This window comes from Acinetobacter portensis (assembly GCF_009372215.1).
Taxonomy (GTDB): domain Bacteria; phylum Pseudomonadota; class Gammaproteobacteria; order Pseudomonadales; family Moraxellaceae; genus Acinetobacter; species Acinetobacter portensis.
In genome coordinates this window covers 1-43222 of sequence record NZ_LWRV01000076.1, presented here as the reverse complement: position 1 = coordinate 43222, position 43222 = coordinate 1, and the positions used below count along the sequence as shown (strand labels likewise).

The 43222-nt window shown below is 37.4% G+C and carries 62 protein-coding genes and 1 tRNA gene; 20 read left to right on the top strand and 43 right to left on the bottom strand.

The window, feature by feature from the left end; genetic code table 11:
• The first annotated feature begins 221 nt into the window (after positions 1 to 221).
• Positions 222 to 297: transfer RNA gene (locus tag A6M14_RS08420), tRNA-Asn, on the top strand.
• Positions 298 to 353: 56 nt separating this feature from the next.
• Complete coding sequence (locus A6M14_RS08415; protein ID WP_188110882.1) at positions 354 to 806, top strand: DUF2726 domain-containing protein; 453 nt, start codon at positions 354 to 356, stop codon at positions 804 to 806.
• Positions 807 to 873: 67 nt separating this feature from the next.
• On the opposite strand, the gene A6M14_RS08410 is transcribed toward A6M14_RS08415, so the two are convergent.
• The 5 genes from A6M14_RS08410 to glnA form a co-directional block, all read right to left on the bottom strand.
• A complete protein-coding gene (locus tag A6M14_RS08410) occupies positions 874 to 1101 on the bottom strand; it encodes a hypothetical protein (RefSeq protein WP_152874514.1) in 228 nt (75 codons plus the stop codon).
• A gap of 110 nt (positions 1102 to 1211) precedes the next feature.
• A complete protein-coding gene (gene ubiA / locus A6M14_RS08405; protein ID WP_152874513.1) occupies positions 1212 to 2090 on the bottom strand; it encodes a 4-hydroxybenzoate octaprenyltransferase in 879 nt (292 codons plus the stop codon).
• Positions 2091 to 2099: 9 nt separating this feature from the next.
• Positions 2100 to 2591: a chorismate--pyruvate lyase family protein gene (locus A6M14_RS08400; RefSeq protein ID WP_152874512.1), complete on the bottom strand. Its 492-nt coding sequence runs from the start codon at positions 2589 to 2591 to the stop codon at positions 2100 to 2102.
• A 110-nt stretch (positions 2592 to 2701) separates the two neighbouring features.
• Entirely contained in the window at positions 2702 to 2980 is a 279-nt protein-coding gene (locus A6M14_RS08395; RefSeq protein ID WP_152874511.1) for a hypothetical protein, read from the bottom strand.
• Positions 2981 to 3079: 99 nt separating this feature from the next.
• Complete coding sequence (gene glnA, locus A6M14_RS08390; protein ID WP_171500265.1) at positions 3080 to 4495, bottom strand: type I glutamate--ammonia ligase; 1416 nt, start codon at positions 4493 to 4495, stop codon at positions 3080 to 3082.
• A 946-nt stretch (positions 4496 to 5441) separates the two neighbouring features.
• Here glnA and A6M14_RS08385 point away from each other — a divergent pair.
• Positions 5442 to 6653: a tyrosine-type recombinase/integrase gene (locus A6M14_RS08385; RefSeq protein WP_152874518.1), complete on the top strand. Its 1212-nt coding sequence runs from the start codon at positions 5442 to 5444 to the stop codon at positions 6651 to 6653.
• Positions 6654 to 6658: 5 nt separating this feature from the next.
• Positions 6659 to 7438, top strand: a complete 780-nt coding sequence (locus A6M14_RS08380) for a hypothetical protein (protein ID WP_152874509.1) — start codon at positions 6659 to 6661, stop codon at positions 7436 to 7438.
• Between the two features lie 116 nt (positions 7439 to 7554).
• On the opposite strand, the gene A6M14_RS14115 is transcribed toward A6M14_RS08380, so the two are convergent.
• The 38 genes from A6M14_RS14115 to A6M14_RS08195 all read right to left on the bottom strand — a co-directional run bounded on the left by A6M14_RS14115 (position 7555) and on the right by A6M14_RS08195 (position 35338).
• A complete protein-coding gene (locus A6M14_RS14115) occupies positions 7555 to 7707 on the bottom strand; it encodes a hypothetical protein (RefSeq protein ID WP_171500264.1) in 153 nt (50 codons plus the stop codon).
• A gap of 47 nt (positions 7708 to 7754) precedes the next feature.
• Positions 7755 to 8747, bottom strand: coding sequence for a phage late control D family protein (locus A6M14_RS08375; protein WP_152874508.1), 993 nt, complete (start codon positions 8745 to 8747; stop codon positions 7755 to 7757).
• Positions 8738 to 8947 carry a tail protein X gene (locus A6M14_RS08370; protein ID WP_152874507.1) on the bottom strand — a complete coding sequence of 70 codons (210 nt, stop codon included), beginning with the start codon at positions 8945 to 8947 and terminating at the stop codon, positions 8738 to 8740. The genes A6M14_RS08375 and A6M14_RS08370 overlap by 10 nt, the downstream gene beginning before the upstream one ends.
• Positions 8948 to 9409: a phage tail protein gene (locus A6M14_RS08365; RefSeq protein WP_152874506.1), complete on the bottom strand. Its 462-nt coding sequence runs from the start codon at positions 9407 to 9409 to the stop codon at positions 8948 to 8950. It lies immediately after the preceding gene.
• Positions 9409 to 11607, bottom strand: coding sequence for a phage tail tape measure protein (locus A6M14_RS08360; protein WP_338325171.1), 2199 nt, complete (start codon positions 11605 to 11607; stop codon positions 9409 to 9411). The genes A6M14_RS08365 and A6M14_RS08360 overlap by 1 nt, the downstream gene beginning before the upstream one ends.
• A gap of 206 nt (positions 11608 to 11813) precedes the next feature.
• Entirely contained in the window at positions 11814 to 12098 is a 285-nt protein-coding gene (locus tag A6M14_RS08355; protein ID WP_152874505.1) for a phage tail assembly protein, read from the bottom strand.
• Between the two features lie 3 nt (positions 12099 to 12101).
• Positions 12102 to 12611: a phage major tail tube protein gene (locus tag A6M14_RS08350; RefSeq protein ID WP_152874504.1), complete on the bottom strand. Its 510-nt coding sequence runs from the start codon at positions 12609 to 12611 to the stop codon at positions 12102 to 12104.
• A gap of 12 nt (positions 12612 to 12623) precedes the next feature.
• Positions 12624 to 13817 carry a phage tail sheath subtilisin-like domain-containing protein gene (locus A6M14_RS08345; protein WP_152874503.1) on the bottom strand — a complete coding sequence of 398 codons (1194 nt, stop codon included), beginning with the start codon at positions 13815 to 13817 and terminating at the stop codon, positions 12624 to 12626.
• A 63-nt stretch (positions 13818 to 13880) separates the two neighbouring features.
• Positions 13881 to 15386, bottom strand: a complete 1506-nt coding sequence (locus tag A6M14_RS08340) for a hypothetical protein (RefSeq protein ID WP_152874502.1) — start codon at positions 15384 to 15386, stop codon at positions 13881 to 13883.
• A gap of 70 nt (positions 15387 to 15456) precedes the next feature.
• On the bottom strand, positions 15457 to 15966 hold the full coding sequence (locus A6M14_RS08335; protein WP_152874501.1) for a hypothetical protein: 510 nt from the start codon (positions 15964 to 15966) through the stop codon (positions 15457 to 15459).
• A 1-nt stretch (position 15967) separates the two neighbouring features.
• Positions 15968 to 17206: a phage tail-collar fiber domain-containing protein gene (locus A6M14_RS08330; RefSeq protein WP_152874500.1), complete on the bottom strand. Its 1239-nt coding sequence runs from the start codon at positions 17204 to 17206 to the stop codon at positions 15968 to 15970.
• Positions 17207 to 17737 carry a phage tail protein I gene (locus A6M14_RS08325; RefSeq protein ID WP_152874499.1) on the bottom strand — a complete coding sequence of 177 codons (531 nt, stop codon included), beginning with the start codon at positions 17735 to 17737 and terminating at the stop codon, positions 17207 to 17209.
• Complete coding sequence (locus A6M14_RS08320) at positions 17734 to 18651, bottom strand: baseplate assembly protein (protein WP_152874498.1); 918 nt, start codon at positions 18649 to 18651, stop codon at positions 17734 to 17736. The genes A6M14_RS08325 and A6M14_RS08320 overlap by 4 nt, the downstream gene beginning before the upstream one ends.
• Positions 18648 to 18986: a GPW/gp25 family protein gene (locus tag A6M14_RS08315; protein WP_152874497.1), complete on the bottom strand. Its 339-nt coding sequence runs from the start codon at positions 18984 to 18986 to the stop codon at positions 18648 to 18650. Before A6M14_RS08315 ends, A6M14_RS08320 begins: the two co-directional genes overlap by 4 nt.
• The gene (locus A6M14_RS08310; RefSeq protein ID WP_152874496.1) at positions 18986 to 19621 is read right to left on the bottom strand and encodes a phage baseplate assembly protein V; all 636 of its coding nucleotides are present in this window, start codon (positions 19619 to 19621) and stop codon (positions 18986 to 18988) included. Before A6M14_RS08310 ends, A6M14_RS08315 begins: the two co-directional genes overlap by 1 nt.
• Positions 19618 to 20193 (bottom strand): hypothetical protein, encoded by a 576-nt coding sequence (locus A6M14_RS08305; protein WP_152874495.1) that lies wholly within the window; start codon positions 20191 to 20193, stop codon positions 19618 to 19620. The genes A6M14_RS08310 and A6M14_RS08305 overlap by 4 nt, the downstream gene beginning before the upstream one ends.
• On the bottom strand, positions 20178 to 20687 hold the full coding sequence (locus A6M14_RS08300) for a phage tail protein (protein ID WP_152874494.1): 510 nt from the start codon (positions 20685 to 20687) through the stop codon (positions 20178 to 20180). The genes A6M14_RS08305 and A6M14_RS08300 overlap by 16 nt, the downstream gene beginning before the upstream one ends.
• The gene (locus A6M14_RS08295) at positions 20684 to 21013 is read right to left on the bottom strand and encodes a head-tail joining protein (protein ID WP_152874493.1); all 330 of its coding nucleotides are present in this window, start codon (positions 21011 to 21013) and stop codon (positions 20684 to 20686) included. Before A6M14_RS08295 ends, A6M14_RS08300 begins: the two co-directional genes overlap by 4 nt.
• Positions 21013 to 21318 (bottom strand): hypothetical protein, encoded by a 306-nt coding sequence (locus A6M14_RS08290; RefSeq protein WP_152874492.1) that lies wholly within the window; start codon positions 21316 to 21318, stop codon positions 21013 to 21015. The genes A6M14_RS08295 and A6M14_RS08290 overlap by 1 nt, the downstream gene beginning before the upstream one ends.
• A gap of 45 nt (positions 21319 to 21363) precedes the next feature.
• Positions 21364 to 23343 (bottom strand): phage major capsid protein, encoded by a 1980-nt coding sequence (locus tag A6M14_RS08285; RefSeq protein WP_152874491.1) that lies wholly within the window; start codon positions 23341 to 23343, stop codon positions 21364 to 21366.
• A complete protein-coding gene (locus A6M14_RS08280; RefSeq protein ID WP_152874490.1) occupies positions 23344 to 24900 on the bottom strand; it encodes a phage portal protein in 1557 nt (518 codons plus the stop codon).
• A 3-nt stretch (positions 24901 to 24903) separates the two neighbouring features.
• A complete protein-coding gene (locus tag A6M14_RS08275; protein WP_152874489.1) occupies positions 24904 to 25449 on the bottom strand; it encodes a hypothetical protein in 546 nt (181 codons plus the stop codon).
• A 123-nt stretch (positions 25450 to 25572) separates the two neighbouring features.
• Complete coding sequence (locus tag A6M14_RS08270; protein ID WP_241678057.1) at positions 25573 to 26385, bottom strand: glycosyltransferase family 2 protein; 813 nt, start codon at positions 26383 to 26385, stop codon at positions 25573 to 25575.
• 67 nt (positions 26386 to 26452) lie between these two features.
• Entirely contained in the window at positions 26453 to 28450 is a 1998-nt protein-coding gene (locus A6M14_RS08265; protein ID WP_206669622.1) for a phage terminase large subunit family protein, read from the bottom strand.
• Positions 28443 to 28946 (bottom strand): terminase small subunit, encoded by a 504-nt coding sequence (locus A6M14_RS08260; protein WP_152874487.1) that lies wholly within the window; start codon positions 28944 to 28946, stop codon positions 28443 to 28445. The genes A6M14_RS08265 and A6M14_RS08260 overlap by 8 nt, the downstream gene beginning before the upstream one ends.
• A gap of 62 nt (positions 28947 to 29008) precedes the next feature.
• The gene (locus tag A6M14_RS08255) at positions 29009 to 29602 is read right to left on the bottom strand and encodes a lysis system spanin subunit (protein WP_152874486.1); all 594 of its coding nucleotides are present in this window, start codon (positions 29600 to 29602) and stop codon (positions 29009 to 29011) included.
• Positions 29603 to 29608: 6 nt separating this feature from the next.
• Complete coding sequence (locus A6M14_RS08250; RefSeq protein ID WP_152874485.1) at positions 29609 to 30226, bottom strand: lysozyme; 618 nt, start codon at positions 30224 to 30226, stop codon at positions 29609 to 29611.
• Positions 30223 to 30603, bottom strand: coding sequence for a hypothetical protein (locus A6M14_RS08245; RefSeq protein WP_152874484.1), 381 nt, complete (start codon positions 30601 to 30603; stop codon positions 30223 to 30225). The genes A6M14_RS08250 and A6M14_RS08245 overlap by 4 nt, the downstream gene beginning before the upstream one ends.
• 60 nt (positions 30604 to 30663) lie before the next feature.
• Positions 30664 to 31083, bottom strand: coding sequence for a Mor transcription activator family protein (locus A6M14_RS08240; protein WP_152874483.1), 420 nt, complete (start codon positions 31081 to 31083; stop codon positions 30664 to 30666).
• A gap of 12 nt (positions 31084 to 31095) precedes the next feature.
• Positions 31096 to 31533, bottom strand: a complete 438-nt coding sequence (locus tag A6M14_RS08235) for a hypothetical protein (RefSeq protein WP_188110880.1) — start codon at positions 31531 to 31533, stop codon at positions 31096 to 31098.
• Complete coding sequence (locus tag A6M14_RS08230; RefSeq protein WP_152874482.1) at positions 31530 to 31829, bottom strand: hypothetical protein; 300 nt, start codon at positions 31827 to 31829, stop codon at positions 31530 to 31532. Before A6M14_RS08230 ends, A6M14_RS08235 begins: the two co-directional genes overlap by 4 nt.
• Positions 31822 to 32052 carry a hypothetical protein gene (locus tag A6M14_RS08225; RefSeq protein WP_152874481.1) on the bottom strand — a complete coding sequence of 77 codons (231 nt, stop codon included), beginning with the start codon at positions 32050 to 32052 and terminating at the stop codon, positions 31822 to 31824. The genes A6M14_RS08230 and A6M14_RS08225 overlap by 8 nt, the downstream gene beginning before the upstream one ends.
• A gap of 48 nt (positions 32053 to 32100) precedes the next feature.
• Entirely contained in the window at positions 32101 to 32442 is a 342-nt protein-coding gene (locus A6M14_RS08220; protein WP_187349133.1) for a hypothetical protein, read from the bottom strand.
• On the bottom strand, positions 32411 to 33025 hold the full coding sequence (locus A6M14_RS08215) for a restriction endonuclease (protein WP_152874480.1): 615 nt from the start codon (positions 33023 to 33025) through the stop codon (positions 32411 to 32413). The genes A6M14_RS08220 and A6M14_RS08215 overlap by 32 nt, the downstream gene beginning before the upstream one ends.
• Positions 33022 to 33897: a replication protein gene (locus tag A6M14_RS08210; RefSeq protein WP_152874479.1), complete on the bottom strand. Its 876-nt coding sequence runs from the start codon at positions 33895 to 33897 to the stop codon at positions 33022 to 33024. Before A6M14_RS08210 ends, A6M14_RS08215 begins: the two co-directional genes overlap by 4 nt.
• On the bottom strand, positions 33894 to 34553 hold the full coding sequence (locus tag A6M14_RS08205; RefSeq protein WP_152874478.1) for a phage antirepressor KilAC domain-containing protein: 660 nt from the start codon (positions 34551 to 34553) through the stop codon (positions 33894 to 33896). The genes A6M14_RS08210 and A6M14_RS08205 overlap by 4 nt, the downstream gene beginning before the upstream one ends.
• A 52-nt stretch (positions 34554 to 34605) precedes the next feature.
• Complete coding sequence (locus tag A6M14_RS08200; RefSeq protein ID WP_152874477.1) at positions 34606 to 35061, bottom strand: phage regulatory CII family protein; 456 nt, start codon at positions 35059 to 35061, stop codon at positions 34606 to 34608.
• A gap of 52 nt (positions 35062 to 35113) precedes the next feature.
• On the bottom strand, positions 35114 to 35338 hold the full coding sequence (locus A6M14_RS08195) for an XRE family transcriptional regulator (RefSeq protein WP_152874476.1): 225 nt from the start codon (positions 35336 to 35338) through the stop codon (positions 35114 to 35116).
• Between the two features lie 127 nt (positions 35339 to 35465).
• Between A6M14_RS08195 and A6M14_RS08190 the strand changes: the two genes are divergently transcribed.
• The 16 genes from A6M14_RS08190 (at position 35466) to trpC (ending at position 42978) form a co-directional block, all read left to right on the top strand.
• Positions 35466 to 36164: a LexA family protein gene (locus tag A6M14_RS08190; protein ID WP_152874475.1), complete on the top strand. Its 699-nt coding sequence runs from the start codon at positions 35466 to 35468 to the stop codon at positions 36162 to 36164.
• 16 nt (positions 36165 to 36180) lie between these two features.
• On the top strand, positions 36181 to 36390 hold the full coding sequence (locus A6M14_RS08185; protein WP_152874474.1) for a hypothetical protein: 210 nt from the start codon (positions 36181 to 36183) through the stop codon (positions 36388 to 36390).
• A gap of 6 nt (positions 36391 to 36396) precedes the next feature.
• Complete coding sequence (locus A6M14_RS08180; protein ID WP_152874473.1) at positions 36397 to 36945, top strand: PH domain-containing protein; 549 nt, start codon at positions 36397 to 36399, stop codon at positions 36943 to 36945.
• A gap of 46 nt (positions 36946 to 36991) precedes the next feature.
• Entirely contained in the window at positions 36992 to 37501 is a 510-nt protein-coding gene (locus A6M14_RS08175) for a hypothetical protein (protein ID WP_152874472.1), read from the top strand.
• Between the two features lie 299 nt (positions 37502 to 37800).
• Positions 37801 to 38166, top strand: coding sequence for a hypothetical protein (locus A6M14_RS08170; protein WP_152874471.1), 366 nt, complete (start codon positions 37801 to 37803; stop codon positions 38164 to 38166).
• Positions 38163 to 38306: a hypothetical protein gene (locus A6M14_RS14110; protein ID WP_171500262.1), complete on the top strand. Its 144-nt coding sequence runs from the start codon at positions 38163 to 38165 to the stop codon at positions 38304 to 38306. Before A6M14_RS08170 ends, A6M14_RS14110 begins: the two co-directional genes overlap by 4 nt.
• Positions 38275 to 38613 (top strand): hypothetical protein, encoded by a 339-nt coding sequence (locus A6M14_RS08165; RefSeq protein ID WP_171500261.1) that lies wholly within the window; start codon positions 38275 to 38277, stop codon positions 38611 to 38613. Before A6M14_RS14110 ends, A6M14_RS08165 begins: the two co-directional genes overlap by 32 nt.
• On the top strand, positions 38614 to 38832 hold the full coding sequence (locus A6M14_RS08160) for a hypothetical protein (RefSeq protein WP_152874469.1): 219 nt from the start codon (positions 38614 to 38616) through the stop codon (positions 38830 to 38832).
• On the top strand, positions 38832 to 39305 hold the full coding sequence (locus A6M14_RS08155) for a hypothetical protein (RefSeq protein WP_152874468.1): 474 nt from the start codon (positions 38832 to 38834) through the stop codon (positions 39303 to 39305). The genes A6M14_RS08160 and A6M14_RS08155 overlap by 1 nt, the downstream gene beginning before the upstream one ends.
• Positions 39298 to 39528: a hypothetical protein gene (locus A6M14_RS08150; protein ID WP_152874467.1), complete on the top strand. Its 231-nt coding sequence runs from the start codon at positions 39298 to 39300 to the stop codon at positions 39526 to 39528. The genes A6M14_RS08155 and A6M14_RS08150 overlap by 8 nt, the downstream gene beginning before the upstream one ends.
• The gene (locus A6M14_RS08145; RefSeq protein ID WP_152874466.1) at positions 39506 to 39772 is read left to right on the top strand and encodes a hypothetical protein; all 267 of its coding nucleotides are present in this window, start codon (positions 39506 to 39508) and stop codon (positions 39770 to 39772) included. The genes A6M14_RS08150 and A6M14_RS08145 overlap by 23 nt, the downstream gene beginning before the upstream one ends.
• On the top strand, positions 39765 to 40118 hold the full coding sequence (locus tag A6M14_RS08140) for a hypothetical protein (RefSeq protein WP_152874465.1): 354 nt from the start codon (positions 39765 to 39767) through the stop codon (positions 40116 to 40118). The genes A6M14_RS08145 and A6M14_RS08140 overlap by 8 nt, the downstream gene beginning before the upstream one ends.
• Positions 40118 to 40387 (top strand): HTH domain-containing protein, encoded by a 270-nt coding sequence (locus A6M14_RS08135; RefSeq protein ID WP_152874464.1) that lies wholly within the window; start codon positions 40118 to 40120, stop codon positions 40385 to 40387. The genes A6M14_RS08140 and A6M14_RS08135 overlap by 1 nt, the downstream gene beginning before the upstream one ends.
• A 119-nt stretch (positions 40388 to 40506) precedes the next feature.
• Complete coding sequence (locus A6M14_RS08130) at positions 40507 to 41091, top strand: anthranilate synthase component II (protein WP_152874463.1); 585 nt, start codon at positions 40507 to 40509, stop codon at positions 41089 to 41091.
• Between the two features lie 15 nt (positions 41092 to 41106).
• A complete protein-coding gene (gene trpD / locus A6M14_RS08125) occupies positions 41107 to 42153 on the top strand; it encodes an anthranilate phosphoribosyltransferase (protein ID WP_152874462.1) in 1047 nt (348 codons plus the stop codon).
• An 18-nt stretch (positions 42154 to 42171) separates the two neighbouring features.
• A complete protein-coding gene (trpC, locus tag A6M14_RS08120; protein WP_152874461.1) occupies positions 42172 to 42978 on the top strand; it encodes an indole-3-glycerol phosphate synthase TrpC in 807 nt (268 codons plus the stop codon).
• The last annotated feature ends 244 nt before the right edge of the window (positions 42979 to 43222 follow it).

Below are 43222 nucleotides of genomic sequence, written 5' to 3'. Positions count from 1 at the left end.
TGCTAATTCAGCACATATCAATCTTTCATTTAACACAAAACCTCTTATACAAAACCCCAATAAAATAGAAACTATTTGTGATATTAAACACCGTATCCAATAAAAATTCAGCCTCCCACCATCAATACGCCTAATTTTAAAACATTCAATTCAAAAACAGCATGTTTTTTTGAATTCCTGCTTGACCTGATAGCATTTGACACATAGAATTCGTTTCAGATTCTCCAATAGCTCAGTCGGTAGAGCGACGGACTGTTAATCCGCAGGTCCCTGGTTCGAGCCCAGGTTGGAGAGCCAAATTCTAAAAACCCACTCATTACGAAGTGGGTTTTTTATTGCTTAAAGATCCTGCCGTGTTTGAATCGACTCAATTTACCTTTTTCATTATTGGATGTATTGCCTCTTTGGCTTTATTCATCCTCGTTGTTCAGCGCTATGCTCGGCCAACTCAAAAATACTTCCCTCGCCCAGTCATTACAAACTTTGAAAGTAAGATGTTTCATCGACTCAATCAAAGCTTTCCCGAATATCACATTCTTGCGCAAGTGGCATTTAGTGCACTCATCACACATCATAATTTTAAAGTTCGATCTAAGTTCAATCGTAAAGTAACCGACTTTGTCATTCTAGATAAAAAGATGAATGTGATTGCAATTATTGAACTGGATGATCCAACGCATATAGGCAAAGAACAGGAAGATGCAGAGCGTGATGCCATGCTGTTACAAGCAGGTTATCAAGTTTATCGTTATACCGATATTCCAAGCCCACAAAGCTTAAGACGAGATATTCTGAGTCACTCTTAAAACTACTTAAACATAAAAAAGCGACTTTTATGTCGCTTAAAATAACAAACCAAAAGAAATAATGAGCTTAATTATTTTTAGATGCTAAAGCTTCCGAAGCAGCACGCTCCCTCGCTTCTCTCGCTTTCACTTTTAACATAATTTCTTCACGTTGCTGTTTATATTTTTCCTGATTATTTGCATCACCACTTACGGCTAAATAAGACATTGCGACTAAAAATAAAGGAATGATTAATCCTAAACTTGCTAACAATATCGTCTTTTTAGAAATTGGCTTTTTTGTAGATTGCGTCATTTAAAGTCCATCATGCAAGGAACAAAAGGTCGTTCAATATACGTGAATATTTAAATCACAACCAATAAAAAAAGCACCCGATTAGATGCTTTTCATTATTTAAATAAGTCTTATTGTAAAGCTACGGCAATACCTATAAAAATCATTAAACCAATCCATCTATTATGTCTAAATGCCCAGAAACAAAGCTGTGGATCTCGCCCTTTCGTTTTAGACCACTGATAAATAAAATCGGCAGCAACACATAACAAAGCAATTAAGCCGAATGGAATGAGTAAGCTTTCTATATATAACGCTGTTCCAATCAAAACGATACTTATCAATTGAAGCAATGAAATAATTTCAATATCATATTTACCAAATAAAATAGCGGTAGATTTCACACCAATTTTTAAATCGTATTCACGGTCTGTAATCGCATATTGCGTGTCATATGCAACTGTCCAAGCCAAATTACCAAAGTAAAGCAACCAACAAGTTAAGCCTAATTCCTGCCCTACAGCCGTATATGCCATGGGAATTGACCATGAAAATGCCGCACCCAAAAACACTTGCGGCAAATGCGTATAACGCTTCATAAATGGATAAATAAAGGCTAAAAACAATGCGCCAAATGAGCAATAAAACGTTTCTATAGGCAAAAAGAACAACATACATGCACTTGCGACAACTAAAAACAAAAACACATAAATCGCTTCTTTCGCACTAATAATACCAGTTGCCAAAGGACGTGTTTTCGTTCGTTCAACATGGGCATCTACTTTTCGGTCAGCAAAGTCATTAATTGCACAACCTGCCGCACGCATAAAAATTGTGCCCAATATCATTGGAATTAAAATACCTATTTCAGGCATGCCTTTATTTGCAATCCAAAGCGCCCACATGGTTGGCCAAAATACCAACTCTGTGCCAATTGGTTTATCGAAACGGCACAAATAATAATAAGCTTCTAAACGCTCACGCCAAGTGATCTGTTGCGCAACAGACATAAATATCCCTTAACCTTGCTGAATAAACTGCTCAAAAGCAGGTAAAAAAGTTTCTTGCACGATAAATTTGCAACCGTGCCAAGTATAGCAACTTTGTCGTGTCCAACCATCTTCAAGTAAAAGAACACGTCTTTCACATTTAGGATTTGTTCGATCAAACAAAAACATGCCTATTGGTTTTTTCCCAATATGCTGAAATATTCGTGCTTTTTTTTGTAGGCTTAAAATAGGAAAAATACTTTTTGCTTTTACCCAAGGCTGTTTTTCTGAACCATATAAAAAGCTTTCACGCACCCAAGATGTATGATGATGTGACATATTCATCCACTTTGCATCTAAATGCGTTAAACGTACAAAGCTTTCTTGAGTAGGTTCAACACGAAATTTCCCACCCGCTAAATCGGTTAATTGCTGAGTTAAAGAACCCGATGCATATAGCCATGTACGTAATTCAGGAGGTATTTTACCTCCCAACATTTCACACATTTGCTTGTTGCGCATAAGCTCATTACTCTTTTAAATAATCATTAATTTTAACTTAATTTAATCTTTATAAATGCTGTGATCATAAGCAATTGGTCATTCACTTATGAATTTTACACAGTATAAAACTAACAGTTGTCAGTTTTAGCAATGACTTCAAATTTGCCTTGTGGCGTTTTAATTAAGATAAAACCTTCAGCACTTAAATAGAAACTTTGCGGATAATCAAATTCAAGCGCCAATTCAGGATTTTTTAATGCTACAAATTCCGCTTGCTTATATCCTTCCACAGTTCGACCAATTTCCATATAAGTCACTTCAGAAAAGTTCAACTTAAAACCTTTATCGTGATCTTTAGGATCATTCCATGGAAAAAATCCAGTATGCTTTTTACGAGGCTTTGCCATAACAACTCAAATATCAAATGAATAGATTCATATTAACTCAAGATAATAAAAAACCCGCGACTAGCGCGGGTTTTTTATCGTGAAATTCTAAAAAAAGAATTACAAGCTGTAGTACATATCAAATTCAACTGGGTGAGTTGTCGTGTTCAAACGACGAACTTCTTCAGTTTTAAGCTCGATATAAGCTTCAAGCATTTCTTTAGTGAATACGCCACCTTTAAGTAAGTAGTCGTGATCCGCTTGAAGTGCTTCAAGTGCCATATCAAGGCTGTGTGCAACTGTAGGGATTTTCGCTTCTTCTTCAGGAGGAAGATCGTACAAGTTTTTGTCAGCAGCTTCACCTGGGTGAATCTTATTCTGGATACCATCAAGACCCGCCATCAACAATGCCGCGAAACCTAAGTACGGGTTCATCATTGGATCTGGGAAACGTGCTTCAATGCGCTTGCCTTTAGGGCTAGAAACGTAAGGAATACGGATAGAAGCCGAACGGTTACGTGCTGAGTAAGCAAGCATAATTGGTGCTTCATAATGCGGAACTAAACGTTTGTACGAGTTAGTCGATGGGTTTGTAATTGCATTCAATGAACGAGCGTGTTTAATCACACCGCCAATGAAGTAAAGTGCCATTTCTGACAAACCTGCGTATTCATCACCCGCAAACAAGTTCTTGCCGTCTTTTGCAATCGACATATGAACGTGCATACCAGAACCGTTATCGCCAACCATTGGTTTAGGCATAAACGTTGCTGTTTTCGCATATTGATGCGCAACGTTCCAAACAGCATATTTGAACTGTTGTACTTCGTCGGCTTTACGAACCATCGTATTGAAGCTCACACCAATTTCTAATTGGCAAGATGCAACTTCATGGTGATGTACTTCTACACGACCAGGACCCATGATGTCTTCAATTTTTGCACACATATCTGCACGCATATCATGTGAAGAATCTACAGGAGGAACTGGGAAGTAACCGCCTTTAACACGTGGACGATGACCTGAGTTACCTGCTTCGTAATCTTTACCTGTAGACCAAGCAGCTTCTTCAGCGATTAATGTATGGCGCGCGCCAGACATATCGATATCCCATTTCACTTCGTCAAATACGAAGAATTCTGGCTCTGGACCGAAGAATGCAGTATCACCAATACCTGTAGATTTTAAGTATTCTTCTGCACGGCGAGCAATCGAACGTGGATCACGGTCATAACCTTGACCAGTTGAAGGCTCAATAACGTCACAAGTTACAACGACAGTTGGCTCTGCGAAGAACGGGTCTAAGAAACATGTTTCAGCGTCTGGACGTAAAATCATGTCAGATGCTTCGATACCTTTCCAACCTGCAATTGAAGAACCGTCAAACATTTTGCCGTCTTCAAATGTGTCTTCGTCAATTGTATCTGCTGGGTAAGTTACGTGTTGCTCTTTACCCTTGGTATCAGTAAAGCGAAAATCGACCCATTTTGCGCCACTTTCTTGGATGAGTTGAAGGACCTTGTTCGCCATGCTCATTTTGCTCCGATGTTTTTTTGTTGCACTTGTGAAGTGCATGTTAGTAGTTGACTAGTATTAAGCAATTACCGTACCAACTTTTAAAACCAATACCAAAATACTGAATTCCTTATCAGAAAACATGCAATATGGGCTTGGCTTAGGCTCTATTATACTGTCTGTACACGGAAATGCACCATATTCACCCATTCTTCATCGTATTTGTTTAAAAAGATTTTCCGATAGCACCAATTTAGTGCAACGATTGTTTTAAAATCATGATCTGACTAAATTTATTCGTTGAATTCCACCAAATAATACTCAAAAATATTTTTTATTATTTTTAAACTATATTTTTCATAAATTAAGTTTAAACATTTGGTGAAACTTATACATGCTTCATTTTGGGTCGTCTCTATATATTTAAAAAAAGGCTTTTAAAGCTCAAAAAATCTTTCAGGCATCAAAAAATTATCATTATTTAATATATTAATGAAAGAGCTCTGATATCGCTTTCATCAACGAAATATAAAGCGATTATTTAAGAAACCTATCTCCCATCATCTATACTTATACAATCCAACTCATAAGGCTTAACAACGATTATCATATAAATAGTTCAGCCGAAAATGATTATTTTTTGCTATGATGATTCGCGATTCATTTTATACCAATGAATATCAACAACATGCTAATTTCTTAAGCTTTCATGTTGATAGAATGGATACTACTTCAAACAATTAAAACGCAATAATATGCGTAAATTTCAATAGGTTAGCTCATGCTCTTAATGATCGAAAAGAAGCATAATTATCAATTATTATAAATTACTATAAAGATAAAATACTTAGCTATTTTTAAGCGGTCTAAATTTTAAATTATTATAAAATACTATCAAATGACAGCGAAGTGATTTGTGAGTAAGATTGTGAGTAACAAGCTTTCGACACTTCGTTACTCACAACTTATGCTAAATGATACCAAAATTAAACAGTTAAAAGCACGTGAAAAAATGTATCGCGTGGCTGATCATTCAGGCTTGTGCTTGGAGATTCGCACGAACGGAACTAAGCATTGGCGGTTTAGATATCGCTTTCTTGGTAAAGCATCAATGTTGAGTCTTGGTGAGTATCCAATGATTACACTTGCGGCTGCACGTCAAAAAGCTGTAGAGCAAAAATTACTTCTTGATCAAAATATTGACCCCGCAAAATTCAAAGCTAGTGAAAAAGAAAAAGCTAAACTTATTGCCGAATCAACCTTTAGGGAAATTGCGCTTGAATGGTACGAAACTAAAAAGAATCGTAGATCTGAGTCATTTAGAACTACTGTAGAAAAAGCATTCGAAAAAGACCTCTTTCCTGCTTTTGGCCATAAAGACATTAAGGGTGTTACACCGCATGATGTTTTAAGAATGCAGAAAGATACTATCAAACGAGTATCTAAACAGATGAATCATGGAACTGGTGAAAGCACAGCGATTAGAAATAGACAGCTTGTTAACTCAATTTTTAACTACGCTATTGCAAATTTACGATGTGAAAATAATCCTGCAATCTCACTTGGGCAAACTGTAGAGCGTCCACCAAAGCAAACAGCAAGACCATTGACGGATGAAGAAAAAGCACGCTTTCACGAAGCATTAAAAAATAGTCGATCGACCGAAATGGTGAAAAATTCGATCAAACTTTTAATGTACTCAATGATGCGATCAATTGAGCTTTGTCGCTTAAAGTGGGATTGGGTGGATTTAAAAAATAAATTAATCACCATTCCACCCGCAACCAAGGAACAACTTGATAAGGGTGAACGCAATATTAAGATGAATCGAACTCACCTTGTGCCCTTAACAACACAAATGGTTGAGATTCTAAAGATTCAAAAACAACAATCTAATGATGAGTATGTGTTCTGCTCGGTGTTTAATAAATCCAAAATTATGAATAAAACCACGATAAATAGGGCACTAGGCTCTATGGGGTTTGAATTTACAGCACATGATTTTCGAGCAACAGCATCAACCGTTTTGCATGAAGCGGGGTATAGTTCTGAATGGATTGAATTGCAATTAGCGCACGTTGATAAAAATGCAATTCGTGGAACATACAATCATGCACAAAATTTAGATGATCGCAGAAAAATGATGCAAGATTGGTGTGATATTGTGGATGGGTGGTAGAGATTATGAATATTCAGAAAAAAATTAAGTGCATAATTGCTTGCACAATTGCCTTGATAATAGTTTTGATTATTTCATCCATTATTTATTTGGGATGTAGCAAGGATAGTAGTCCTGTAATCAACTCATTAACATTAATAGGCGGTTATGTTGGGGCTATAACAACCTTAGCTGCTGCTTATATCGCTAGCTTATTATATGTTGATTGGAGATCTCAAATTAAATATTCTGTGCAACTGCAAAATTTAAATAATGCAGCTTTGATAATTTCAGAATTAATGCCTTATTTTAAAAAAATTCGAGGGAATTATGATAATTACTTATTTTTGAATGATCGGTTTCAATATATAACCAACAAAAAAACTACTATCAACACAAATTTAAAACTTACTACTCCTGATTTGAGTATGCTTAATAATATTATTAGTAATCTAGAACAAACATTAACATCCATGTCTATTTATTCTATACAAGGTGAAAATGGCATGTTGCATGATGAAATATCTAGGTTTGGCATATCACTCCAAGCATGGCTAGATGGATTTAAATTTATTAACGATAATTTTAACAACCTAGAATCTATAAAAAAAATACCTTTAACCCATAATAATATTAAGGATTATGCTGATAATTTTTGCGATTGCAACAGCGTGTTTTACTATGAAAATATAGATGAACTTGGTAATGCATATAATATCTATAGTCACAATGAAATAAACATATATTATGATTTAATGGGTATTGGGGCGGCAATTGAATCATTTATTAACAGTATTGAAAAATAAAACCCTCACTTGAGGGCTTTTCCTATTTCAAATCATACTCAATAAAAACAACAAATTAATTCAATTTGCAGCTGCTCTTACATAGTGTCTGAGCAACTTAAATTTCAAAACAAGAATTATCTAATTGATTCAGAAATTCTTCTGATTGCATCATCAGTAGATCTTTTTACTGAGGGGTTCTGATATGCAGAACTATTTACAATTTTAACTAAAGCTTCCAATTGATCCGCTTTTGCTTTTTCTAATTCAGGATTAATATCTTTAGACATTTAAAAAACCTAATAAATTAAATAAACTTCAATCACATAATATCATTTTACTCTTCATCTTTTAAACTTTTCACACCCTGAATTGATGTTTTAAAACCTACATCCTTATCAATACTATGTGTGCATTGCTCAATAATCCAATTACCAGTAATACCCTCTCTAAAATTCAAAAGAGTTACTGGCATTTCTGCTGAAATTTTAGGATTACCAGGTAAATTTAAACTAAGACTATCCTCACCACGGCGTGATTGATCAAGTGATGCTTGTGCAGCAGCATATGCACTTTTCTCATCTTGATAATTATGTCTTAATCTTTTTACAGGCTCACCATCTCCGACTTTAACTTCTTTTCTTTTAGCACCTTTTTTATCATGCCAATAAGCAATTACAGTACCTGCACTATCACTTGTGCTCGATGTCATTTCCCAATCGCTCACTTCTTCTTTTGATAAAATCAAATTAGGCAAGTCAATATCGCCTCGTTTTACGAAAAGTAGCTTTCCACCTGCAGGTTTACAGATCACATCGTACCTTTTAGCAATACGTAATAAAAAGTTTAAATCCGATTCATCAGACTGATCAAAATGTGGAAGTTTGATTTTAGCGACTGCATCACTTACAAATGGATCTAAGCCATGCTCTCGTGCAATTTTAGTGACTACTGCCGACACACTTGTATCTTTTGGCCATGATCTTGTTTTTTGAGATGCTAATGATGTAATTCCACTTTTACTTGTTAATTGAGGTACAGCACGACCACGAATAACCATTTTTTCAGGTGGGCCTGATAAAGAAACTTCACTGACTATATAAAGCCCCATATCCACCATTGCTAAGTCATACCCCATAGATATTCTTAACTCAGCACCTTTTTTGGGTAACTCAATAGGACGAATAGGATCGTCAATTAATGAAATCTCACAAGTATCCGACTCATAACCTGTTCCATCGGTAACAGATACATACTCATATAAATCTGAAATGATGCTGGTGATATCAGTTTCATTGGCTATTACAGAAAAGCATGGTCTTAATCCCATAGTTTCACCTTCTGCTTTTCAGTTGATTGTTTTACCTCTGGTAGCTCAATCAAAACACCCGCTGGTAATATCGGGCCATAATTAGTAATACCAAAATTAGCCTCAATGATGTTTTCCACCACTTTATTATTTGTATTTCCATAATAGCGGTAAGCGATTTCATCTAAAGTGTCGCCATCTTTTGTTGAATACTGAGCCATTTATATAAATCCTACTGCATTCATAACTGTGCCAAGCAAACCTAAACGCCCGGGATTATCTGAATATTTACGTATATTGACTGTAAACTCTTGACGACGAGGGACTCCAAAAGCAGCAAATTTGGTTTGACCTTCGGTAATACTACCAATCACCCAATAACCTAAAATTCTACCTGTACCACTCACAAGTAATTGAGGTTGTCCAGTTGCAGCTAATGCTCTTAGATCATCAATTTGCCCTGTACCACCTTTAAACTCTGGATAAACTACGCCAGTTAATGAAATTGCATCTTCGCCCGGTCCTAAATACTGAAGATTATCCCAACCACCAAAGACAGCTTGTTCACCCCACTTGTAATTTGTTGTTCGATTTAGCTCTTGATAAGCAGCTGTATAAATACAAAAGCGAAATGCACCTAACTTCATCATTGTTAAGTATGTACCGTAAATCTGACCATCCATTATTGTGCATACCCCGCATCTAACATTGAACCGCGCTGAGCCACACCATTTGCTCTATTAATTTTTTGCATCACAATATTGGCAATTTCATTTGGATTTTGCCCTGGTGCAGCATTAATTGTGAATGACTGAGTAATATTTGGTTGTGACACAATGCTTTTGGTATTGGCTCCGCGAATTTGTGGTGCTAGTGTTGATCTGTGCGGAATAGGAGTTGATGGTGCTTTGGATGGCGCACTATTTCCTCCAGTGAAGAATGCTTTTGTTTTTTCATACGCCTTTCCAACAGCTCCACCAATGCCACCCAAAATGGCTGCTCCACTATCTTTTATCCATTTAAACATATCAATGACGGGTTGAATTTTTGCTTTTATAGAGTCCCATACAGCCCCCATAGCTTTGCCGAAATCCACAAATTTAGCTTTTGTTTTATCAACAAATTCAGCAAAAAAGACTTTTATTTTATCCCAGTGTTTATAAATAAGATAAGCAGCACCCACCACGACAACAACGATGGCTGTAATTGCTAAAATCATCGGATTGGCAAGCATTGCTTTACCAACTATAGCGAATACAGTACCAATCATCTTAATGGCAGAAACCATTTTAAACAGCAAACCAACACCAAACTTACCCACAAAGCCCAGCACCGTACCAATCATTTTAATTGGGGTAATCATCTTGGTCAGCATTCCAATAGCCACCCCTGCACTTCCACCCAACACAGAAAAGCTACTTACAGCAAGTGCAATTGGTCCAATAACAGTTGTAATACCAAGTGCTACCGCAGCAACACCACCAACAACCGCAACTGCCCCTACAGCAACTTTCGTTAAAGTTGATGATAGTTCTGGATTTGCTTTAGACCATGCTGATACTTTGTCTACAACAGCTCCCATTTTTCCAAGAAAAATATTTAAAGGTGGAAGTAAGACAGACCCAATACTTATACCAAGTTCCGCTATTTTATTTTTAAAAAGAATAATATTGTTGGCTGTCGTTTCAGCTCTTGCTTTGTATTCATCATTCATAGATCCAGCATATTTAGTAGCATCACCAACTTTTTTTAAGTTTTCCTCTAAGGCATCCATGTTGGTAAGCAGAGGCGCAATTGCACTTAAAGATTCTTTGCCGAATAAAGTTGCAAGCATTGCGCCTTGCTTTTCTTTTGGTAAGGCTTTAATTAATTCCAGAATTTTTAGCGTAGTTCCTTCGGCATCTTTTTGCATTGACTTAGCAACTTCTTCAGAATCCAACCCCAAATCTTTCATTGCACTACGTTGTGATTTCGTTGCAGACTCACCCGCTATTAACGCAAGCATCATATTTTTAATGCCTGTAGCTGCTATTTCTTCTTGCACCCCCATACCACGCATAGTTGCACCAAGAGCCGCAATTGATCCAGATGCAAAACCTCCAACTTCACCTAATGGACCAATACGCTGAACAATATCCATGATTCCTTTTGCTGCGGCTGGGGTACTATTCCCTAAATAATTAATTTTATCCGCCAATGTAATAACTTCATCTTGCGACATTTTAAAAGCAGTACGCATTTCTGCCATGCTTTGACCTGCTTGTTCGGCGGATATGTCAAATGCAACACCCATTTTTACAGCTGATTCAGCAAATTTAGTTAACTCACTCGTTGCAATTCCTGATTGAGCACCAGATGCAACAATATTTGCAATATCAGTTGCAGCCATAGGCAATACTGTGGACATTTTTAAGACTTCATTTGTAATTGTTTTAAATTGTGTATCCGTACCACTAAATACTTTTTTGACATCTGCCATTGAGCTTTCAAAATCAATTGCTAACTTTACAGGAACTATCATTGTTGCAGATGCAGCCATAGCTCCACCTAAAACTTTTGCAGCACCACCACGAATAGCAGCATTTTTTTGACGTGCAGATTCAACCCGATTTAAATTTTCTTGCGATTTGGTGAGACGGTTTAATTCATCTGTCACACTCGAATAACGTGCACGCAAATTATCAACATTTTTACCCATGCTTCCGAAAGTACGAATGGACTCACCAAGCATAGATTGTTGTTTTTTGACACGCTGAATTTCAGAACCAATTTTTCCTAATTGAGAAGTCGTACTGCCAATTGCAGTGCGTAAAGACCCTGCAACCTCACCACCAATTGTGATAATGGCATTTAATTTCTTATTTGACATTGTATCTGACACACTTAAACCAATGTGCCATTTTGTTATTTTTAATGCTTTTTATTCATTATTCACTTATGCAAAGAAAAACCGCACTTAAGCGGTTTCTCTTGGTAATCCATCACACCACCAAATCAATCGTGAAATTGGTAATCTTTCAATTTCAGTCAACGACCATGATGTAAATGATGATAGTGCAATAACATTTTGTCTAATGTCATTTGCACTTAAGCTGTAAAAAGTCGGTATGATGCTTGAAGGCGTTTATAGTCCCGTACACCCAAACCTTTAATAAAATCTGGTGTAATTTCACACAGGTTTGCGAACATAGTGACTTCCTGCTCTGCATCAGACTTGCCCTTTGCTTGCATTTCAGCAGAAAGTAAATCTTGCACAGTCGGTTCACGCATATCTACATGTTGAATGCCACCATAAGCACGGCTTAATTCAATCTTATTATTGCCTTCCTCTTCTTGGATATAATCTTTCTTTAAGTCTTCTAAGTTTTCCATCTTTTACATTCCTAATGCTGAGCGAATATCTGCCAATATATCTGTGCCATTAATAATACGAACCATATTGATCACATCAATTTCATGAATTACTTGACCACCAATGGTTTGTTTGTAATACGTCAAAGACAAATCATATTTGTCTTTAGGTGCTTCACCAGGTTTTGATGTGCCTTGGTTGATTTTTACAATTTTACCCGTCAAATTATGAACTACAGCAGTTGTAGTACCATCATATGATTCCATCGCTTCGCGCACTATAAATGAAGTTTGACTACCTTCCTTTACACCGAATAGTGACAAAACATCTTTGCTATGAGAATTCAACGTGAAGTCAGCAACTAACTTTTCCATACCCATAGTGATATCAATCGGGGCATCCATACCACCAGCGCGGTATTCTTCAGTTTGTAAAGACAATTCAGGCATATTGGCTTCATCTGTGTTACCAGCATAGCCACGACCATCAACAAATAAATTAAAATTCTTACGAATATCCTTTGCTACACCCATCTCAAATACTCCTTAAGAAAAAATCTCTTTGATATAGTCATTGACCAAATGAGAACGGAAAATAATATGCTCAGCTGGATACACTGGCGTAAAGTCAAAATCGAAATAGATTTTTCCTTGTGCAATTTGATCTGCTGAATTTAGATCAGGGTCTGCCCAACAAGAACCACCCAAAATAGCACCGATGTTTGTGAGGTAACGCAAGTAAGCATTCACACCCTCAATCACATCATCTACATAAGTTTTTGTAATGCCACGATCTACAGCCCAAAGGTGTGCAGCTTTTAATGATTCATCAATCATATCTGCTGTACGTACAACACATAAGAATGCCCATTTTGAATCACTTGAAAGTGTGCGGTTGCCCCAAAGACGATAACCCTGTTGGCGGATAATTGTTGTGATATTTTTTTCATTGAGTAAATTTGCACGACAATTCGCGTCGCCCATTGCAAAATCAATTGCACGAGCAGTACCAACAATACCATTGATTTCTTGGTTTGATGGAGACCACCACCAACCACGATCATTGTCTGATTTAGCAATTAAACCTGCAACACATGCACTTGCCCATTCTTGAGAAGTTTCACCACCAACTGATTTTAAAACTTTAGGATCAACCAAGAATACGCGTTTAGAACCAAAGTCTTTTGAATATGCAATTGCATCGGCATCATTGGTATTTGGGCCATCTGCAATAATGACGGCTTTTAATCGCTCAGCAATTCCAATTAATTCTGCAACCACTGGATTTGCTGTTGCTGGAGTTTCACCAACTGCTTCTGTACGTGTATGAGTAAAGCCTGGTGCAATTAGAATTTTTGGCACAAAACCTGTAATGTTTTCAGATGCTAAAAATGCATGTACGCCTTCATACGTACCAGTGTTTGCATCCACCCCACCAATCACATTAGCAAGTGTTTCTGTAGAAGTTTCACCTTCATCAATGCGAACAACAACGAGTACGGCGCCAATCTGATCAAAAATAGAATCAATAGCTTGTGGTAGTGTACCTTCATCACCTAACTTTGCTGCAAGCGTACGAGAACCAGCAATCAATACAGGTTTGTTTAAAGGAAAGATCAAGGGATCTGCTTCTGGTGCAGACCCAATCATGCCAATAGTGGAACTACGCACAGTAGTGATGGGACGTGCACCATCATCTACCGTGACGTTTTGAATCCCATGTAAAAATAAATCGCTCATTAACCGCAATCTCAGTTGAAGATTTTAGTCAATTCTTACGCTTTAAGTAGTAGTTTTCATTATTCACAATTGCGAATCACTGAAATCATAATCATTGAAAACTTTATAAAAAGCATGCTTTTTTAAAGTTTTAGTATTGGTGATATGCGGATTTGTTGCATTCTTTTCTGTTGCAAACATTCCTCGTGAAACTCCTGCACTTTCAACAATGCGTCTAGCAATTGGTCGATTATAATTACCCTTTATTGAATAAGGTTGCATATCACTCAAGAAATTTAATCTATAAATACTGACTGGAAAAACAGCACCAATAGTTGGAACAGGGATATGAGCAAATCCTTTCTTAAGTCGATACTCGGTCAAACTTTTACCATATAAAACTCGAACGGGAATACCATTTGGTGGTTGATTATTCGCATTCCAAATAGTATCTCCTAGAGCACCAGTAAATACGATTTTATCATCTAAGTATTTATCAAAAGATAAAAATACTGAATCATCACCCAAACCTTGCGTAGCAAAAAAAACATTGGAAATTTCTACTAAATCTGCTGAGTACTCAACATCACCTAAATTCTGAATATTTGAGCCTACTGGGTGCTCACATGAGATACAGTCAATCCCTAGTTTTTCAGCGATTTCGAGCCCAGAGTCATTTAAACCATTTACCTCAACATTTATTGTCGCACAGTCAAAATCTGCAATATCTTTTAGCAAACATGTTACTGCAGGACTATCGTAGCCCTTGCTTAGCGTTGAAAAAGCTTTCAATTGTTTGACTCTATTCTGACTTTCCCCGTTATCAATTAATGAGCTTAACGTATCTTCTAGAAAGTTCTTGTAAGATTCAAAATTTGCATAATTCCGCTCATGTAATCTCGATTCTAATTTAACACCCTCAGGTGATATAGAAAAATTATGATAGTACAACGCATACAAGTTAAAGCTATCATGCTCATAAATTAAAGGCTCAAAACCCAATACGCCTAATTTTGTTTGTCTGTCATTATTCTCTCTAATATCTTCAAAAACTTCATCATCACTCTTAATGTTATTTTTAAAAAATGATAAACAATATGCTAGTGAATTTGAGGCTATCACCTCGTTCGTTACTTTATTCTTTATTAAAAAAACGCACTCATACATGTGAGATGGAGGGGTAATTATTAGGTTTTTATTCTCTATAGTTAGGCCTGATCCAAAAACATGTTCAGATTTTGAATAATCAAATTTGTTAAACTCCCCATCCCAAACACCTTCCACAATTCCTTTTGAGTGACAAGTAACACCTAGCCCATAGTTAATATTAATACTTGATTCTGCTATTTTAAGCCCCCAAGCCAATTTAGGTATATTGCAATTCAAAGTGAAATTTACTTCTGAAAAACTCTCGCTGCTTACTTTAATTTCACTTAAAATTGCATTAACTTTATTTTGATTTTTTTCCCAATTTAAGTGAATCTTTTTATTATTAGACTTTACAAAATTTACATTTGATAAAAGCATACATTTAAAAAAGAAATTTTGAATACTAAGCTTTCGTTTTTTTAAAGAGCGTAAAATTTTCATAGAAAAATAAACAAGATAACTAGTTAAAGTTATTTTATCATAAATAAAATACGCTCTTAAAAATTAAATTCTATAGAGCCAAAGCATACTCCCAAAACTCATCAATTTCTAAATCTGTTTTTCCAAGAATATCTCGCACAACGCCAATGCTTTGGTCGTTCCTATCAAAATAGCCAGCATCTTTAAATCCAAGCATTGTGAGATCACGTGTGTATTCATCTTCAATACGCAAGATTTGAGCTTCAATATCTGAAGACTTATAACCGTTTTCAAGCATGCCACGCATGAATTGATAGCGTTTGAGTTTTGGGTATTGTGAACGTTTGTATGCGATTTTTTCTTCTTCTGAGCGTGGATCCATCCAATCTATACCGTTCCACTCGTGAAATTGTGAAGGCTTAGGTGGTCTAAATGTAAAGTCAGAATACACTTCAGAACCATCTAAAAAAGCATTTTCAGCAGCTGTCATACGTTCTTCTGTTTCTATGAAAAACTCATCACGGCTTTTAATGTCAGCAGAACTAGGTTCAATATCGCACCAACTTTTTAGAATTGAATGTTTGTTAAAAATATAAAACATATTATTTCACCCCAATAATCATGTAATTTGCGGTAAATGATGTTGCTACACCACCATGAACTGTGTTACTCATTCTTAATTTTGCTGTCACTACTCGACCATTCAAACTACACTCGTAATTTAATTGATCACTTCCTCTGTTATCAGCTGCATGACTGGAGCTTGTACCATTTGCTAAAGACACCATCCATTTACATTGAGATTCTGTGAAACCATCTGGCAAAGGGATTGTGCCGCCATCTGCAATAATCCCCGTCATTACAACTACTGTACTTTTGGTATCATTCAAAATCTTAACTTGTGCAGCAGTTGCAGCCTCATTTGTGCTATTGCTTGTGAGTGTGTTGTTTAGTTTTACTACGCCTGCAACGCTTGTTGATGCAGCAGGAATTCGTGCTGCAGGGATTGTACCTGTACTGATTTTAGAACCATCAATTGCAGTTGTTGCAATTGCAATGTTTGCCGAACCATCAAACGCTGTTGCTGTTCCCGTTACAGCTCCTGAAATTGCAATTGTTCTTGCTGTTTGAAGTTCAGTTGCAGTTGCTGCATTACCACTGGTTGATTGATTACCTGCTACATTTACACCTGGTAAATTAATATTTGCAATGCCGTTAAATGGTACACCACCAATCGTACGTGCATTATGTAGCTTGGTTGCACTTACAGCATTATCATTTTTATCCAACTTACCATCTTGTAAGGATTTACCAGCATTTGCGGACAACGGCTTATTAGGATCAGCAGTAATTAAATTATCTACAATCTCAGTACGTTTAATAAAGTTTTCTTCTACCCACGCTTGAGATGCATAAATTAACGATTCATCTAACGTAATCTCAACAACCGAACCATCAGTTACATTTTGCGTAAATCTAAGTCGATATTCACTTACACCCGATGGGTCTGCAACTTTTTCAAAAGGAGCATGTGAACCATGTGAAATTAACTTTCCATTCGCAATGATTCCCATCTCTCGCACCCAAAACCCACCAATACTGGATGGGATAATCGTTTCAATCACAATCCAATTGGCATTTGTTGCGTGTCGCTCGTATTTAGTGACAGCTTGACGATGAACTTCACGTACTAGAGATGTTCGTGCCTTATTTGGGGTTGGTACTGAACCGTTACCATCTCCAAAAGCAATATGAGTGATATTCAACTTTGTATTTGTGGCAATTGCATTCGCTATTTCAGCGTCACCTAAATTTGTTGTGACATTATAATATTCAGCCATTTATGCCCTCGGCTCACTTGTATACGTTAATGCTGTTTGATGCACAATAAGGTTGCGTATCGTTAAAATTGGGTTAATTGTTACGGTAAGGTTTGCTAAATGCCGTGATGCTGCTTTAGATTCCGAAACTAAGCGATTAATTTCAGCGTATGTTTCTGCATTTAAACTTTTGCCAATGACGTTTAGCTCTAAATTAAAAGTACCTGGTACTAAATTAGGTTCTGCCTTAAACCATTCGATTAAAGTCACTTCGTAACCAAAGGGTTCTAAGGCTTTTTTAATTGCTGCTGGCGTGCCTTTTAAACGATGTAAAGCTCGTGATTCTTTAATGACTTTTCGTTTTAATTCTTCTTGCCAGTTGTCATCCCAATAATCGACAGACTTTTGCCAAGCGATAAATGGTAAAAATTGCGATGGCACATGATCTATATCTTTAACAATACGAATGGATGGTAAATCAAAAGCATCTTGACCGACTTCAGCAAGTTTTCGTTCTAATTCTGTGGAATTTGGAGGAAGTAAACTTGTCAAATTACACCTCCAACCGTAATACTTTTAGCGGTGCAATATGGATGGTGATAACTATCCATCACCAAATCTGCTGCAGGTGAAATAATTTCGACTCTCTCAATACCATCCACGTGCAATGCTGCATAAATTGCAGATAGATAAATGCTTTCGCCATTTTTTTGAGCATTTTTTATGTATTTATCTAAGCGAATATTTGCAGCTTCAAGTAACAAAGCATCTTCTGCATTTTTACCGACATACAGTACAGCTTCAATTTGATAATTTGTTGCAATACTTGATTTTACGGTTGGTCGATCACCCACTGGGCGTACTGTGTCTGGATCTAATGCCGTTTGAACAATACCAATAAGCTCTTGTGATGCTTCACCATTTTCACTATCGACTTGTGTAATCACAATGTCTAAAAAGCAAGGCGTTGCCTCATCAGATTTCACCCTAATACCATCCACACGACCATCTGCAGACAATGTGAAATAACGATATGCATTTGAAGACCCTGCTGTGTTCATGCCATCGAAGGACAAAATACAACGCTCTTTTAAACGTTCGTCAGACTCATAAACTGCCTTAATCGGAGGTATTACAGAATTATCTTCAGGAGTCACTAATAAACGGGTGAGTCCGTATTCTGTGAGTGCCAAATGGTCTAGATCTGCACCTTCTGCATAAGCAAGTAAAAGTGACCGAGCATCTGCATTACATTTAGCTTGGTACAGCATTTCTAAATATGCATTTTCTTGTAGCAACTTAGTAACTGGTTCAGATTCACGCTGCAACAAGCTACGAATTTCTGCTTGCTTATCTATCTCGTGTAGAGCAATAAACTTCTCTTTTCTTTGATTGAAAATAGCTTCGTAGCTTAATTCAGTTACTAAACTTGGAGGTGGTAATTGTGAAAAATCTACTTTGCTCATTTGCCCACCACTATCCCATCTAATTGAACAGTTTTACCGTCAAGTTTATATTTACCTGTAATTCGTAAAATGATTTGACCAACTACAGCACTCGTCACATCTACTGCTGTTACTGTTAACCGATCTTCCCATTTCATTAATGCTTCAGCGGTTTCAGCAACAATATCAATTACTGTGCTTCTATTAGTTGGAGCGTCAATAAGTTCAAATAATCTAGAACCATAATCACGGCGCATAACACGTGAGCCAATTGGTGTATTCAAAATGTCGGCTATAGACTGTTTCAAATGATCTAAGCCAGATAAATCACGACCTGTTTCAGCATTCATCCCCATTAAATGACACCTCCTGTATTACCACCACCTGTCTGAACACCGCTATGACCATGACCTTCACCAATATTTTTCCCGTTGTGTGTCACGGATCCATCAGTCATTGCAACGTTACCTTTTAAGGTTGCTGTTCCACCACTACCACCCATACTCAATGACTTAGCTACGGTTAAATTCCCTGTGCAAACAGTATTAGGTGCATCCATAGTGATTGTTGATTCGGCTTGTATTTGAGCTGTATTGCATCGAATAACGACATGACCACTAGAAGCAGAGGCGTCAACGAATAATATGTGACTTGATTTGTCATACTCGATAGTCGTGCCATCCGCAAAAACACGCTTCGGATTTTCACTATCGCCTACGTTTGGAAAAGCATCTTGAGAAATAGCAAAAGCAATCACACCCTGCGACAAATCACCAGATGGAGATAAAACTAAAACTTGCTCACCTTTGGTGTAGCCACCATTCCATGATCGATCAGCACCTGCACGATCTTTTGACCACTCTAGATCCGTAACCAACTCACCATCAAAATCAACAGTTGCGGTACCAGCATCAAAATTAACACTGTCTATGCGCCCTATTTTTATAAGATTCCCAAGAATCCGATCCATCTGTCTTAATGCATAACTCATGGCAATATCTCCTGATATGCACTTGAGTGAGCACTGCCAATCGCAGGTGAATAACTAAATAATGCAATTGGAGTAGTGCCTTCTGATTTCCAGATACTTTCACCAACATGAATAGGGATAGAAAAATCCACGCGCCAAACATCGAATCGATCAAGTCCTGGATAAAACGCATCCTCAGTCACATCTAAAAGAGTTAATGGACCTGTTTTTAATTCATGAAAATGTTTGTTTTTAAAAAGGTATTGAGCAAGTTTTAAGGCGAGTGTTCTTACCTTTAATTTAGCAAAAGTTGGGTTGTCTTGTTCTTTTTCCATCGCATCGATAACAACTCTTGCCTCAATACGAGCAAACATAGGTAATTGCTCTGTACCCGCATCTCCTTCCAAATTTAATTCAAAGTCTGGAACCTCAAGCAATAATGCTGGTAACTCTTCTTTTTTTAATGGCAAGCGTTCATTTTCACTTCGATAAAATTCAATCAACTTAAAATCATCTTTAAATTGATCTGAAAGTTTTTTTACAATGTTGTCATGCATTGCAACAATATCTGTTCCTTCTATCGCATCTGCCATTTCAATTCATGCTCCAAAACTTTAAAAAATTGCTCTTGGTATCCATTAGAAAATGCTTGTCCATCCAAATATGTATCAGCTTTTTCTTTTATTTCTAACGTTTGCTTTTCAAGTGGCAAACGCCCTTTTCCTTGTCTTTTAAAAACCTGCCCTTTAGCAATAAATGCACTATCTCGTTTGTGCTTACCTGCCGTCACACCGCGTTTGGTTTCACGTGCATTTAAGTGAATCAGTGATATTTCATTCAAGCCATACCAAAGATTAATCGTCCAACCTGTACTGGTCTTTTGAATTGTGGTTTTACGCATTCTTCTACGTATGATTTTCTGCATTACTTGCAGTTCACCACTTAGGCCTTTTACAGTTCTAGTTTGAATCCACTTAGCCATTTTGTTTAATGTACGGCTCAGCGCGACATTGACTTGTTTTTCCGTTGGCTCAAGTTCCGCAATAATCGCTTCTATCCCTTGAGCACTAATATCAAGTGAAATCATTCATTCTTTTCAAGTTTAAGAATAGATATTCCTGTGCCATCTTGTTGTGGATAGCTCATGACATAAAATTTACGCCCATCAGGAAGTAACAAACCATCACCTCGCTTAACACTATCAACATCAATAGATTTACAAGTGAATCGAGGTTGAGCATCATCAACTTCATATTCACCAAGCTGAGCATTTAGATATGGTTCATCAAATATGCCTGTTACTGGCTTATCACCAGATCCATCTTTAAACTGAACAGTGGCAACAATAGCAAAGCCACCTGCTGTATCAGTTTGTAGAAATACATCTAAATTTTCCCAACTTGGTGACGTCATTATTGAGATTCCGCAGCTGTTTGAATCGCTTCGATTAATGCATCTTTGGTAAGAGATGCATCAAGTTCAAGTTCATATTCTTGCAGTGCAAATTCAACCAATTGAGCCTTTGTCATTTTAGATAAATCAACTTCATCTTCTTCAATCGAAGACGAATTATCCTCAACCAACACACCACGCCCACGAGTCAATAAGTCTTTTGCAAGCTCTTGATCAACCTCTACTTCTTCACCCGCAATACGAATTTCACCATCAATTGCCACAGCGGATGTAAGTGCAATGACTACAGTAATTTTTTTAACCATTTTTATATGCCTATATGGATTCTAAAGACAGGTTTGAAACCAGCATTAAGCTGGTTTCTTGCCGTAGCAAATTGAAGCTGTGTTACGAAGAATAAAGTCAACATCTTGGAAACCAACGATGCGCACACCACCTTTTGCACTTGATGAATACGGATCGATAGTGATATCGAGACCACCCCATAATGCGATGATTAAGTCAGCAAAGTTACCGAAGAACACATCACCATCAGCAATCTGATTAGTAATTTCAGTACGATAACCATTTACTGTATTACCAGGTTCCCAAATCGTGCTTTCTGTACCTGTACCAAAACGTGCGGTAGTTTTTGCATGACCACGCATTAATGCGTTAAAAACATACGCCATGCTGTTTGTATCAGCATTGTCTGAAGAAATTTCAGATTCCATTTTCACAAGTTCTGCAAAAGTAGGATTATCCGCAGCAAAATTCACAGCATTAATGCCTGAAATATTTTTCAAGCCTAATGGCTGGTTAGCTGACCCTGAACCGTAATAAGCAGCATGATCAATTTTTAATGCGATTGAACGATTTAGATCATTCCAAACTAAATCTTCTGCTGCAGGTGAACTTTGCTGTAAAAGCTTACGTGTAATTTCAACACGACCACCAACCGTTTTAGGAGATGCCTTCAATTGAGAAGTAGTAGGATTTGAACCACCGACCTCTTCATCTTCACCTAACCAATATGCTGTTGAACCAGCGGTTTGTTTTGGAATATCAACATCACCTACTAAACCACCCATCACATAACCAAGACCCATGATTGATGTGCGGTTACGAAGCATATCTACAAACATATCTGCCCGATGATCTTCAGCAACAAGACTTGCACCCGAGCTTGAAGTACCGCCTTTTTCAAAGGCACGATTTAAAACATCACTCGGCACTAAAATACCTTGTGCAGTACGACCATAAGCTTTTTCAGCTTCACGGCTACATTCAATTTCAAAAGCTGCTGCTTCTTTATCTGCTTGTGTTGCATTCGGTAACATCGCACGAATTGCACGAACTAAACTAAAACGCTGAACTTCAGTATCAGACAAACCAAGATTGCTATTACGTGTCTGTTCACGTAACGGTTTGCTTTGTTTTTCATGGGTTCGTTCTAAAATCGCAGATTGTAGTTCTGCTGCTGTCTTGTTTTCATCAATAAACTTACGAACTAAATCACCTGCACCAAAACGCTCACCTAATGCCATTAAATCACTTACACGCTTACGTTCTGCTTGTGCTCCATGTTGTGCTGTGTCATCAGCAGCACGAACTATTTCAATTGCACCAAAACGCTTACCTTCGGCATCCACTTGTTGACGGACTTGATTGCCCTTATCGTCTGTAAAATGTTCCCAATTCATAATATGTTTTCTCTGCTGATGAGGAATTTGACTATTGTCGATGTTGTTATTTTGCGAAGATAAAGGCTTGTTTTCATTATTCACAATTGCAGAGCGTCCAACGCCTACTGTGATATCTGCAGGTACAGAGACAAGTGAAATCTCGTAAGGTTCCCAATCTGTAATGAGATAAACATCATCATCGTTACGTGTTTCTTTTAACTTGGCACCAAGTACGCGATAACCCACAGATACATGCTTACGAATACCATCTTTAACATCTTGGAAAATCTCTTCTGCATGTGATGAACGACCAAAACGAACTACTGCACGACCTTTACGATCTGCATCAATACGTACTGATTCAACAACACCTACCTGATCATCCCAATCATGATTTAGCAATAAAGAGCCACCAATGATGCGATCCATACGCATAGCACCAGCACTATGATCTAAAACTTCAAAACCAAACCAACGCTGTACTTCCACTTCACTTGAAAATGAAAGCTCTACAGTACGTTTTTCTTCGTCAATTGAAGCACGCTCAAAAGTAAAAGAACGTGTTAATGCTTCTTTATTAAATTCAGGCAACACAGTGTTTGAAGCATCTCGTGTCCAACAGGTGCCAGCCAAAGCCATAGCTAAATTGATACGATTCATTTTCATTTAAATACCTTCCTTCGGACGTCCAACCGTCCCTGATTGTTTACGCCCCATACTGGCAAGTACCATTTCTTCTGCAGTTTCAGCAGAAAAACCTTGATTAATGTATTCATCTTTCATTGTTTTTAAATCACGTGCAGATTCAGCCCAAACAGTCTGTGGATCCTTACCTTGTTCACGAATAACCGCACCTGGTGAAGTCAGCATGTTATTTTTTGCTTTTTCAGCAGCTGCTACTTCACTTGATGGATCAATCCACGTCCAACGACGTGCTTGCCAAGACACTTTATGCAGACGATCAAGATCCAATGCAGAATATGCCGTGCCATTTTTCTTTTTAAGTTGCCCTTTTAATAAGGTGTATTTCAACCATTCGAAAAACACAGGCTCAATTAACGTTTCAATCAACCACTGTTGTAACTCTTTCCAGTGCTCACGCTCATCTAATGTGCCTTGACGAATACTCGAGAAATTGACGTTTTCCAAATCTGAAGCAAGGTTGTTATATAAAACCCCCATACCTGCCGCCATTGATCTAAGCATTGCTTTATGGAAAGGTAAAAACTCTCCTGTTGGATAGTTTGGCGACCATTCTTTAAGTTCTGCACCTTCTGGCAACATTGAAAATTCACCAGCTTGCGACTCAATTTGAATTTCATCATCATCTTCAAATTTTGGGCCGAATCCATCTTTCCACTGGATAAAGCCCATCTTGTTTGCTGATACACGAGCATTCACAATGGCTGAATCTTCAAACTCTGATATTTGATGTAATCTAAATAAACTTGTAGAAGTCCAAGGCAAGCCACGTTTTTGACCCACCATATCTTCTAAAAATCCATGAATCACATCAGATGCTTCTACTCGAGTGTAATTATTGGTTGCTGTTCGATAATGAATATCATCACCATCAGTAGCATTAAAGTAATAAGCAACAGGCTTACCATAAGCATTAAACTCAATACCTTGACGAATAAATCTGCCATTTTTTAACTTGGCGTTGTAATCAATTGGACAACGTTGTGAATCAATAAGTTGTAATGAAAAACCCCATGGCCCAGCATCACCACCACGAATGATCCGTGCAAAAAATTCACCATCCTTGGCAGCGGAAACTACACAAGTCCGCTGAATGGAACGCCAAGTTTTCTTCGACTGAATATCGCAGTTTTCTTTTTTAGACCACTCCACCCATGCAAGCTCAAGTGTGTCATTAGCGTGAGCATCAAGTTTTCCTGCAGTGTTTTTAACTTGTGCTTGAAGTGTTACACCAGTAGGGCCAACAATATTTTGGTGCACCATACGAACATAGTTTTTAGCGTAATCATTGTTTGAACATTGCTCACGACTGCGTGCTACTAAAATTCTTTGGTTGCGCTCAATCACAATGTCTGCGCTAATTGGCATCGATGGCCATTTACTATTTAAGCGACCTGAAACTGCCGCTTTAAAAGAGCGGACCATATTTCGATAAAGCTTTTTCGGCTTCGATACGGTGACATTTTCTAAATCAGTCACGGCTGGTGTTCTGATCTGCTCTACTTTCTTCAATCCAAACATGACTTACCCCAAACGCACACGTAGAGTTTTACCAAACAGACTTTTCCCAGATGCTTTCGCTTCTTCACGGTTCACTTCTGCTCGATACTGATCACGTAGTTTTTTTAGAGCCTCAAATGAGGTGCGGTAAAGTTCACGGTTATTAATTCGGTAACGTTCTTGGTCAAGGCTTGCACGCCCTTCAATAGTCGCTTCTATCGCATCTAATGTTCTTCGTGCATGACTTCTAAAATCTTGAGTAACTGATTCATTTGCTAAATCAGTCTTAATCTCAACAGTACCAGCTTCAAGTTCGTCGACTTCACCTGATTCAACATGAACAGCACGAAGTGAATAACCGTAATGTCCTGCTTTATATTCTTTGGTTTCTAAAGCAGAAATATTGAAAATGTGTATATTGCCCTGTGGCTCTGATTGCATATCAATTGCATGAGCACCACGTAAATAGGCGTGAATTGTCCAATTTGAGGCAGGATAAGCGGTCAAATTCAAACTAAATTTAAACGTGGTACCTGCTTTGATTTGGTTTGGAAATTGCTGACCACTCATGTATTTTTAACCAAAAATGCGTGTTTTCTTGGTCTTATCATTATTTTTTAGGTGATTTTTTTCATTATTCACAATTGCAAAAAAACCTCACATATAGCGAGGTTAATCTTGCTTATAATTAATCTAATTTCTTTTATTTTTTTTATCTTTAAAACCAAATTTAACTTTTATTTTATAATAAATATCTTCAGATATTAAGTTTTTGATAATATTTTTAGGCTTTAAATAAAAAATGATAAATTTTTTGTATAAAAGCCAATTAAATGGTATCGATCTAAGCTCTTTTATTTTTATGTTAAAAGTACTCATATCATCATAGAGATCAGATAATGATAATCCATCATCATAATATTCTATAACTTTAACCGTCATAGGTATGATTTGTATTTTATATGGTATTTGATAATAAAATAAATGCTCGTATCCATTCTTAAAATATTTAGATGCATATCTAATTCTCGTGAATTTTTCCAATTTAAATACAAAGTGCTTATCCCCTTTATAATTTTTACTGAAATCAGAATATTTAAGAACGTTGTAATCTACATAATCTGAGTTATTATAAATATGCTGCGAATTAGACAGACAATTAAAACAATACCAAACAGCAGGTTTTTTTATTATTTCTTCAGCTATAATACTTAAACTATTCTCTTTCAAATAATCATCATCACTAAGTGTGAAAAAATACGCATTGTCTATATTTTTGTTCTTTAGAAACGATTCCAACATTAGATTTCGTGACTTATTAATACCTATATTATCACTTTTAATGTATTCAATATGGTCTTTTCCTTCTATCAAAGACTCTAACTCAGCATAATTCGTGGTTGATCCATCATTAAATATTACCAACTTATAATCTGAATATGCTTGCTCTAGCACTGATCTAACAGATCGTAAAACCAACTCTGGTCTATTGAAAGTTGGTAACATAATATAAAAAAATGGCGACTTTGATATTTTCATATAAACCATAGAATGAGAAATAAACATTGGAATACTAAGCTTTCTTATTCCCAAATACACGTTTTTTCTTAATAACAATGCTTTTTTGAGTTGTTAAGGCTACTTTTTCAGGTACCTTTTTAACAACCTTACGTTTAACAATAGTTGTAGGCTTAGGTTTAACATTCACTTCATTTTCAAAATTAGGTTCGTTTGGCATATCAATAGATACACGTTCAGCAACACGTTTTAAATTCGGTTGCATAATTTTCAAAGCAGCCAAAGCATAAACACGACAATCTAGTGCTTCATTTCGTACCCGATCTGGCTTATGCCACTCTCTAATTGGCTGACCTTTCACATAACGAATAATTAATTTTTCCGCTGTTAATTGTCGGTACCATTCACTTTCACGGTCATGTGGAAAATGACAATAACCTGGTCCTTTCTTTTCTAAATCTAAACGGCGCATGACTGTTAATTTCGCTTCATCAACACCCACAATAAATAAATCAATTTTACGTTTATCTTTACCTGATTGTTTACGCTGTGGACTTTGCACAATTGGCATCCCCCAACCTGCACGCCCTTTAATTGCAAATAATTTACGGTTTCTTCGGCTTTTGACATACTCATAAGCACGTTGTGTATAACCAGCTGTACCACCAGTATCTAAACATGCGGCCGAAATACTCAGTTGAGCACCTGATTCATGCAAATATGTATCTTCAAGAATATCGTCTAATTCTTCCCAAATTTCATCACCAAGCGGATCACCCCAAAGCACACGGTAATCAATAGACCAACTTTCTTCACCTACGCCCCAAGCAACAATCTCAAGCTCCAAACGATCCATCTGCATATCGATACCACACGTCAAATAGACACCAGCATTTGGTACTCGTGCTATATATTCCTCGGCACGAAGTTGCAGTATTTCAGGATCAGCCTTATCGCCATTTTCTTCATAAGTTTCACCGAGTGATACGTTTACGAATACCTGCAAGTCATCAAGTGCCAATTTATCCAAATAAGATTGCACAATGTCACGCATCTTACGAAATGTTGAAAGCATCTCTGGTGCATGAAAACTAATATGTCCCTTAAAAGGTTTCTCAGCTTTCCAACCATGGCCAAGCTTTTCAGCATTACGAATTGAGGCAATACGTTCACCATCAGACCACATTTCACCACAACATTCACAACGATAACCTGCTGTTTCTACATCATGCTCTTGATCTAAATCTTCTTTAGCATCTTGGATATTGGTAGATTTTCGCCCCTGCCAAGTTACATTTTCCCATCTTAAGAATTGTGCTTCACCACAATATGGACAAGGCACATAATAACGACGCATATCACCCTGCTTAAATGCATTTTCAACACGACTTGCTCCAGCAATTGTTGGTGTACTTGATTCTGTTCTTAAGGCTTGATCACCAAATGTCGCTGAACGCTGAGCAAGTAATTCAATTGGATCACCTTCTGCTGTCGCCTCCATACCATCAATTTCATCTGCATGAGTAATTGGTGCTGAACGTGAACGCAATGTTTTTGGAGATCCAGCCCATGAAAACATCAACCAACCACCAACATAGGAAATCATGCGGCTGTTATTCACACCGTCACGACTACGTGGCTTGGCCATCTTTTGTGAAATAGATTTGTTTGCTTCAATCATTGGACGAAGCTTAGTTTCTAGAAAGGTTTGCACATCACCTTGTGTTGGCTGTACAAATATTTGTGATTTAGGTTCATGAGCAATGAAATAACCTGTCGCACATTGCTGAATAGTAGTTTTACCAAGCTGTGCGCCTGTCATATATGTAATACGACGCACACCATATTCTTTAATAGCATCAATCATGCCCCGCTGATACGGTGCATTATCAAAATTAATTGGACCTGGTATCGCATTACCCACAGGGATCTTAATATTTTTTTCTGCCCATTTGCTCGGTAGAATATCTGGTGGCGGTACCAGATGGTGCATAGAGCGTTTTACAGCATCAAGAACAGATCCATAATTACTGAATATAGAAAGATCACTCAATCTCTTCCTCCTCCAGCTCTTCTTCAGCTGAAGTTTCAAGTGCCAAAATCAATTCAGCTTTTAATTTTTCTTTAAACGTACGCTCATCTGTTTCACCCAATAATTGTAAAACGGCACGTTGTGGCACATTCATAATATTGGCACGTATAGCAGCAAAAACCATAGATTGAGCACGTTCAAATTCTGCAATTAATGCCACTTCACCTTTTTTTTCAGCAAGCTCTAATTCGGCAAGTTCAGTTTCTGCTTTTTGTTTTCGAAGCTTAAGTTCATCCATATCATCTGGAATATCGCCTGTTGCTCGATCTACGGCTTCATCTTGCAACCATGATGAAATTTGTGCCGTATTAAATTTCCATTCTTGCCCTTTTCCATGACCACGTACTACTACTGGGCAACCTTTTTTCACCCACGAATCGACAGTAGTTAAAGCAACGCCAAAAACCTCTGCAAGCCCTGCTCTACTTACGTTTTGACCCTTTACAGCACTTGTCATAACAAGACATCATCCGAACCATTTTTTTATGGAGAAGTAGTAGTATGTTTGGATTTGAAAATTCACGCAGATATGAAAACCTGCGAGGTCTTTGCCCCCGCTTGGGGTGCCCCTCTGGAAGTACCTTGGGAAACTATTTTTTCTTTGGAATCAGTTGTTTCGGTCTGACCGTTGCAAAGCTCTCTGTCTTGCTTGATGAGAGCTTGAGCACTCTTGAGTTGCTCTGCTACGGCGTCTGCTCTTGTGGCATACCGAATAAGAAACTCGACATCTCTGTCGTGAAGTCCGCCTGTTGCGGTTGCATGATTGCCGCTGATGCTGTTGGCAGTGCTGGACACATCGGGGCATTGCTTGGCTTTAAGTGAGTCGCGCAACCTGAGATTGTTAGCGCGATACTCATTAATAACATACGCTTCATTGTGCTTCATTTCCTCTATTTTTGCAAGGTGTTCAGCCTCTATTTGCTCTTGTTTTTCATAGCTTTGACGCTCACGATCTAGAGTCTTTGCTACTTGTACTTCCAGTGATTCTATGTGCTTTTGATAGCTTTCTATTTGCTCTGATTTGGCACTGTTATAGCCATAATCGTAACTACACCAACCAACAAAGCTGGTAAATAAAACGAGTGCCATGGCGATGAAGATTGATGTATTCATATATACCTACGTTAAGAACAATTGTTTTTCTTTAGCACGGCGATTCTTTAGACCATTAATGACTTTGCCATTATCGTAGACCCAGCGATCAAATTGCCCTGCAGCTAAATCAAACTTAGTTTGATTAATTAAAGTAAGCATCGTGCTCTTAACAAATGCTGTTTCACCAATGTTGTAAACAAATGAAGCCAACGCATCGAATTGGTTTTGATTGATTTTTACTTTGATGTGTTTATCTAAGCATGCATCAACCCACTTACAATCATTAATGAGCCACAGTTCGGCTTGCCCTTTAGTGCATGTGTCACCACTTTTTACACGTGTACCATCTGGATACTTAATGGTTCCATATCCAATAGTCCATACACCACCAGTATCTTTATACGCTTTTGGCTCAAATCCCTCGCTTTCACGAATGATTGAATAGCCATAGTTGGAAATATCAAATAACCCCGATACTTCTTTCGATAACGAATAGCCAATTAATGAAGTAAATGTTTCAAGACCATGGCATGCAATGATTTCATCACCAGCAACCACTTGTGCCTTTTCAAGTTTTCCACCTGACATTGCTCGAAGCCATGAGTATGCTTGAGCAATCTGTGCTGATTGATCAATACTCATGATTTACCGCCTTTTTTCCAGTTCTTAAGCATATTTACAAAAAAATCTTTAAAACTAATTTCCTTGTAAGCACCTGATTTAATCCAAGCGAACAACTCTTGAAATATCAAACCACCTAAAGCACCTGTTAAAAAGCCTATACCACCAGCGTGTGTCGGAGCCAAATCAAAATAATGCATGATTAGTGAAGTAAGGTAATGAGCTGAAAATGCCCCCGATAGCAAGAAGAAAAGATAATCACCAAGTGTCTTTAATTGCTCTTTGTTGTATCTAGTAGCCACTATTGCCCCCACTAAACCTGCAATCCAATACTGCATTACATTTAGAGAGTCACTTAGGAATTTAAGTATAGCGACCCACCATTCGTTTCCACCCATTGCACAAATACCTGCGATAATTTTTTTTATTGTTGAGTATCACAATGGAGTTTTCATTATTCACAATTTAAAAGTCATCTGCTGAGTGTTTAATTCCGCTTCATAGATTCTTGATACAATTCGTTCAGTCACATTAAAAATATTTGCAAGCTCTTGAATACCCAAACCGCTTTTAATCATTTGACGGATACCATTATCTCGTGCTTTCAGAATGAGCTGTTTGCATTGAGCTAATACAAGCAACTCTCCCCCGAATTCTTTAGAAAGTTTTTCTGCATCTGGATAACCAAGAGTTTTGACAAGAAAATGATTCATCTCGAGTCGTTTCAGTGTTGGCACATAAAGAAACAATTGTCCCTGTCCTGCACGTTTTTCTGTTTTGTATCGTGGGCATTGGCTAACAAGATAAAGTGCATTATGTCGACCAATGACCTCAGCAATACTTCTTAAATCTCCATTCAAATCATCAATACTTTCCATATCAAACCCTATCTAGTGTTTAGCTATACGGCGAAAAACCAACATTGCTGCATCACGAGCATGCTCGTTGGTGCGACCTGACCAGCCTGTTCTTTTTTTAAATACATCTGCTTTTGTTTTAGTTGCGTTTGCTTTTGGATGGATCATGATGTAATTCAAATCTTGTTCTTTACACCAAACTTCCCAAATTTGTGCATCACGCTTTACAGACCCTACGCCTTGGGCTTTTTCTCGACCACCTGTAAACCATGTCCGTAAACGCGCATCTTCGATATAAAGCTTTATGTTTTCTTTTCCATGCTCAGTTACCAATTCATTAATGTTGGCCATAGCTTGAGTAATGGATAAACATTCAACTTCTTGCAGGTCTCCACCGTTGCCACTATCAATAGCAACGGCGAAACCTGTGTTTACTCCTGTATCAATACCGATGAGTATTTTTTTATTCACGATTCACCTCGCAAGGCTTTTTCTTCACGTAAGCTCATGTATGCCTTGTGCCACTCTTTACGGCATTCATCCATGTAAACAAAAGCATTGTGTAGTGCTTGCTTTTCCTTCTCCAACTGCTCGATTTTGGATTGTTGTTCTTGGAATGCGTACCATGCGCCATTAACAAACCCAGTATGTAGTGTTGAAAATTCAGAAGCGTAAGTTTGCTTTCTTTCGTTAAAAAACACATCGCCATTTTCAAGGCGTATTTTAATCTCAGGAAACGCCTCAAATTGTCTGTTTAACTCACCCACCGCACACCTCCAATCTTCCGCCTGCTTGAATTTCTTTGGGTTCTGCATGACGTAAATAAAAATCAGATGCCATGCAACCAAGCATATGCATAGTCAAATCACCATGTATTGGTGCTATGAAATATCTAGAGTTCTCAACACGTAAAATCACATGCAAGCGGTTAGAGCTTTGTGGCTTGTTTTTAATAACCACCTTATCCCCAACCTTGTATTCAATCTTCATTCGCTTCCCACCCCTGTTCCAACAACAATTCTTCTTCTAAATCCCTGTTCATACCGCCACCCAAAATAATTGTTTTGCCTTATCTGTCGCTTTAAATCCCAATGGCTTACACCCATCGGAAATCAAATAACCCTCTTCAACCAACTGTCTTGAAATCACATTTGCAGAAATTCTCGATAGACCTGTCCATTCAGCAACATCCATTGTGCTAAATCGCCCTTTGCTTTGAATCGCATTTTTTAAAACAAGTACAATTTTTTCGGTTTGTTTTACTGCGCTGTATTTTCCTTTCACACCCCACTCCCAACTTTCACAACAACCGCACCGATTAACATAAATGCGAATAGAAATACCTTGTTCATACTTGATCACCTGCACGTTTAAGCGCATTTACACCCTTAAGCTGTTGAACTAAATGAGTTGGGCAAGGAACAATTTTTCTATTGCTGCTCTCATCAAAACCAAGCGCTTTAACCTCTTCAGGCTTCACCCAAAACTCTTGCTCACGACCTTTTTCTTTGGCACGGCGTAGATAATCGTGATAGATATCTTTAAATGCGAAATGAGCGGCTTTTTGCCCTTCAACCATCAAAATATGACGAACCTCATCAAGACTGCATTTTGTTAACGCCGTAATCTTCACTGTTGGATCTGATTCAAACTGCATTGCTTTCGCCCAAGCCATGTCTGCAGTCCACCAATCACCGCCTTGCTCACACAAACTACGAAACTTAGGAAGTGATGGACACCATTCTTCAGAGTTCATTCGTTGTAAGCCACGAGCAATATCCTTAGGCGTTAAACCGTTAAGAACTCGACAAGTTAGCTGTTGAAGCTCTTGGTCTGAATAACCTTGGTATTTCTTACCAAACTCAGTGCCAAATACTTCGCTGATTGCATCCAAAACCATGTTGGCCACTTCTGCAGGGAAAGTAATTTCAAATGCATTTTTAAATAATTCGATATTGCTCATACTGTTTGACCTCCAACGGTACGCATCTGCTGAACTTGATCCTGTTGTCCAAAACGACGGCGTTGCTGTGACTGTGTATTTTGTTGAGCAGGTGCGGTGTTTTGTGGCTTAGGTGGATAAACACTCTGGTAACTACCAATAATTGAATTTTCCAAAGCGGTGTTTGCTTGTTCGCCATAGCCAACCAATTTTTTCAGTAAAATATTCACGGCGTTTTCGGTGAGTGGTTTACGAATTGATTTACGCATTTCAACAAACTGAATCCACAAATCACGATTTACGTTTTCAGGTAGTTCAACAGCATGAGCATCGAATAAATTCTGCTGATCTGCTTTTGGTTTTTCAGCCTTAGGATTTTCAGAAACACGTTCACTTTTTTTATTTATTTTTTTATTTTGTATAGTTGTTTTTGATAGTTGTTTTTGTGTGTAAAAATTCTTTACTAGTAAAGGTAAAATATTTTTACTAGCGTAGTTAAAATTCTTTACTAGCAGGGGTAAAATATTTTTACTAGCAGAATCACCATTTTTAGCCGTTTTTTCATCTAGTAAAATATCTTTACTAGGGAAATTAACCATCAAACTTACATTTGAATCATCACCTAATTTATAAGTTTTGCCATGGAATGTACTTGGCTTTTCAACAACAAGTCCAAACTTAACTAACTCACGTAAGCACTTAATAATTGTTGGGCGACTCTTGCCTGTAAACGCTTCAAATTGAGTTAATGAAATAGAATCCATCTCTTTACCCCAACCACGTGTTTTACGGCAAATAAGCAAATAGAGCTTTGTTGATGCATCTGATATTTGACACATAACATCATCAACAAAAGCATTTGGCACTTGAAAGCTATTCGGAATAAAACTCATGCTGCTACCCCTTCACTTACAAGCTTTTCAATTACCCATGCTTCACCTTTAGTTGTGAACATTGGCTGAGAATGACCAGTAGTTGTTTGCTTTAATTCACCTAAGCCTTGATCTTCAAACCATGTGTTAAATACACGACTGCGTTTATGAGCTTTGTTATAAACACGGAAGTTATCAAGAATACGATTAAGTGCTACAGCAGACATATGAAGCTTCGATGCTACTTGTGTTGCTGTTAAAAGATGGTCCTTAGCAACCACGGCGTCGTAATGAGCAACCTTTGGCGCAGCAAGTTCTAATTGCTTGGCTTGATCTGCTGCTAACTGAAGTGCCTCAGCGAATGATTGAGGAATTTGATTTTGGTTTTCGAGTTCATACCAACGTTTAACAAGTGCTGCTGTAAATTCAGGGCAAAGTTGTGCAACCACGGTAATTGAATCTAATTTCCCTTTTTCACCTGAGAAAATATAAAGCTTAGGGGTTACACCATTAGGGGCTTTAATCCCATCCCCCATTGGGGGTTGTGCTATTACGCCACGCTCAACCAACCTTTCAATTGATTGTTTCACCTTGTCATGACGTGATTGAACAAGCTCAGAAATATCTAGACTTGTCATACTCTGTTGATTGTGTTTGAATTGTGTCATCATATTCATGTTCATTTCCTTCTGTAGTTTTTGAACAACCGAAAAAGCCTGATCTCGTGAATCAGGCTTTTTCTTTTTCTACACATGCACGTACTTGTGCATCAAGTTTGGCAAGCACTTCATAAAGCGCATGAATTACTTTTGACATATCTGTTGCTTCACCTTCTGTAATACGACCATCCGCCATCATTTCTTTGAAGACAGATTGAATATCACCACCACCAATTCCCATACTTAAAACAAGTTCTGTTAAAGCCATGTCTTGGCATTCAGGAATCTTTGGTAAATCAATTGCGATCTTTCCGTGTTCAGCATTAAGGTTTTGCAAAACACGATAATCACCAGTAATCGCCATTATTTTCGATGCTTCTAACAGCGTTAAATGATGAGTGTCAGTATTTGGGTTCACTTTGCTGTTAAGTACAGCAGGACTTTTAATTCCTATGCGTGGAGCCAAAGCGCTTGCACCACCTGGGAAATCATGCACTGTGTTGTATGCGGCATCTAATATGTTCATTGCATGTTCCTTTGAACGTTTTTATGTAGATTTGATTGAGTGATAATTTGTTTTAAGCAGCTTCTGTGTTTTTTCTAAGAAAGAAATTAAACAATTGTTCGTGAGTGAGCTTTTTCTCACTTGCATCAACAATCGCTTGAATTGTTTCCATTCGAGGTTTTTTCCGCGCATGAATTAAGTGAGATTCCATGTAGCCATGAGAGACACCGACCTTTAAACAAAATTCGGCCTTTTTAGCCTCGGGTAATGCTCTCCAATAAGTATGCAGGTCAAGCATAAATACACCTAAAAGGTAAAGTTAATATAAATATACCTAACAGGTAATAATTAATCAACCTAACAGGGTATTTATTTTTTCTACCTGTAGGGTAAATTATTAACAAATACTAACTAGTGAGTTTGAAATGGCTAATTTGCTAAAAATTCATGAAATCAGATTGATAAATGCTCGTAAGATTCTTAAAGAAAGTGGGCTAGATAGGACTGGTTTTGCTGAAAAGATAGGTCTTTCATACAATCTATTGAGTCAATATATTGGAAAGAACCCAACCAAAAATATTGGTGATGATACTGCTGAGAAAATTGAAAAAGCATTTGGTAAACCTGCTGGATTCCTAGATCAAGCATCTACAAGCGCTAGTGCAAAAATAAGAGAGGGATTTGATAATGAAATTGACCTATCAAATAAAATTCCATTGCACGGCGCTCCGATCCCTGTCATTTCATGGGTAGCAGCAGGTTCATTCACAGCTATTGAAACTGTAATTAAAGACGCAGAAATAGACGAATGGCTTCCACCAAATAAAGACTGTGGCAAGAATGGTTACGGCTTAATTGTCACTGGTGTTTCAATGTCACCTAAATTCGAAATTGGTGACCGTATTTATGTCAATCCTGATGTTCAGACTTTCGATCTACAATCAGATGATTTAGTTATTGTTTCTTGTGCTGGTGATACCGAGGCTACATTCAAGCAATTAATTATTGAGGGTGGTTCAAAATATCTAAAACCATTAAACCCTAATTGGCCTGAGCAAATTATTAAACTTAGTGAAGATTGCCGTTTGGTTGGGAAAGTTGTTGGGTTATATAGAAAAATTTAAATAAGGATTGTTAAAGATGTTTGATTTACCGATAAACAGAGTAATAAAAAAACTTAATGATGCAGCAGAAAACAATCAAGAACTGATTTTAACCCCTGATGAGGTTAAAGTCTTAGCCAAAGATAGAGGTAGCAATCACCGTATTCCTGTACTTACCAATGAGCAAGTTATCCAACTATGCAATGAAGGTAAACTAGGACAAAAAGTCACAAATAAAAAGGATTAATAAAGCATGCCAAATTTAGAAGAAATCAAACAACAACTATCACATGTGGGTGGTATAGAAAATCTGTTTGGTAGAAAAGAAATTAAAGAATTGCCAGCCATTTTATGGGATAACGAAATAGTTGAAGGGATGATTACAGGCACCTACAACAATGGTATGGGGGTATTATTTGCCACAAATAAACGATTAATATTTGTAGATAAAGGGTTGTTATTTGGATTGAAAGTTGAAGACTTTCCTTTGGATAAAATTACTTCTATACAATATGAAACTGGCTTAATGTTTGGGAAAATTACAATTTTTGCTTCTGGAAACAAAGCCATCATTAAAGATACAGAGAAAAATTTGACTAGAAATTTTAGTGAAATCATTCGAGTTAAAATAGATAACTTCAATAAAAAACCAGAAAATATTAATACTCAAATATCACCAGAAAACATTGAACTCAGTATGGAGGAAAAAATTCAACAGTTAGAACGCCTTTTAAAATTAAAAGAAGCTGGAATTTTGACTGATGAGGAATTAGCTACACAAAAAGCAAAGATCTTAAATTAATTATTAACCCGACACAGTCCTTACAACAGATCGGGCGGAGAAAATCTTGATCTTAGATAGAGAATTACAATTACATTTACTTGAAAGAATGGCAGAAGAATATCCTAGCTATTGGGATATGAGCAAGGAATATGCAGATGATGGTTCGGATGAATATAACAAAGTAGTCACTAATCTTTATTACTTAATGCAACACAATTTGATTGAAAAAAAGAGCATAACTATTAGTAATGCTCTCGGTAGAGGATTTAATTTAATAGTTAAATTGCCAACAATAAATGAAAATGGGATGGACTTCCTTGCTAGTGATGGTGGGTTGTCTGCAATACTTAAAGTAGTAACAATTAAATTTGAAACAAATACACTAAAAGCAATTTTAGCAAATAAAATTAATCAATCTGACCTCCCCCTTGAGAATAAGAAGTCAATGATTGATGCACTCGAAGAGCTTCCTGCCGAGTCCATAAAACACCTGTCCACGAAACTATTGGATGAGTGTGTTGATAATCTACCGGCAGCAGTTCTTCTAATTGGAACGTGGTTGAGCTCTTTCTGATAAATTTTAGATACATATTCCCGCCATCTAAAAGAAACACATCGCCTTCTATATCAATCGCGGTGTAAATACCAGGGGTTTTCATAGGTCTATTTTGTGTACTTAGGTGTATTCCTAAATTATTAAAATCCATAACAAACTCCATCTAACCCACCCTGTGTGGGTTTTCTTTTGTCTATTAAAACTTAATTTACCTAAAGAGTAAAAAATATTTTAAATTATTTACCTGCTAGGTATTTACTTTATTTTACCTCATAGGTATATTTATCTCACACACCAACCCAATGTGAGTAAATAAAATGGAATTAAAAAGTCATCTAATAAAGTGCTCATTGGCTTTAGCTTTAATTTTCATATTAGCAAGCGCGTATGCCCTTGCCCCAGCTAAAACACAAACAGAATTGCTGCCAGATCCTAGTGAAGAAATCGAAATTCACGCAGATAAATACCAGGTAATTAAATCAAATCCTCATTGTCTTGGTTGGTGCAGTGCAACACTTAAAGCTGGCGACTACCAAATAGAACTCGATTACAACATCGTTGATGGCGATGTTGAACAAATCGATGAAGTTAAAGCCTCTCTACACGGCGATCTAATCCCTAACATCTATATAGATCGCAATGAGTATTCAAAGATCAGTAACGCCGTGAGTAATCAATCATGAGCTACACATATTCTTCAATCACACGCGTATTACTCATCAAACAAGATGGTCGTGAAAAGACATACAAAGATATCAATTTGTTCGGCATTGAAGATTGCATTAAAGACTTTGTTAATAGTTGGGGCTTTCGTCATAGCTAAACTCGCAAACTCAATATCAGGTGCATTCCTAGAATGGCTTGAGCGTGGTGGTCATAAGCTCACGATTAAAAAGAATCTTATGGTTGCAATCAAGGGAAATAAGCGTGGTGTTATTCCTTTTGAGCATCACAAAATTCAAGAATTCTACGAACTGGATGAATACCTTTCTGAGCGTTATGAATTGTTCTTAAAGCAATGGCTCAACAATGGAAAGAGCTTCATTTACGAGTTACAGAATGCGATTGCTGGCAAATATTTCAGGGCACAGCATCAAAACAAATTAATGAAATTGGCGAAGGTGGCTTAAATGACTAAGTACATCGAAACAGAACTTGGTACTGAAAAAAAATGTATTCATTGCGGCGATTACTTCCCTGCAACAAAGCAATTTTTCTTTGGTACTGGTCGCAATAAAAAAGATGGCACTGCTTGTTTAGAAGCTAACTGCAAAGCTTGCTACAAGGAACGATTTAAACCATGGATTCAGCGTTGTTATGACGTAGCACATAGATATGAGGTGGCGTGATGGATATTCAAAGAAAAGCGTTTGAAGAATCAAACAATGTAAATCCCGACTGGTCTTTTAAGTTTGATGAAGAATTACAACAATATATTGCTGTTGATTTTGAAATGACAAGTCAGGTCGATGAATTTAATGAGCACTGGGATACGTTCCGTGCAGGGTGGCAAGCAGCCAAAGCCCAAGTGGTGCCTGAAACGCCTAAACACAAAAATGGTTATTACATTCGTGACCTTAGAAACCCTATTGGTAATTGTATGAAGTTTTGGTACCAGTGTGGATATGGCACCAAACATAAAAACTTCTTTTGGTGTGAAACTTTAGAAGAAGCAAAAAAATATCAAGGTGGTTGTGATTGGTTTGAAATTTGGCATGCACCCTACATTGATTCACTTGTTGAACACACAGTTGATTTTCAATTAGCTGATAGAAATATTGGTTTTGTAGATTTAAAAGCACAGGAGCAAGGCCATGAGTAGAACTTCAAAACAAATCGTTGATCAAACTCATGATCTCGCTGAAGCTTTCTATCTACACCTTGGGTATGAACATGTTAGAGAACATCATGGGAATCTATATGAATCAACCCACCCTACAGAGCAAAGCATGTGGCATTTAGCATGTCTAGCTCAAATAGAATTAACAGCAACAGATCCAAATGATGCCTTAAGCGAATTAGATGAGGAGCCAACCAATGACTGAATACAAAATTACAAGTCTAAAGGATCTACTAAACATCCCTGTGGATCGAGTTGATGATTGCTTGGATGAGTTAAAAGATGGCTTGAAGTTGATGCATGCTCAAATGGTGGCTTTTGAAATCCCTGTGGCTGACGCTGTATTCGATAGCTTCACCTGGAAAGATGATGGTGCGAAAGATATGACCAGCAATGCGCATTTTTCTTGTGGTGGTGTTGTTCAAGTTAAGGTGGATCGAAATGACTGAAATTCAAAAAAACATTGCTGTAGCGAATTTGGTCATCGATGAGCTTCATAAAGATAAGCCTTTCATTATGAAGCTAAACATCGAAGAGCGTAAAAATTTCTTATCGATTTTAGGTGCTGCAAAAATTGATATGAAGATTAACCATCATGCGAATGGCTGTGACATTTTAATAGAAGAATCTATTGTGCATCCGCTTTATGCAGTCATGGCTACTTACATCGCAAAGCATGAAAAGCCTAAAAATGACATTGATGATTTCATTGCAAGCGGTGAGTTTGATAAGGCGTTTAAAAATGTATTTGGGTTACCTAAAGGTGTAGTGAAAAGTTTGAAGGAGGTCTCATAATGCGAAATAATTCCGAACATGAACTATTGCAAGCTATTTATGATGAAATGCAAGAGCTTAAAAAAGCAGTGCGAATTAAAGATGAGCGTCGAGTGAGTGTTAGAGAATTTGCTCAACGTATGAATGTCACCCCTGCCACCATTTACAATCGAATTAAAGAAGGTGTGGTGAGTGAGCCACTAAAAGATGGGAAATTAAGTTATTGGCTTAATTCTTATGTAAATTCTGTTGTCACACAAGCCTTAAACTCTGATAAAGTAGCCGCTTAAACAAGCGGCTTTTTTAATTGCGCTTTATTTATGTAAAATTCCAATTGTGAGTAACATTGTGAGTAACATGTTAAAATGTTATTTGTTACCACTATATAAATCAGAGGTTTATACGCAAAATGCTTCTAATGATCGACAACTATGACTCTTTTACTTATAACATCGTCCAATATTTTGGCGAGTTAAATCAAGAAGTGAAAGTAGTACGTAATGATGCCGTGACATTGGAGGATATTGAGCGATGGCAACCGAAGTATTTGGTCATTGGTCCTGGCCCTTGTTCACCATCTGAAGCAGGTATTTCTATTCCCGCAATTCAACATTTTGCAGGGAAAATTCCATTACTTGGTGTGTGTTTAGGGCATCAAAGTATTGGACAAGCTTTTGGTGGTGATGTTGTTCGTGCAAAACGAGTCATGCATGGTCGTTTATCTGATATGTATCACAGCGACAAAGGCATTTTCAGTAACTTACCTTCTCCATTTTCAGCAACACGCTATCATTCTTTAGTGATTGATCAAGCAACTTTACCTGAATGTTTAGAAGTCACCTGCTGGACCAATGAAGCAGATGGTTCCATGGAAGAGATTATGGGTGTTAAACATAAGACATTGCCTGTTGAAGGCGTGCAGTTTCATCCTGAATCTATTTTGAGTGAACACGGTCATCAAATCTTCAAAAACTTCTTAGAAATTTATGCATAGAGCGTAGCCCAAGATATGAATATTCAACAAGCTTTAAGTAATATCACTAAAAACATTCACTTAACACAAGAACAAATGGAAGATGTAATGCGTAGCATTATGTCTGGCGAAGCAACTGACGCACAAATTGGCGCACTCATGATGGGCTTACGCTTAAAAGGCGAAAGCATTGATGAAATGACAGCTGCTGCACGTATTATGCGTGAATTCGCCACTAAAATAGATGTCAGCGATACCCCTTATTTAGTGGATATTGTAGGTACAGGTGGCGATGGTCAAAACATCTTTAATGTATCCACAGCATCTGCATTTGTGATTTCTGCCGCAGGTGCAACGGTTGCTAAACATGGTGGTCGTGGTGTTTCAGGTAAATCAGGATCAACCGATTTATTAGAACAAGCAGGTATTAATCTCGATCTTAATATGCAACAAACAGAACGTTGCATTCGAGATATTGGCGTAGGCTTTTTATTTGCACCCAACCATCACAAAGCAATGAAATACGCTGCTGCCCCACGTAAAGAATTGGGGATTCGCACATTATTTAATTTACTTGGCCCGCTTACGAATCCGGCTGGAGTAAAACGCTTTGTGATTGGCGTATTTTCGAATGAATTATGTCGTCCAATGGCAGAGGTTTTAAAACAACTTGGTGCTGAACATGTAATGGTGGTGCATTCTAAAGATGGTTTAGATGAAGTCAGCTTAGCTTCGGCAACTTATGTTGCAGAACTCAAAAATGGCGAAATCACAGAATGGATGATTCAGCCTGAAGAAGTCGATATTGAATCTCAAACATTGGTTGGCTTAACGATTGATAGCCCTGCTGAAAGCTTGGCGCTCATCAAAAATGCATTAGGCAAAAAGAAATCTGATATTGGTGACAAAGCTGCCAACATGATTGCACTCAATGCAGGTGCAGGTATTTATGTTTCAGGTTTAACCAACTCTTATAAGCAAGGTGTTGCCCTTGCCCATGACATTATTTATGGCGGTCAAGCTTTAGAGAAAATGGATGTGCTTTCAGAGTTCACCAAAACATTAAAACAGTACGAAGCTTAAGATTGAAGGAACATCATCATGGTTGATATTGCAAATACGATCTTAGGTAAAATTGTTGATCGTAAACAAGAAGAATTTGCCGTTCGTTTAAAACAACGTAGCTATAAAGATGTTGAAGAGCTTGCTCAAGCAGCAACGCCTATTCGTGGTTTTGCACAATCGTTATTGAGCAAACGCCCAGGTGTAATTGCTGAAATTAAAAAAGCATCACCTTCTAAAGGGATTATTCGTGAAAACTTTAATCCTGCGGAAATTGCTCAGCAATATGAAGATGCAGGTGCTGCATGTTTATCTGTTTTAACCGATGTCGATTTTTTCCAAGGTGCAGATGAAAACATTCAAATTGCACGTAATAATTGTGCCCTTCCTGCACTTCGTAAGGATTTCTTAATCGATCCTTATGGTGTGATTGAAGCTCGTGCTTTACATGCAGATTGTATTTTGTTGATTGTTGCTTGCTTGTCCGATCAGCAGCTTGAAGAAATGTCGAAAACTGCATTTGAGCAAAATTTAGATGTGCTTGTAGAAGTACATGATGAATATGAGCTTGAACGTGCATTGCGTCTTTCAGATCGTTGTTTATTGGGTGTGAATAACCGCAACCTTAAAACTTTTGATGTCGATTTAAATACATCTTTACGTTTAAAAGCACTGCTTGAACCATCTCGTTTATTGGTTACTGAAAGTGGTATTGCAACGCCTGCTGATGTAGCGATGATGCAAAAAAATGATATTCATGCATTTTTAGTCGGCGAAAGCTTTATGAAACAACCACGCCCTGATCATGCATTTAAAGAATTGTTTGGCGTTCCAACATCTGTATAAAAACAAAAAGCTCAGAGTGTTCGCATTCTGAGCTTTAATCTCTACTATCAAGCATCCTAATGAATTAAAAAAAGAATCTTTGAATAAAGATTATGAAGTTATTTTTTATCATTAATTCAAAATAACATAGAAGCTCTTAAATCTTTAGGTGTAACTGATTTCGATCTTATTATAGATGTCTATTACTCCGATCAATGTAATTTTGAAATCCTCAATTTTTCTACTATAGCCAAATCCTAAAAAC

Excerpts from the sequence above, each read along its gene's own strand:
- A6M14_RS08410 (WP_152874514.1), bottom strand. The coding sequence starts at position 1,101 with ATGACGCAATCTACAAAAAAGCCAATTTCTAAAAAGACGATATTGTTA.
- ubiA (WP_152874513.1), bottom strand. The coding sequence starts at position 2,090 with ATGTCTGTTGCGCAACAGATCACTTGGCGTGAGCGTTTAGAAGCTTAT.
- A6M14_RS08400 (WP_152874512.1), bottom strand. The coding sequence starts at position 2,591 with ATGCGCAACAAGCAAATGTGTGAAATGTTGGGAGGTAAAATACCTCCT.
- A6M14_RS08395 (WP_152874511.1), bottom strand. The coding sequence starts at position 2,980 with ATGGCAAAGCCTCGTAAAAAGCATACTGGATTTTTTCCATGGAATGAT.
- glnA (WP_171500265.1), bottom strand. The coding sequence starts at position 4,495 with ATGAGCATGGCGAACAAGGTCCTTCAACTCATCCAAGAAAGTGGCGCA.
- A6M14_RS08385 (WP_152874518.1), top strand. The coding sequence starts at position 5,442 with ATGCTAAATGATACCAAAATTAAACAGTTAAAAGCACGTGAAAAAATG.
- A6M14_RS08380 (WP_152874509.1), top strand. The coding sequence starts at position 6,659 with ATGAATATTCAGAAAAAAATTAAGTGCATAATTGCTTGCACAATTGCC.
- A6M14_RS14115 (WP_171500264.1), bottom strand. The coding sequence starts at position 7,707 with ATGTCTAAAGATATTAATCCTGAATTAGAAAAAGCAAAAGCGGATCAA.
- A6M14_RS08375 (WP_152874508.1), bottom strand. The coding sequence starts at position 8,747 with ATGGGATTAAGACCATGCTTTTCTGTAATAGCCAATGAAACTGATATC.
- A6M14_RS08370 (WP_152874507.1), bottom strand. The coding sequence starts at position 8,947 with ATGGCTCAGTATTCAACAAAAGATGGCGACACTTTAGATGAAATCGCT.
- A6M14_RS08365 (WP_152874506.1), bottom strand. The coding sequence starts at position 9,409 with ATGGATGGTCAGATTTACGGTACATACTTAACAATGATGAAGTTAGGT.
- A6M14_RS08355 (WP_152874505.1), bottom strand. The coding sequence starts at position 12,098 with ATGGAAAACTTAGAAGACTTAAAGAAAGATTATATCCAAGAAGAGGAA.
- A6M14_RS08350 (WP_152874504.1), bottom strand. The coding sequence starts at position 12,611 with ATGGGTGTAGCAAAGGATATTCGTAAGAATTTTAATTTATTTGTTGAT.
- A6M14_RS08345 (WP_152874503.1), bottom strand. The coding sequence starts at position 13,817 with ATGAGCGATTTATTTTTACATGGGATTCAAAACGTCACGGTAGATGAT.
- A6M14_RS08340 (WP_152874502.1), bottom strand. The coding sequence starts at position 15,386 with ATGAAAATTTTACGCTCTTTAAAAAAACGAAAGCTTAGTATTCAAAAT.
- A6M14_RS08335 (WP_152874501.1), bottom strand. The coding sequence starts at position 15,966 with ATGTTTTATATTTTTAACAAACATTCAATTCTAAAAAGTTGGTGCGAT.
- A6M14_RS08330 (WP_152874500.1), bottom strand. The coding sequence starts at position 17,206 with ATGGCTGAATATTATAATGTCACAACAAATTTAGGTGACGCTGAAATA.
- A6M14_RS08320 (WP_152874498.1), bottom strand. The coding sequence starts at position 18,651 with ATGAGCAAAGTAGATTTTTCACAATTACCACCTCCAAGTTTAGTAACT.
- A6M14_RS08315 (WP_152874497.1), bottom strand. The coding sequence starts at position 18,986 with ATGGGGATGAATGCTGAAACAGGTCGTGATTTATCTGGCTTAGATCAT.
- A6M14_RS08310 (WP_152874496.1), bottom strand. The coding sequence starts at position 19,621 with ATGAGTTATGCATTAAGACAGATGGATCGGATTCTTGGGAATCTTATA.
- A6M14_RS08305 (WP_152874495.1), bottom strand. The coding sequence starts at position 20,193 with ATGGCAGATGCGATAGAAGGAACAGATATTGTTGCAATGCATGACAAC.
- A6M14_RS08300 (WP_152874494.1), bottom strand. The coding sequence starts at position 20,687 with ATGATTTCACTTGATATTAGTGCTCAAGGGATAGAAGCGATTATTGCG.
- A6M14_RS08295 (WP_152874493.1), bottom strand. The coding sequence starts at position 21,013 with ATGACGTCACCAAGTTGGGAAAATTTAGATGTATTTCTACAAACTGAT.
- A6M14_RS08290 (WP_152874492.1), bottom strand. The coding sequence starts at position 21,318 with ATGGTTAAAAAAATTACTGTAGTCATTGCACTTACATCCGCTGTGGCA.
- A6M14_RS08285 (WP_152874491.1), bottom strand. The coding sequence starts at position 23,343 with ATGAAAATGAATCGTATCAATTTAGCTATGGCTTTGGCTGGCACCTGT.
- A6M14_RS08280 (WP_152874490.1), bottom strand. The coding sequence starts at position 24,900 with ATGTTTGGATTGAAGAAAGTAGAGCAGATCAGAACACCAGCCGTGACT.
- A6M14_RS08275 (WP_152874489.1), bottom strand. The coding sequence starts at position 25,449 with ATGAGTGGTCAGCAATTTCCAAACCAAATCAAAGCAGGTACCACGTTT.
- A6M14_RS08270 (WP_241678057.1), bottom strand. The coding sequence starts at position 26,385 with ATGTTACCAACTTTCAATAGACCAGAGTTGGTTTTACGATCTGTTAGA.
- A6M14_RS08260 (WP_152874487.1), bottom strand. The coding sequence starts at position 28,946 with ATGACAAGTGCTGTAAAGGGTCAAAACGTAAGTAGAGCAGGGCTTGCA.
- A6M14_RS08255 (WP_152874486.1), bottom strand. The coding sequence starts at position 29,602 with ATGAATACATCAATCTTCATCGCCATGGCACTCGTTTTATTTACCAGC.
- A6M14_RS08250 (WP_152874485.1), bottom strand. The coding sequence starts at position 30,226 with ATGAGTATTGATCAATCAGCACAGATTGCTCAAGCATACTCATGGCTT.
- A6M14_RS08245 (WP_152874484.1), bottom strand. The coding sequence starts at position 30,603 with ATGGGTGGAAACGAATGGTGGGTCGCTATACTTAAATTCCTAAGTGAC.
- A6M14_RS08240 (WP_152874483.1), bottom strand. The coding sequence starts at position 31,083 with ATGGAAAGTATTGATGATTTGAATGGAGATTTAAGAAGTATTGCTGAG.
- A6M14_RS08225 (WP_152874481.1), bottom strand. The coding sequence starts at position 32,052 with ATGAAGATTGAATACAAGGTTGGGGATAAGGTGGTTATTAAAAACAAG.
- A6M14_RS08220 (WP_187349133.1), bottom strand. The coding sequence starts at position 32,442 with ATGCGCTTAAACGTGCAGGTGATCAAGTATGAACAAGGTATTTCTATT.
- A6M14_RS08215 (WP_152874480.1), bottom strand. The coding sequence starts at position 33,025 with ATGAGCAATATCGAATTATTTAAAAATGCATTTGAAATTACTTTCCCT.
- A6M14_RS08210 (WP_152874479.1), bottom strand. The coding sequence starts at position 33,897 with ATGAGTTTTATTCCGAATAGCTTTCAAGTGCCAAATGCTTTTGTTGAT.
- A6M14_RS08205 (WP_152874478.1), bottom strand. The coding sequence starts at position 34,553 with ATGAATATGATGACACAATTCAAACACAATCAACAGAGTATGACAAGT.
- A6M14_RS08200 (WP_152874477.1), bottom strand. The coding sequence starts at position 35,061 with ATGAACATATTAGATGCCGCATACAACACAGTGCATGATTTCCCAGGT.
- A6M14_RS08195 (WP_152874476.1), bottom strand. The coding sequence starts at position 35,338 with ATGCTTGACCTGCATACTTATTGGAGAGCATTACCCGAGGCTAAAAAG.
- A6M14_RS08190 (WP_152874475.1), top strand. The coding sequence starts at position 35,466 with ATGGCTAATTTGCTAAAAATTCATGAAATCAGATTGATAAATGCTCGT.
- A6M14_RS08185 (WP_152874474.1), top strand. The coding sequence starts at position 36,181 with ATGTTTGATTTACCGATAAACAGAGTAATAAAAAAACTTAATGATGCA.
- A6M14_RS08180 (WP_152874473.1), top strand. The coding sequence starts at position 36,397 with ATGCCAAATTTAGAAGAAATCAAACAACAACTATCACATGTGGGTGGT.
- A6M14_RS08170 (WP_152874471.1), top strand. The coding sequence starts at position 37,801 with ATGGAATTAAAAAGTCATCTAATAAAGTGCTCATTGGCTTTAGCTTTA.
- A6M14_RS14110 (WP_171500262.1), top strand. The coding sequence starts at position 38,163 with ATGAGCTACACATATTCTTCAATCACACGCGTATTACTCATCAAACAA.
- A6M14_RS08160 (WP_152874469.1), top strand. The coding sequence starts at position 38,614 with ATGACTAAGTACATCGAAACAGAACTTGGTACTGAAAAAAAATGTATT.
- A6M14_RS08155 (WP_152874468.1), top strand. The coding sequence starts at position 38,832 with ATGGATATTCAAAGAAAAGCGTTTGAAGAATCAAACAATGTAAATCCC.
- A6M14_RS08150 (WP_152874467.1), top strand. The coding sequence starts at position 39,298 with ATGAGTAGAACTTCAAAACAAATCGTTGATCAAACTCATGATCTCGCT.
- A6M14_RS08145 (WP_152874466.1), top strand. The coding sequence starts at position 39,506 with ATGAGGAGCCAACCAATGACTGAATACAAAATTACAAGTCTAAAGGAT.
- A6M14_RS08140 (WP_152874465.1), top strand. The coding sequence starts at position 39,765 with ATGACTGAAATTCAAAAAAACATTGCTGTAGCGAATTTGGTCATCGAT.
- A6M14_RS08135 (WP_152874464.1), top strand. The coding sequence starts at position 40,118 with ATGCGAAATAATTCCGAACATGAACTATTGCAAGCTATTTATGATGAA.
- A6M14_RS08130 (WP_152874463.1), top strand. The coding sequence starts at position 40,507 with ATGCTTCTAATGATCGACAACTATGACTCTTTTACTTATAACATCGTC.
- trpD (WP_152874462.1), top strand. The coding sequence starts at position 41,107 with ATGAATATTCAACAAGCTTTAAGTAATATCACTAAAAACATTCACTTA.
- trpC (WP_152874461.1), top strand. The coding sequence starts at position 42,172 with ATGGTTGATATTGCAAATACGATCTTAGGTAAAATTGTTGATCGTAAA.